This is a genomic window from Streptomyces antibioticus, from assembly GCF_002019855.1.
GTDB classification, from domain to species: domain Bacteria; phylum Actinomycetota; class Actinomycetes; order Streptomycetales; family Streptomycetaceae; genus Streptomyces; species Streptomyces antibioticus_B.
In genome coordinates this window covers 4,403,315-4,460,985 of the sequence record NZ_CM007717.1, presented here as the reverse complement: position 1 = coordinate 4,460,985, position 57,671 = coordinate 4,403,315, and the positions used below count along the sequence as shown (strand labels likewise).

The 57,671-nt window shown below is 70.3% G+C and carries 52 protein-coding genes and 3 tRNA genes (2 of these 55 running past the window's edge); 23 read left to right on the top strand and 32 right to left on the bottom strand.

Going from position 1 to position 57,671, the window contains the following annotated elements:
• On the bottom strand, positions 1-366 hold the beginning of the coding sequence (locus AFM16_RS20125) for an ATP/GTP-binding protein (protein WP_306293477.1). The gene continues 378 nt to the left of window position 1, outside the view; the window shows 366 of its 744 coding nt (coding positions 1-366); its start codon is at positions 364-366; the stop codon falls past the left edge of the window.
• Between the two features lie 93 nt (positions 367-459).
• Here AFM16_RS20125 and AFM16_RS20120 point away from each other — a divergent pair, with 93 nt between their 5' ends.
• Positions 460-1,038, top strand: a complete 579-nt coding sequence (locus AFM16_RS20120; protein WP_078634155.1) for a TetR/AcrR family transcriptional regulator — start codon at positions 460-462, stop codon at positions 1,036-1,038.
• 418 nt (positions 1,039-1,456) lie between these two features.
• On the opposite strand, the gene AFM16_RS20115 is transcribed toward AFM16_RS20120, so the two are convergent.
• A tRNA-Leu gene (locus AFM16_RS20115) sits at positions 1,457-1,540 on the bottom strand.
• A gap of 431 nt (positions 1,541-1,971) precedes the next feature.
• On the opposite strand from AFM16_RS20115, the gene AFM16_RS20110 reads away from it, so the two are divergent.
• The 6 genes from AFM16_RS20110 (at position 1,972) to pknB (ending at position 10,158) form a co-directional block, all read left to right on the top strand.
• Positions 1,972-2,850, top strand: a complete 879-nt coding sequence (locus AFM16_RS20110; protein ID WP_078634154.1) for an FHA domain-containing protein — start codon at positions 1,972-1,974, stop codon at positions 2,848-2,850.
• A 10-nt stretch (positions 2,851-2,860) separates the two neighbouring features.
• Positions 2,861-3,376 (top strand): FHA domain-containing protein FhaB/FipA, encoded by a 516-nt coding sequence (locus tag AFM16_RS20105; RefSeq protein WP_030781427.1) that lies wholly within the window; start codon positions 2,861-2,863, stop codon positions 3,374-3,376.
• Positions 3,377-3,516: 140 nt separating this feature from the next.
• A complete protein-coding gene (locus tag AFM16_RS20100; RefSeq protein WP_245177744.1) occupies positions 3,517-5,073 on the top strand; it encodes a Stp1/IreP family PP2C-type Ser/Thr phosphatase in 1,557 nt (518 codons plus the stop codon).
• A gap of 27 nt (positions 5,074-5,100) precedes the next feature.
• Positions 5,101-6,540, top strand: a complete 1,440-nt coding sequence (locus AFM16_RS20095; protein WP_078634152.1) for an FtsW/RodA/SpoVE family cell cycle protein — start codon at positions 5,101-5,103, stop codon at positions 6,538-6,540.
• Entirely contained in the window at positions 6,537-8,009 is a 1,473-nt protein-coding gene (locus AFM16_RS20090; RefSeq protein ID WP_030781418.1) for a penicillin-binding transpeptidase domain-containing protein, read from the top strand. Before AFM16_RS20095 ends, AFM16_RS20090 begins: the two co-directional genes overlap by 4 nt.
• Before the next feature lie 169 nt (positions 8,010-8,178).
• A complete protein-coding gene (gene pknB, locus AFM16_RS20085; protein WP_078634151.1) occupies positions 8,179-10,158 on the top strand; it encodes a Stk1 family PASTA domain-containing Ser/Thr kinase in 1,980 nt (659 codons plus the stop codon).
• A gap of 76 nt (positions 10,159-10,234) precedes the next feature.
• Here the strand turns inward: pknB and AFM16_RS20080 are convergent, their stop codons facing one another.
• From AFM16_RS20080 to AFM16_RS20055, 6 genes are read right to left on the bottom strand one after another with little or no spacing between them, the layout of a single operon-like run.
• On the bottom strand, positions 10,235-10,990 hold the full coding sequence (locus AFM16_RS20080; RefSeq protein ID WP_078634150.1) for a class E sortase: 756 nt from the start codon (positions 10,988-10,990) through the stop codon (positions 10,235-10,237).
• A 37-nt stretch (positions 10,991-11,027) separates the two neighbouring features.
• Entirely contained in the window at positions 11,028-12,305 is a 1,278-nt protein-coding gene (locus AFM16_RS20075; RefSeq protein WP_266370931.1) for a class E sortase, read from the bottom strand.
• Positions 12,302-12,940 carry an aminodeoxychorismate/anthranilate synthase component II gene (locus tag AFM16_RS20070; RefSeq protein ID WP_078634149.1) on the bottom strand — a complete coding sequence of 213 codons (639 nt, stop codon included), beginning with the start codon at positions 12,938-12,940 and terminating at the stop codon, positions 12,302-12,304. Before AFM16_RS20070 ends, AFM16_RS20075 begins: the two co-directional genes overlap by 4 nt.
• Positions 12,937-13,146 carry a hypothetical protein gene (locus AFM16_RS20065; RefSeq protein WP_078634148.1) on the bottom strand — a complete coding sequence of 70 codons (210 nt, stop codon included), beginning with the start codon at positions 13,144-13,146 and terminating at the stop codon, positions 12,937-12,939. The genes AFM16_RS20070 and AFM16_RS20065 overlap by 4 nt, the downstream gene beginning before the upstream one ends.
• A gap of 4 nt (positions 13,147-13,150) precedes the next feature.
• Positions 13,151-13,831 (bottom strand): class E sortase, encoded by a 681-nt coding sequence (locus AFM16_RS20060; RefSeq protein WP_030781400.1) that lies wholly within the window; start codon positions 13,829-13,831, stop codon positions 13,151-13,153.
• A 59-nt stretch (positions 13,832-13,890) separates the two neighbouring features.
• Positions 13,891-14,658, bottom strand: coding sequence for a DUF881 domain-containing protein (locus AFM16_RS20055; protein WP_078634147.1), 768 nt, complete (start codon positions 14,656-14,658; stop codon positions 13,891-13,893).
• Positions 14,659-14,797: 139 nt separating this feature from the next.
• Here AFM16_RS20055 and crgA point away from each other — a divergent pair, with 139 nt between their 5' ends.
• On the top strand, positions 14,798-15,052 hold the full coding sequence (gene crgA, locus AFM16_RS20050) for a cell division protein CrgA (RefSeq protein WP_030665812.1): 255 nt from the start codon (positions 14,798-14,800) through the stop codon (positions 15,050-15,052).
• Between the two features lie 274 nt (positions 15,053-15,326).
• On the opposite strand, the gene AFM16_RS20045 is transcribed toward crgA, so the two are convergent.
• Together AFM16_RS20045 and AFM16_RS20040 are read right to left on the bottom strand one after the other, a co-directional pair.
• Positions 15,327-16,217, bottom strand: coding sequence for a rhomboid family intramembrane serine protease (locus AFM16_RS20045; RefSeq protein ID WP_078634146.1), 891 nt, complete (start codon positions 16,215-16,217; stop codon positions 15,327-15,329).
• 119 nt (positions 16,218-16,336) lie between these two features.
• On the bottom strand, positions 16,337-16,864 hold the full coding sequence (locus AFM16_RS20040; RefSeq protein WP_030781392.1) for a peptidylprolyl isomerase: 528 nt from the start codon (positions 16,862-16,864) through the stop codon (positions 16,337-16,339).
• 314 nt (positions 16,865-17,178) lie between these two features.
• Here AFM16_RS20040 and AFM16_RS20035 point away from each other — a divergent pair, with 314 nt between their 5' ends.
• Positions 17,179-17,907 (top strand): DUF5324 family protein, encoded by a 729-nt coding sequence (locus tag AFM16_RS20035; protein ID WP_078634145.1) that lies wholly within the window; start codon positions 17,179-17,181, stop codon positions 17,905-17,907.
• A 65-nt stretch (positions 17,908-17,972) separates the two neighbouring features.
• Here the strand turns inward: AFM16_RS20035 and AFM16_RS20030 are convergent.
• Positions 17,973-18,045, bottom strand: a tRNA-Ala gene (locus AFM16_RS20030).
• A gap of 181 nt (positions 18,046-18,226) precedes the next feature.
• Here AFM16_RS20030 and AFM16_RS20025 point away from each other — a divergent pair.
• Both AFM16_RS20025 and AFM16_RS20015 read left to right on the top strand, forming a co-directional pair.
• A complete protein-coding gene (locus AFM16_RS20025) occupies positions 18,227-18,775 on the top strand; it encodes a helix-turn-helix domain-containing protein (RefSeq protein ID WP_030781380.1) in 549 nt (182 codons plus the stop codon).
• A gap of 213 nt (positions 18,776-18,988) precedes the next feature.
• Positions 18,989-20,509, top strand: a complete 1,521-nt coding sequence (locus tag AFM16_RS20015) for a serine/threonine-protein kinase (RefSeq protein WP_078634143.1) — start codon at positions 18,989-18,991, stop codon at positions 20,507-20,509.
• On the opposite strand, the gene AFM16_RS20010 is transcribed toward AFM16_RS20015, so the two are convergent.
• A complete protein-coding gene (locus AFM16_RS20010; RefSeq protein ID WP_078634142.1) occupies positions 20,473-21,930 on the bottom strand; it encodes a hypothetical protein in 1,458 nt (485 codons plus the stop codon). The two genes, AFM16_RS20015 and AFM16_RS20010, sit on opposite strands and share 37 nt — an antisense overlap.
• Positions 21,931-22,204: 274 nt before the next feature.
• The gene (locus tag AFM16_RS39695) at positions 22,205-22,333 is read right to left on the bottom strand and encodes a DLW-39 family protein (RefSeq protein ID WP_003999697.1); all 129 of its coding nucleotides are present in this window, start codon (positions 22,331-22,333) and stop codon (positions 22,205-22,207) included.
• A gap of 327 nt (positions 22,334-22,660) precedes the next feature.
• Between AFM16_RS39695 and AFM16_RS20000 the strand changes: the two genes are divergently transcribed.
• Complete coding sequence (locus AFM16_RS20000) at positions 22,661-23,038, top strand: DUF6344 domain-containing protein (RefSeq protein WP_030795099.1); 378 nt, start codon at positions 22,661-22,663, stop codon at positions 23,036-23,038.
• Between the two features lie 294 nt (positions 23,039-23,332).
• Entirely contained in the window at positions 23,333-24,142 is an 810-nt protein-coding gene (locus AFM16_RS19995) for a glycosyltransferase family 2 protein (RefSeq protein WP_078634140.1), read from the top strand.
• A 34-nt stretch (positions 24,143-24,176) separates the two neighbouring features.
• Here AFM16_RS19995 and AFM16_RS19990 read toward each other — a convergent pair whose 3' ends face one another.
• Positions 24,177-24,362: a ferredoxin gene (locus AFM16_RS19990; RefSeq protein ID WP_030795094.1), complete on the bottom strand. Its 186-nt coding sequence runs from the start codon at positions 24,360-24,362 to the stop codon at positions 24,177-24,179.
• A gap of 91 nt (positions 24,363-24,453) precedes the next feature.
• Complete coding sequence (locus AFM16_RS19985; protein WP_078634139.1) at positions 24,454-24,972, bottom strand: hypothetical protein; 519 nt, start codon at positions 24,970-24,972, stop codon at positions 24,454-24,456.
• Between the two features lie 432 nt (positions 24,973-25,404).
• Here AFM16_RS19985 and AFM16_RS19980 point away from each other — a divergent pair, with 432 nt between their 5' ends.
• Positions 25,405-30,468, top strand: coding sequence for an nSTAND1 domain-containing NTPase (locus AFM16_RS19980; protein ID WP_441348948.1), 5,064 nt, complete (start codon positions 25,405-25,407; stop codon positions 30,466-30,468).
• Between the two features lie 161 nt (positions 30,469-30,629).
• Here AFM16_RS19980 and AFM16_RS19975 read toward each other — a convergent pair whose 3' ends face one another.
• The 12 genes from AFM16_RS19975 to dnaA all read right to left on the bottom strand — a co-directional run bounded on the left by AFM16_RS19975 (position 30,630) and on the right by dnaA (position 45,675).
• On the bottom strand, positions 30,630-32,039 hold the full coding sequence (locus AFM16_RS19975; protein WP_245177742.1) for a fibronectin type III domain-containing protein: 1,410 nt from the start codon (positions 32,037-32,039) through the stop codon (positions 30,630-30,632).
• Positions 32,040-32,111: 72 nt separating this feature from the next.
• Positions 32,112-32,444, bottom strand: coding sequence for a hypothetical protein (locus AFM16_RS19970; RefSeq protein ID WP_143648404.1), 333 nt, complete (start codon positions 32,442-32,444; stop codon positions 32,112-32,114).
• Positions 32,445-32,449: 5 nt separating this feature from the next.
• On the bottom strand, positions 32,450-32,686 hold the full coding sequence (locus tag AFM16_RS19965; protein WP_030795084.1) for a hypothetical protein: 237 nt from the start codon (positions 32,684-32,686) through the stop codon (positions 32,450-32,452).
• Positions 32,687-32,790: 104 nt separating this feature from the next.
• Positions 32,791-32,864, bottom strand: a tRNA-Ile gene (locus AFM16_RS19960).
• A 78-nt stretch (positions 32,865-32,942) separates the two neighbouring features.
• A complete protein-coding gene (locus tag AFM16_RS19955; protein WP_078634136.1) occupies positions 32,943-33,686 on the bottom strand; it encodes a DUF3566 domain-containing protein in 744 nt (247 codons plus the stop codon).
• An 18-nt stretch (positions 33,687-33,704) separates the two neighbouring features.
• Positions 33,705-36,299, bottom strand: a complete 2,595-nt coding sequence (gyrA, locus tag AFM16_RS19950; protein WP_030795078.1) for a DNA gyrase subunit A — start codon at positions 36,297-36,299, stop codon at positions 33,705-33,707.
• Positions 36,300-36,341: 42 nt separating this feature from the next.
• A complete protein-coding gene (gene gyrB, locus AFM16_RS19945; RefSeq protein ID WP_107419296.1) occupies positions 36,342-38,402 on the bottom strand; it encodes a DNA topoisomerase (ATP-hydrolyzing) subunit B in 2,061 nt (686 codons plus the stop codon).
• 420 nt (positions 38,403-38,822) lie between these two features.
• Positions 38,823-39,353 (bottom strand): DciA family protein, encoded by a 531-nt coding sequence (locus AFM16_RS19940; RefSeq protein WP_030795072.1) that lies wholly within the window; start codon positions 39,351-39,353, stop codon positions 38,823-38,825.
• Positions 39,350-40,471 (bottom strand): DNA replication/repair protein RecF, encoded by a 1,122-nt coding sequence (gene recF, locus AFM16_RS19935; RefSeq protein ID WP_030795069.1) that lies wholly within the window; start codon positions 40,469-40,471, stop codon positions 39,350-39,352. Before recF ends, AFM16_RS19940 begins: the two co-directional genes overlap by 4 nt.
• Positions 40,472-40,530: 59 nt before the next feature.
• Positions 40,531-41,406 carry a phosphogluconate dehydrogenase (NAD(+)-dependent, decarboxylating) gene (gene gnd / locus AFM16_RS19930; RefSeq protein ID WP_030795066.1) on the bottom strand — a complete coding sequence of 292 codons (876 nt, stop codon included), beginning with the start codon at positions 41,404-41,406 and terminating at the stop codon, positions 40,531-40,533.
• Between the two features lie 205 nt (positions 41,407-41,611).
• Complete coding sequence (dnaN, locus tag AFM16_RS19925; RefSeq protein ID WP_030795063.1) at positions 41,612-42,742, bottom strand: DNA polymerase III subunit beta; 1,131 nt, start codon at positions 42,740-42,742, stop codon at positions 41,612-41,614.
• 962 nt (positions 42,743-43,704) lie between these two features.
• The gene (dnaA, locus tag AFM16_RS19915) at positions 43,705-45,675 is read right to left on the bottom strand and encodes a chromosomal replication initiator protein DnaA (RefSeq protein WP_078634135.1); all 1,971 of its coding nucleotides are present in this window, start codon (positions 45,673-45,675) and stop codon (positions 43,705-43,707) included.
• Between the two features lie 375 nt (positions 45,676-46,050).
• On the opposite strand from dnaA, the gene rpmH reads away from it, so the two are divergent.
• The 9 genes from rpmH (at position 46,051) to AFM16_RS19865 (ending at position 52,947) form a co-directional block, all read left to right on the top strand.
• Complete coding sequence (rpmH, locus tag AFM16_RS19905; protein ID WP_005482975.1) at positions 46,051-46,188, top strand: 50S ribosomal protein L34; 138 nt, start codon at positions 46,051-46,053, stop codon at positions 46,186-46,188.
• A 21-nt stretch (positions 46,189-46,209) separates the two neighbouring features.
• Positions 46,210-46,581, top strand: coding sequence for a ribonuclease P protein component (rnpA, locus tag AFM16_RS19900; protein ID WP_078634134.1), 372 nt, complete (start codon positions 46,210-46,212; stop codon positions 46,579-46,581).
• A complete protein-coding gene (yidD, locus tag AFM16_RS19895) occupies positions 46,578-46,931 on the top strand; it encodes a membrane protein insertion efficiency factor YidD (protein ID WP_030795054.1) in 354 nt (117 codons plus the stop codon). The genes rnpA and yidD overlap by 4 nt, the downstream gene beginning before the upstream one ends.
• A gap of 3 nt (positions 46,932-46,934) precedes the next feature.
• Positions 46,935-48,221 (top strand): membrane protein insertase YidC, encoded by a 1,287-nt coding sequence (gene yidC / locus AFM16_RS19890; RefSeq protein WP_030795051.1) that lies wholly within the window; start codon positions 46,935-46,937, stop codon positions 48,219-48,221.
• A gap of 15 nt (positions 48,222-48,236) precedes the next feature.
• A complete protein-coding gene (locus AFM16_RS19885; protein ID WP_030795048.1) occupies positions 48,237-48,749 on the top strand; it encodes a Jag family protein in 513 nt (170 codons plus the stop codon).
• Positions 48,750-48,881: 132 nt separating this feature from the next.
• Positions 48,882-49,598 (top strand): 16S rRNA (guanine(527)-N(7))-methyltransferase RsmG, encoded by a 717-nt coding sequence (gene rsmG, locus AFM16_RS19880; protein WP_030795045.1) that lies wholly within the window; start codon positions 48,882-48,884, stop codon positions 49,596-49,598.
• A gap of 254 nt (positions 49,599-49,852) precedes the next feature.
• A complete protein-coding gene (locus AFM16_RS19875) occupies positions 49,853-50,926 on the top strand; it encodes an AAA family ATPase (RefSeq protein WP_078637024.1) in 1,074 nt (357 codons plus the stop codon).
• Positions 50,923-52,023, top strand: a complete 1,101-nt coding sequence (locus AFM16_RS19870; protein WP_037876509.1) for a ParB/RepB/Spo0J family partition protein — start codon at positions 50,923-50,925, stop codon at positions 52,021-52,023. Before AFM16_RS19875 ends, AFM16_RS19870 begins: the two co-directional genes overlap by 4 nt.
• Positions 52,024-52,329: 306 nt before the next feature.
• Positions 52,330-52,947: a GNAT family N-acetyltransferase gene (locus AFM16_RS19865; RefSeq protein ID WP_030795037.1), complete on the top strand. Its 618-nt coding sequence runs from the start codon at positions 52,330-52,332 to the stop codon at positions 52,945-52,947.
• 88 nt (positions 52,948-53,035) lie between these two features.
• Here the strand turns inward: AFM16_RS19865 and trxA are convergent, their stop codons facing one another.
• The 5 genes from trxA to AFM16_RS19840 form a co-directional block, all read right to left on the bottom strand.
• Complete coding sequence (trxA, locus tag AFM16_RS19860) at positions 53,036-53,368, bottom strand: thioredoxin (protein WP_030795035.1); 333 nt, start codon at positions 53,366-53,368, stop codon at positions 53,036-53,038.
• A gap of 42 nt (positions 53,369-53,410) precedes the next feature.
• Entirely contained in the window at positions 53,411-54,379 is a 969-nt protein-coding gene (gene trxB / locus AFM16_RS19855; RefSeq protein ID WP_030795033.1) for a thioredoxin-disulfide reductase, read from the bottom strand.
• A gap of 157 nt (positions 54,380-54,536) precedes the next feature.
• A complete protein-coding gene (locus AFM16_RS19850) occupies positions 54,537-55,475 on the bottom strand; it encodes an anti-sigma factor family protein (protein WP_078634133.1) in 939 nt (312 codons plus the stop codon).
• Positions 55,472-56,194 carry an RNA polymerase sigma factor SigM gene (gene sigM, locus AFM16_RS19845; RefSeq protein ID WP_245177741.1) on the bottom strand — a complete coding sequence of 241 codons (723 nt, stop codon included), beginning with the start codon at positions 56,192-56,194 and terminating at the stop codon, positions 55,472-55,474. Before sigM ends, AFM16_RS19850 begins: the two co-directional genes overlap by 4 nt.
• 30 nt (positions 56,195-56,224) lie before the next feature.
• Positions 56,225-57,671: the 3' portion of a protein kinase family protein gene (locus tag AFM16_RS19840; RefSeq protein WP_078634132.1), read on the bottom strand. 272 nt of this gene lie beyond the right edge of the window; the window shows 1,447 of its 1,719 coding nt (coding positions 273-1,719); its start codon lies beyond the right edge, outside the window; the stop codon is at positions 56,225-56,227.

The following is a 57,671-nucleotide window of genomic DNA, read 5'->3' as shown; positions in this document are numbered from 1 at the left end:
TACGGCGACGAGCCCGCCCGCGTTCTCCGCGGTGGCGTTGGGGTTCATGCCGTGCAGGACCCGGCCGGCGCCGTACAGCCACTCCTGGAGCGAGGAGCCGTCGGAGATGAAGTGGTCGCCGAGCAGCGCTTCCTGGACCGCGCGGCCGGTGTGCCGGCGCAGCATGAGCTGGAGGAACTCGGCCGGGGTGACCTGGGAGAGCGCCTTGCCGGGCACGGCCTCGGGGAGGATCTCGCGGATCGTGCGGGCCAGGGTGCGCGGGACGCCGGTGTAGCGGGACAACGTCATGACCGTGGAGGTCTTGCCGGCCGAGTACGTACCTGAGATAGCGATCTTCACGCCCTGATGGCCTTTCGGTGAGGACACGTCGGCTCCATCCAACCTGTTGGTTGGTGAAACCCTTGCATATGCATCGAACGAGCGTCAACCAACCGGTTGACTGGCAATAAGGTGGGTCCCATGGCAGGAAGCACCGAGGAGACCAAGCGCCGACTGCTGGACGCCGCGCGAGTGGAGTTCAGCGGCTACGGCATCGCCGGAGCCCGGGTGAACCGCATCGCGGAGCGCGCCGGCGTCAACAAGGAACGCATCTACGGCCACTTCCAGAGCAAGGAAGGGCTGTTCAGGGCGGTCATCGCCGAGGCGATGGCCGAACTGGTCCGGGAGGTACGCCCGGGCGAGGGGTCAGTCGGCGACTACGTGGGCCGCGTCTTCGACTACCACCGCAGCGATCCCACCCTGCTGCGGCTGCTCATGTTCGAAGGACTCCAGGAGGGATACGTCGGTACCCACGACGCCTCCGAGCGGACGTCCTGGTACGCGGACGCCGCCAAGTCCCTGGCCTCGGCGACCGACCGCCCCGAGGACGAGGCCGGACGCCTGCTGCTGACACTGATCGGACTGGGCGCCTGGCCCATGGCCATGCCCCACCTCAGCCGGCTCTGCCAGGAGGCCACCGGCGAGAGCGAGGACCTGACTTCGCTCAGGGACTTCATCGTCACCTTCGCGGAACGCGGCGCGGGCACCCCACCCTCCTGACTCCCCCAAGGCCCCTTTCGTCACCCTCCGACACGGAACACGCTCGACGGTAATCAGCCCCCACAAGCCGCGCAAGCATTCCCCGCCCTACCTGACGGACTCGCACCGCGATCCCCACCCCGCCCCCAGAACTGCCACTTCACCGCAACCCAACGCCCCCGAACAACACCCTCCCCACCACCACATCCCAGCCACAACCCCAGCCTGGGCACCCCCACACCCAGGCCCACACGCCCCCCACCAACAACTACTCAAAGTGAACACAGGAGCACAGCCCCGCCCCCCGGTCAGGATCACCACCGCATCCCCCTGGGCCTGAGACCTTCCTCACAACAGCAGCCTCAGCGGACCGCCGTCGGCGTCTCCGGACATACGAGAAGAGGCGGCCCGATCTGAGATCGAGCCGCCTCTTCGACGGTGCGCGAGGGGGGAGTTGAACCCCCACGCCCTTGCGGGCACTGGAACCTGAATCCAGCGCGTCTGCCTATTCCGCCACCCGCGCATTGGGTGTGTCCTCGGGCTGTGGGCTCTGCGTCCCGGTGCCTTCCGACATGCAGAACATTAGCACGCTGGGCAGGGTGCGTTCACATCCCTTGTTCCGGGGCACGTGTGACCGGGGAATCCATTGACGGGGCCCCCGCGGCGGCCCGGTTTCGTCCCGACGACGACCGGTTCACGTATCAACCTCGTACCTATGGCGACCGTCTCCCCCGGAGCAGGACGAGGTCCGCAGTCGGGTGCGGGACACTGGTGGTCGGCCACCTCTACGATCCTGGGCAGAAAGCAGGCACGGACGCCCGTCGACGGGGCCGACAGGGGGAACCAGCCGATTCACCGGCGCGTGGATACGATCAGTAAGCAGTACCAGGTAAGCCAGGCAAGCAGCGCAGGCAGCAGGACACGGGACGCAAGTCACGACGGAGGAGGTGCCCCATGGGAGTCCTGAAGAAATTCGAGCAGCGTCTCGAGGGTCTGGTCAACGGCACCTTCGCCAAGGTCTTCAAGTCCGAGGTCCAGCCCGTCGAGATCGCGGGAGCGCTCCAGCGGGAGTGCGACAACAACGCGACCATCTGGAACCGGGACCGGACCGTCGTACCCAACGACTTCATCGTGGAACTGAGCACACCGGACTACGAGCGGCTCAGCCCCTACTCCGGCCAGCTCGGCGACGAACTGGCCGGCATGGTCCGCGACTACGCCAAGCAGCAGCGCTACACCTTCATGGGCCCGATCAAGGTCCACCTGGAGAAGGCCGACGACCTCGACACCGGCCTGTACCGGGTGCGCAGCCGCACCCTCGCCTCCACCGGACAGCAGGCGTCCCCCGGCAGCCCCTCCGCGGGCCCCGCGGGCGGCGGCCGTCCGGCACCCGGCGGCGGCTACGGCTACCCACCGGCCGGCGCCCCCGGCGGCGCGCCCCCCATGCCCGCCTCCCCGCCCCCCGGCGCGGGCGGCTACGGCTACCCGCCCACCGCCGGCGCCCAGCGCCCCGGTGGCGGCGGACTGGCCGGCGCCCCGGCCCCGGGCTCACGCGCGCGGCACTGGATCGAGATCAACGGCACCCGCCACCAGATCTCCCGCGGATCACTCGTGCTGGGCCGTTCCACCGAGGCCGACGTGCGGATCGACGACCCCGGCGTCTCGCGCCGGCACTGTGAGATCCGGACCGGTTCGCCCTCGACGATCCAGGATCTCGGTTCCACCAACGGCATCGTGGTGGACGGACAGCACACCACCCGCGCTACGCTCCGCGACGGCTCGCGGATCGTCGTGGGCAGCACCACCGTTATCTATAGGCAAGCCGAAGGGTGAAGCGGGGGCAATGTCAGAGCTGACCCTCACGGTCATGCGGCTGGGTTTCCTGGCCGTACTGTGGCTGTTCGTGATCGTGGCCGTGCAGGTCATCCGCAGCGACCTGTTCGGTACGCGTGTCACCCAGCGCGGTGCCCGCCGTGAAGCCGCCAGGCCGCAGCAGGAGCGGCGCCAGCAGGCGCCCCCGCAGCAGCGCCAGCAGCCCGCCGCGGCCGGGCGCAGGGGCCGTAACGCCCCGTCCAAGCTCGTCGTGTCCGAGGGCACCCTCACCGGCACGACGGTCGCGCTCCAGGGGCAGACCATCACCCTGGGCCGCGCGCACGACAGCACCATCGTGCTGGACGACGACTACGCCTCCAGCCGGCATGCCAGGATCTACCCGGACCGCGACGGACAGTGGATCGTCGAGGACCTGGGCTCCACCAACGGCACGTACCTCGACCGAACGCGGCTGACGACTCCCACACCGATCCCGCTGGGCGCGCCGATCCGCATCGGCAAGACCGTCATCGAGCTGCGGAAGTAGTGCTACATCATGAGTGAGCGCGAGCGGAGCGAGCACGCCGTGGCGGCCGGCACCCCGGGCCAGGGCGCGCTCCCGACCGGAGGGTGGGCAGTGTGGCTCGACACGACCGGCTGTACCCGGGGCCGACGGGCGAGGTGGGCATGAGTCTGTCACTGCGCTTCGCCGCCGGATCGCACAAGGGCATGATCCGGGAGGGCAACGAGGACTCCGGTTACGCCGGTCCGCGCCTGCTCGCGATCGCCGACGGCATGGGCGGCGCCGCCGCCGGTGAGGTCGCCTCCTCCGAGGCCATCTCGACCATCGTCGCCCTCGACGACGACGTGCCCGGCTCCGACGTCCTCACCTCCCTCGGCACCGCCGTGCAGCGGGCCAACGACCAGCTCCGTTCGCTGGTCGAGGAGGACCCCCAGCTCGAAGGCATGGGCACCACCCTGACCGCGCTGCTGTGGACCGGCCAGCGCCTCGGCCTGGTGCACGTCGGCGACTCCCGCGCCTATCTCCTGCGGGACGGCGTCCTCACCCAGATCACCCAGGACCACACCTGGGTGCAGCGGCTGGTCGACGAGGGCCGGATCACCGAGGAAGAGGCCACCACGCACCCCCAGCGGTCCCTGCTGATGCGGGCGCTGGGCAGCGGCGAGCACGTCGAGCCCGACCTGTCGATCCGTGAGGTCCGGGCCGGCGACCGCTACCTGATCTGCTCCGACGGCCTGTCCGGCGTGGTGTCCCACCAGACCCTGGAGGACACCCTCGCCAGCTACCAGGGCCCGCAGGAGACCGTCCAGAACCTCATCGAGCTGGCGCTGCGCGGCGGCGGGCCCGACAACATCACGGTGATCGTCGCGGACGTCCTCGACCTGGACACCGGCGACACCCTGGCCGGGCAGCTCTCCGACACCCCGGTCGTGGTCGGCGCCGTCGCCGAGAACCAGCACCAGTTGCACGACAACGGCATCATGCAGACCCCGGCCGGCCGTGCCGCGGGCCTCGGCCGGCGACGGCACGGCGGGGGCGGGGGCGGCGGCGAGTTCGGCCCGCCCGGCTCCGGGGACGTCACCGGTTTCGTCTCCACCGCCGGTCTCGCGGACTACTCCGACGACGACTTCGTCAAGCCCCGCAAGAGCCGCAAGTGGCTGAAGAGAAGCTTCTACGGCGCCCTCACCCTCGCCGTGATCGGCGGCGGCCTCTACGGCGGCTGGCGCTGGACGCAGACGCAGTACTACGTCGGCACCAACGGCGAGCACCTCGCGCTGTACCGGGGCATCAGCCAGGACCTGGCCTGGGTCTCGCTCTCGAAGGTCGAGAAGGACCACCCCGAGATCGAACTCAAGTACCTGCCGCAGTACCAGCAGAAGCAGGTCGAGGCGACGATCCCCGAGGGCAGCCTCAGCAGCGCCCGCAAGAAGATCGAGGAACTGTCCGTGCAGGCCTCCGCGTGCAAGAAGCAGGCGGACGCCGACGAGGCCGAGGCGTCGGCCAGCCCCCCGTCCTCCGGGACGGGCGAGGCCGGCGGCAGCACGGGAACCACCCCCGCCTCCCTCACGTCCAAGGCATCACCGAGCCCGAGCCCGAGTGCGACCCCGAGCAAGCCGTCGGACTCGTCGTCCCCGTCCCCGTCCGCGACCGCCACTCCCAACCCCGGCCCCACTCTCTCGGAGGAAGAGCAGAAGGTCGTCTCGCGGTGCGGTGAGCAGTAGGCAAGCCGTGAGAGGCCCTGTCAGACCATGAGCAGTACTACGAACACGCCGTCGCATCACACGTCCACGATCGGCTCGATCGGCACCCCGAGCCGGCGCAACACCGAGCTGGCGCTCCTGGTGTTCGCCGTCCTGATCCCGGTCTTCGCCTATGCCAACGTGGGCCTCGCGATCAACGAGCAGGTCCCGTCCGGGCTGCTCGCCTACGGCCTCGGGCTGGGGCTGCTGGCGGGCATCGCCCACCTCGTGGTCCGCAAGTTCGCGCCCTACGCCGACCCGCTGCTGCTGCCGCTGGCGACCCTGCTCAACGGGCTGGGGCTGGTGGCGATCTGGCGGCTGGACCAGTCCAAGCTGCTCCAGTCCATCGAGCAGGCGGGCACCGCGGCACCGCGCCAACTGCTGTACACGGCCATGGGCATCGCGCTCTTCATCGTGGTGCTGTTCTTCCTCAAGGACCACCGGGCGCTCCAGCGCTACACCTACATCTCGATGGTCGGCGCGCTCTTCCTGCTGCTGCTCCCGCTGGTACCGGGCCTCGGCAAGAACATCTACGGCGCCAAGATCTGGATCTCGGTCGCCGGTTTCTCCATCCAGCCCGGTGAGTTCGCCAAGATCGTCCTGGCGATCTTCTTCGCCGGCTATCTGATGGTGAAGCGCGACGCGCTCGCGCTGGCCAGCCGCCGCTTCCTCGGCCTCTACCTGCCGCGCGGCCGCGACCTGGGCCCGATCCTGGTCGTCTGGTTCATCTCGATCCTCATCCTGGTCTTCGAGACCGACCTCGGTACCTCGCTGCTGTTCTTCGGCATGTTCGTGATCATGCTGTACGTCGCCACCGAGCGGACGAGCTGGATCGTCTTCGGTCTGCTGATGTCCGGTGCCGGCGCGGTCGGCGTGGCCAGCTTCGAACCGCACGTCCAGCAGCGTGTGCAGGCGTGGCTCGACCCGATGAAGGAGTACACGCTCTCCCGCGCGGGCCAGGTCGGCCACTCCGAGCAGGCCATGCAGGCCCTCTGGGCCTTCGGCTCCGGCGGCACCCTCGGCACCGGCTGGGGCCAGGGGCACTCCGAGCTGATCCGGTTCGCCGCCAACTCCGACTTCATCCTCGCCACCTTCGGCGAGGAGCTGGGCCTGGCCGGGATCATGGCCCTGCTGCTGCTGTACGGCCTGATCGTGGAGCGCGGCGTGCGCACCGCCCTCGCCGCCCGCGACCCGTTCGGCAAGCTGCTCGCCATCGGCCTGTCCGGCGCCTTCGCCCTCCAGGTGTTCGTCGTCGCCGGCGGTGTGATGGGTCTCATCCCGCTCACCGGTATGACGATGCCGTTCCTGGCGTACGGCGGTTCGTCCGTCATCGCCAACTGGGCGCTGATCGGCATTCTGATCAGGATCAGCGACACCGCGCGCCGCCCGGCACCGGCCCCCGCCTCCAACCCCGACGCCGAGATGACCCAGGTGGTCCGCCCGTCATGAACAAGCCCCTGCGCCGGATCGCGATCTTCTGCGGACTCCTGATCCTCACCCTGCTCATCCGCGACAACTGGCTCCAGTACGCCAAGGCCGACGACCTGGCGAGCGACAGCGAGAACCGCCGTGTGAACATCGCCCGGTACGCGACGCCGCGCGGCGACATCATCGTCGAGGGCAAGGCCATCACGGGCTCCGTGGAGTCCGAGGGCGGCGACTTCAAGTACAAGCGCACCTGGACCAACGGCGCCATGTGGGCGCCGGTCACCGGCTATTCGTCGCAGGCGTTCGGCGCCAACCAGCTCGAGAAGCTGGAGGACGGCATCCTCACCGGCAACGACGACCGGCTCTTCTTCCGCAACACGCTCGACATGATCACGGGCAAGAAGAAGGAGGGCGGCAGCGTCGTCACCACCCTGAACGCGGCCGCGCAGAAGGCCGCGTACCAGGGTCTGGGCAACCGGCGGGGCGCGGTCGCCGCGATCGAGCCGTCCACCGGCAAGATCCTGGCGCTGGTCTCCACACCGTCGTACGACCCGTCGAAGTTCGCCGGCACCTCCGGTTCGGACGAGAAGGCGTGGAAGGCGGTGCAGAAGGAGAACAACCCGGACAACCCGATGCTCAACCGCGCGCTGCGCGAGACGTACCCGCCGGGCTCCACGTTCAAGGTCGTCACGGCCGCCGCCGCGCTGGAGAACGGCGAGGTGTCCGGGATCGACGACGCCACCAAGACGCCCGACCCGTACCAGCTCCCGCAGACCACCACCGACCTCACCAACGAGCACGGTGACTGCGAGAACGCGAGTCTGCAGTACGCGCTGATGGTGTCCTGCAACACCGTCTTCGCGAAGATGGCCGACAACGTCGGCAACGAGGGCATGATCGAGCAGGCGGAGAAGTTCGGCTTCAACGACAAGGAGCTGGACACCCCGGTCCGCGCCGCCGAGTCGATCTACCCCGAGGACAACGCGCCGCAGAACGCCATGGACGGCATCGGCCAGGCGTCCAACCGCGCCACCCCGCTCCAGATGGCCATGGTCGCCGCGGCGGTCGCCAACGACGGCAAGCTGATGAAGCCGTACATGGTCGACCAGCTCAAGGCCCCGAACCTGGACACCATCGAGACGACCGAGCCGCAGGAGCTGCACCAGGCGGTGTCCTCGGAAACCGCGCAGAAGCTCCAGAAGATGATGGAGACGGTCGTCAACGACCCGCAGGGCACCGGCGGCAACGCCAGGATCTCCGGCGTCACGGTGGGCGGCAAGACCGGTACCGCCCAGCACGGCCTCAACAACAGCGAGAAGCCGTACGCCTGGTTCATCTCGTACGCCAAGCTGTCCGACGGCAGCGCCCCGGTGGCCGTCGCGGTGGTCGTGGAGGACGGTTCCGCCAACCGCGGCGACATCAGCGGCGGCGGTCTGGCGGCCCCGATCGCGAAGGACGTGATGAAGGCAGTCATCGACAGTAAGAAGTGACCCCCATCACGTCGCCTTCACATCGGTGCACGTTGCGATACCGGTCCTGCATCAGGTGGCGGGCTTGGCCAGGTCACACAGCGCCATACGGGTACGGTATGCCCGGACGGCAGCCTTCGACCGCACAAGTGTGCCGGTCGGGACCGACGGAGAGGGCTGGTAGGTAGCTATGGAAGAGCCGCGTCGCCTCGGCGGCCGGTACGAGCTGGGCCATGTGCTCGGCCGTGGTGGCATGGCCGAGGTCTACCTCGCACATGACATCCGGCTCGGCCGCACCGTGGCGGTGAAGACGCTGCGCGTGGACCTCGCGCGCGACCCTTCCTTCCAGGCCCGGTTCCGCCGGGAGGCCCAGTCGGCCGCCTCGCTCAACCACCCCGCGATCGTCGCGGTCTACGACACGGGCGAGGACTACATGGACGGGGTCTCGATCCCGTACATCGTCATGGAGTACGTCGACGGCTCCACGCTCCGTGAGCTGCTCCACTCCGGCCGCAAGCTGCTGCCGGAGCGGACGCTGGAGATGACCATCGGCATCCTCCAGGCGCTGGAGTACTCGCACCGCGCGGGCATCGTGCACCGGGACATCAAGCCGGCGAACGTCATGCTGACGCGCAACGGCCAGGTCAAGGTCATGGACTTCGGCATCGCCCGCGCGATGGGCGACTCCGGCATGACCATGACGCAGACGTCCGCGGTGATCGGCACCGCCCAGTACCTCTCCCCGGAGCAGGCCAAGGGCGAGCAGGTCGACGCGCGGTCGGACCTCTACTCGACCGGCTGCCTGCTCTACGAGCTGCTGACGGTCCGCCCGCCGTTCGTGGGCGACTCCCCGGTGGCCGTGGCCTACCAGCACGTGCGGGAGGAGCCGCAGCCGCCGAGCGTCTTCGACCCCGAGATCACCCCGGAGATGGACTCGATCGTCCTGCGGGCGCTGGTCAAGGACCCGAACTACCGCTACCAGTCGGCCGACGAGATGCGCGCGGACATCGAGGCGTGCCTCGACGGCCAGCCGGTCGCGGCGACGGCGGCGATGGGCTCGGTCGGCTACGCCGGCTACGGCGACGACCAGGCCACCACGGCCCTGCGCCAGGCGGAGGCCGGCGCCACGTCGATGCTGCCGCCCATGAACCCGGACGACAGCGGCTACGGCTACGACGACCGCCCGGACCGACGCCGCCAGAAGAAGTCGAACACCTCGACGATCCTGCTCGTGGTGGCCGCGGTCCTGGTGCTCGTCGGCGCGATCCTGATCGGCAAGTGGGCCTTCAGCGGCAAGGCGGCGGACAAGCCGTTCGCGGTGCCGAATTTCGTGAACCACACGCAGGCCGAAGCCAAGACGATGGCCGAGAACGTCGACCTGAAGCCGGTCTTCGTCCAGAAACCCTGCGACGACCAGCCGAAGGGCAACATCTGCTCGCAGGACCCCGCGATCGGCCAGAACGTCAACAAGGGCGACACCGTCAACCTCGTCGTCTCGACCGGGGCGCCGAAGGTGGCCGTCCCGAGTGTGCTCGGCAAGTCGCTCGACGAGGCGAAGCGGATCCTGGAGGCCGACAAGTACGGCTTCGACGTGGAGGTCAAGGAAGAGATCTCCACCGAGGAGCCCGGGACGGTCACCGACCAGGACCCCAACCTCGGCGAGGAGGTGGAGAAGGGCACGAAGATCACCCTGACCATCGCCAAGGCCGTCGAGAAGGCCACCGTGCCGGACGTCTCGGGCAAGTCCTGTGACGAGGCCAAGGCGCAGATGCAGCAGAACAACCTGACCGGCAACTGCGTCGAGGTCGACACCCAGGACCAGAACCAGGTCGGCAAGGTCATCTCGACCAGCCCGTCCATCGGCTCCCAGGCCGACAAGGGCTCCACGGTCCAGATCCAGATCGGCAAGAGCACCCAGACCCAGGTGCCGGGCAACCTCCAGGGCATGAGCCTGAAGGACGCCAAGCAGGCCATCCAGAACGCGGGCCTGACCGTCGGCAGCATCACCGGCTCCCAGGACGACGACGCCACGGTCTTCAACTCCGACCCGGCCCCCGGCACCCAGGTCAACCGGGGCCAGACCGTCAACCTGATCGCGGTCAAGGGCGGCGGGAACAACGGCGGCAACGACGGCGGCGGCGGATTCTTCGGCGGGAACAACGGAGGCTAGCCGCACAGGCAGGCAGAGGAAGGGCCCCACCGGATGCGTCCGGTGGGGCCCTTCCCTTGTGCTCCGCCGCTCCGCGTCAGCCGAGTTCCTTCGGTGGGGTGCGGTTCGCGTCGACCTTTTCCACTCGGTCCAGTTCGCCCCAGACCACGTAGCGGTAGCGGCTCGTGTAGACCGGGGTGCAGGTGGTCAGGGTGATGTAGTGGCCGGCCTTCTTCTTGCCGGACTCCTTGGGGATCGCGCCCAGGACCTCGACGTTGTACTTCGACGTCTCGGGCAGGACGGCGAAGACCTTGTAGACGTACCAGTCGTCCTTCGTCTCGAAGACGATCGGGTCGCCCTTCTCCAGCTTGTCGATGTCGTGGAACTTCGCGCCGTGGCCGTCGCGGTGGGCGGCGAGGGTGAAGTTGCCCTTCTTGCCGGTGGTGGGCAGCGTGGCCTTGAGGGGCTCGGTGTAGTAGCCGGCGACGCCGTCGTTGAGGACGGCGGACGTGGTGCCCTTCTCGACCAGCACCTCCTTGCCGCTCATGGCGGGGACGTGCAGGAAGCCGATGCCGTCCTTGGTGTCCAGCGCCCCCGGACCGGTGTCCTCCCTGGCCCAGTTGTCGCGCACCTTGTCGCCCTGCCGGTCGGCGTGGCGGTCGGCTACGACGTTGGTCCACCACAGGGAGTAGACGACGAACAGACCGAGCACCAGCCCGGCGGTGATGAGGAGTTCACCGAAGACGCTGACCGCGAACGCGATCTTCCCGCCCCTGCGGCGCCGCGGCGCCGGTGCGGACGCGGGCGTGTCGGTGTGCGCCGCGTTGTCGGTGTCGTCGGTGGTCGCTGCCACGATCCTCTGCCCCTAATCGAAGCCCTTGCACAGGCTCTTACTGGACCAGCGCATCCGGCTTGCCCTTGCTGCGCGGCCGTTCCTCGACCATCTTGCCCCAGACGATCATCCGGTACTTGCTGGTGAACTCCGGCGTACAGGTGGTGAGCGTGATGTACCGGCCCGGCTTGGTGAATCCGGAACCCGCCGGCACCGCGTCGAGCACGCTGGTGTTGCTGGGCGAGGTCACCGGCAGGATCGAGGCCATCTTGTAGACGAAGTACTCGTCCTGCGTCTCGACGACGATCGCGTCGCCCGCGCTGAGCCGGTTGATGTACCGGAAGGGCTCGCCGTGCGTGTTGCGGTGCCCCGCGAGGCCGAAGTTGCCGGTCTTGTCCTGGGGCATGGCAGTCTTCAGCTCTTCCTCGCCGTAGTGCCCGACCATGCCCTTGTCGAGCACCTTCTTGTTGCTGACGCCCTCCGCGATGGGCACCACCACGTCCAGCTTGGGGATGTGCAGGATGGCGAAGCCCTGACCCGGCGAGAAGGTGCCGGGGTTGCCCTTGCCGCTCGCCCAGTCGTCCTGGAGGCTGTCGGCCTCCGCGCTGGCCTGCGCGTGCGCGCGGACGTTGGTCCACCAGAGCTGGTAGGTGACGAACAGCAGCATCAGCACGCCGGTGGTGATGAACACCTCGCCGACCGCCCGGCTCGCGACCACCGCCGGGCTGGGCTTGCGCGCCCGCTGCCGCCGGCGCGCCTCGACCCTCGACAGGGGGCGCTCGCCCGGCGCGAACGGGTCCAGGGGGTCGTGCGCGGCCGAGGACACGCCCCCATGACGGCCGTGGCGGCCCTTGGCCGCCTTTCTGCGGGCCGCGCGTCCGCCGTCGGCGGTTCCGTCGGCCGCCGAGCCCGTCGGGGCGTCAGAGGCGGATCTGGGCGTGCCGCGGTACGGGGCGGGCGGGGGCTCCGGCAGCCGCAGCGCCACCGTCTCGTCGTCGGCGGGCGGCGGCGCATACGCCTCCCCACGGTAGGTCTCCCCGCGGTACGTGTCCCCGGCGCGCGACTGCTGTCCGACCTGGCCGCCCTGCCCGACCGCACCCGCCTGCCCGCCGTACGAACCGTCGCCGTACGCCGTACCGCCGTACAAGGCACCACCCGGCGCGGCACCGCCGTACGCCGCACCGCCTTGTGCGGCACCGCCGTAGGCGTCACCGCCCTGTGCGTCACCGCCGTAGGGAGCACCCTCGTACGGATCCGCGCCGTACCGCTCGCCGCCGTAGGGCGCGTACGGAGCGGTGCCGTACGCGTCCTCGCGCTCGGGGCGCAGCGCGGTCACGCCGTGGCCCTGCCCACCACCGGGGCGAGCCCCGCCGACCTCGCCACCGCGCCCTGGTCGCCGCACTCCACCAGCCAGTTGGCCAGCATCCGGTGCCCGTGTTCGGTGAGCACCGACTCCGGGTGGAACTGGACGCCCTCGACGGGCAGTTCGCGGTGGCGCAGGCCCATGACGATCCCGTCGTGGGTGCGGGCCGTGACCTCCAGCTCGGCCGGGACCGTCGCCGGCTCCGCGGCCAGCGAGTGGTAGCGGGTCGCGATGAAGGGGGACGGCAGCCCGGCGAAGACGCCCTTGCCCTCGTGCTCCACCGGCGAGGTCTTGCCGTGCAGCAGCTCCGGCGCCCGGTCCACCACCCCGCCGTACGCGACCTGCATGGACTGCATGCCGAGGCAGACGCCGAAGACGGGGACACCGGTGGCCGCGCAGTGCCGGACCATCTCGATGCAGACCCCGGCCTCCTCGGGCGTACCGGGGCCGGGCGAGAGCAGGACGCCGTCGAAACCGTCCTGGGCGTGGCCGGTGGAGACCTCGTCGTTGCGCAGGACCTCGCACTCGGCGCCCAGTTGGTACAGGTACTGGACCAGGTTGAAGACGAAGCTGTCGTAGTTGTCCACGACGAGAATGCGCGCGCTCACTGGTTGTCCACCGTCACATCGTTGAAGGGAAGCAGCGGTTCGGCCCACGGAAAGACGTACTGGAACAGGACATATACGACAGCGAGTATCAGCACGAGAGAGATCAGCGCCCTCACGAAGGCGTTTCCCGGCAGATGCCGCCAGATCCAGCCGTACATGCCGTCCCTTCCGTCGCACCACGGCACCTGACTCACGCCGTACGTCACCAGACTAACGGCGCAGGGCCTTGGGTTGGCCTGCCTCCACAGGCTGGGTCGAGTCCAGGTGCGCCCAGACGATCAGCCGGTGACTGTGGCCCCATTCGGGATCGCACGTGGTCAGCGTCAGATACCGGCCCGGACGCGTATACCCCGACTTACGTGGCACAGCGTCAATCACCTCGATGTCCGAGGGGACGGTTTTGTAGGGCCCTTTGTCGATCCGATACGTGAACCAGGTCGTGCCGTCGGTCAGCACCACCGCGTCACCCCGTCTGAGCCGCGGAAAGTCCTTGAACGGGTCGCCGTAGGTGCGCCGGTGGCCGGCGACGGAGAAGTTGCCGGTCCCTCCGAGCCGGGCGGTGCCCGCGTAGTGCCCGAGGCCCTTCTTCAGGGTGGCGGTCGAGGTGCCTTCGAGGACCGGCTTGTTCCACGTGAAACCGAGCCGCGGGATGTACATGATCGCGAAAGGCCGTCCGTTCCGGTACGGCGTCGGCGGCGGGGTGGTGCTGGGGGCGGCGGCGGGGCGGTCCGGCTCCTGACGGGCCCACTGGTCGCGGAGGTCGTGGATCTGGTCGTCCATGGCGCTGTCGGCGCGGACGCCGGTCCAGAACAGGGCGTAGCCGACGAAGAGCACGATGACGGCGCCCACGGTGACACACAGTTCGCTGAACGTCCTGACGATCACCCGCACCGGCGGCTCCAGAAGGTCCGGAAAGGTGCTTCTACTCCACGGGTCCTACTCCACGGCTTCTACTCCACGGGCTTCGCGTAGTGCAGATCCACTGTGCCCGAGTAGCCCGGCAGAGTCACCGCCCCGTCCTCGGTGACTTTCCAGCCGAGGCCGTAGACATTGACGTAGACCATGTAGTTCTGGATCGCCGGGGACTGTGCCAGCGCCTTCTGGAGCTTCTGCGGGTCCCCGACCGCCTGGATCGTGTACGGCGGTGAGTAGACCCGGCCCTGGAGGATCAGGGTGTTGCCGACGCAGCGCACGGCGCTGGTGGAGATCAGCCGCTGGTCCATGACCTTGATGCCCTCGGCGCCGCCCTGCCAGAGCGCGTTCACCACGGCCTGAAGGTCCTGCTGGTGGATGACCAGGTAGTCGGGCTGCGGCTCGGGGTAGCCGGGGAGCTTGGCGGTGGCGTTCGGCGGGGCGTCGTTCAGCGTGACGGTGATCGCCTCGCCCTTGAGCGGGTCGGTGCCCGCGGCCCGCTCCAGCTCCGCGAGCTTCTCGTCCTCGGCGCTGGTGCTGCCGTCACCGGCCTTGGCCAGCGACTCCACCTGGTCGCGCAGGGCGGCGTTGGACTCGTCCAGGTCGCCGTTCTTCTGGCTGCGCTCGTGGATGAGGTCCGAGAGCTTCAGCAGCGAGGCGTCCGTGCGCAGGTTGGTGCCCTTGGCGGTGTTGAAGCTGGTCATGAAGAGAAGACCGGCCAGCGCGAAGACTCCGGCCGTGAGCAGGCGCACAGGACGGAAACGGGGCGTTGAACCCGTCCCGGGGGAGTCGGCAGAATTGCTCAACGTACCCTTATCTCCTTCGGCGCCGTAGAAGCACTACGCTAACGGACGCCCGGGGGAGCCCTTCAGTCCCCTAGTACGCAGCCCCCGAGCCCGACCAGCACCTGCGCGGCCACGCAGCGCATCGACAGGAGAGACCCTCGTGCCGAAGTCACGTATCCGCAAGAAGGCCGATTACACGCCGCCGCCGGCGAAGCAGGCGACCGCGATCAAGCTGACCAACCGTGCCTGGGTCGCGCCGGTGATGCTGGCGATGTTCCTCATCGGGCTGGCCTGGATCGTCGTCTTCTATGTGACCGACGGCTCGCTGCCCATCGACCAGCTCGGCAACTGGAACATCGTCGTCGGCTTCGGGTTCATCGCGGCCGGGTTCGGCGTCTCCACCCAGTGGAAGTAGCCGTCCCACCTGCTCAGCGGCCGGCTGCGCCAGCTCTGCCCAGGGCTGTTCGCTGAGTTATCCACAGCGGTTTTCCACATGGGGAAAAGAAAGACGATCTGTGGATAACTCATCGAAGGTTGACGCCGGTGTGACGTAACTACCGGCTGTCACCGCCACTCGAAAGCACGTTCGCCCCCTGCCTGACCTGCGGAAACACTGGTCGGTGACAGGGGGCACTGCTGTTCCCGCACGTTGTGCACAAGATTCGCCACGGACTGTGGACAACGGGTGCTCAGGTGAGCTGGAGGGTCCTCAGGAGCGTCGCCCCGACCACCACCGCGAGCACCAGCGCACAGGTCCCGAACTGCACCAGGGACCGGTGCTCGCGCGGGGCGTGGACCATGCCGTAGCTCATCACCACACCCGCGACCAGGCCGCCGACATGGGCCTGCCACGAGATGCCGCTCACCCCGAAGGTGAGGACCAGGTTGATCGCCAGCAGGGCGATGATCGGCCGCATGTCCTGGCGCAGCCGGCGCATCAGGACGGCCATCGCGCCGAACAGGCCGTAGACCGCGCCGGACGCGCCGAGGGTGGCGGTGCTCGGCGAGGCCAGGAGATAGCTCAGGGCGCTGCCGGCCAGGCCGGAGATGAGGAACAGGGTCAGATAGCGGGCCCGGCCGAGGGCCTGCTCCAGGGGGCCGCCGAGCCACCACAGGCTGAGCATGTTGAAAGCGAAGTGCCAGATCGCCTCATGGGCGAAGGCCGAGGTGATCATTCGGTACCACTCGCCCTCCGCCACGCCCTGGGTGGGCGTGAAGGGGAAGGGCGGCCACTGGCCGACCAGGACCAGGGAGTTCAGCAGCGAGGGACTCGCCTTGATCGCGATGAACACCGCGAGGTTGATCCCGATCAGGATCTTGGTGATCAGCCGGGGATCGGCGGCGACCGCGCCCCCGGCGAGGGTGCGCGGCATGGACGCCGACGGGGAGTGGCCGGTCCCCGAGCCGTCCCGGACGCAGGACGGGCACTGGAAACCGACGGACGCGCTGACCATGCACTCCGGGCAGATCGGACGCTCGCAGCGGGTGCAGCGGACGCCGGTCTCCCGGTCCGGGTGGCGGTAGCAGCCGGGCAGGCTGTGGTGCGCGTCGTCCCGCCGGTTGCCTGGCGCCTGGTCCATGGGCTCCCCCCGGGTGATGGGTCGGGGCGGGAAGGGCCCCGCTCTCTGTACGGACGGGCGGGTGTGTTTGGTTCCCGATGGGCGCTTTCGTTCCCGTCAGCGCGCTCGGCTCTCCATGGTCACCGCTTCTCCACGGTCACCGAGTGGATGACCACGTCGTGCAGCGGGCGCTCGGTGCGCGGGTTGGTCTGGGCGTCGGCGATGGCGTCCACGACCTTCTGGCTCGCCGCGTCGGTGACCTCGCCGAAGATGGTGTGCTTCCGGCTCAGCCAGGCCGTCGGGGAGACGGTGATGAAGAACTGCGAGCCGTTGGTGCCCGGCCCCGCGTTGGCCATGGCCAGCAGGTACGGCCGGTCGAAGCGCAGGTCCGGGTGGAACTCGTCCTCGAACTGGTAGCCGGGCCCGCCGGTGCCGTTGCCCAGCGGATCGCCGCCCTGGATCATGAAGCCGCTGATCACCCGGTGGAAGACCGTGCCGTCGTAGAGGTTGCCGTGGGACCGCTCGCCGGTGGCCGGGTGGACCCACTCACGGCCCCCGGTGGCCAGCTCGACGAAGTTGCGGACCGTCTTCGGGGCGTGGTCCGGGAACAGCCGGATCTCGATGTCGCCCTGGCTGGTCCTGAGGGTGGCGTACAACTGCTCGGCCACGGTGTGCCTCCGATGTCTTCCTGTGATCCCCCCGATCCTCGCACGGCCGGATTCGTACGGTGGGGGATCCGGGGTGTCGCCGAAAAGTGCCGTCGGGTCGGCCCGGACAGGAGCGGGCGGCGCCGATCCGTGGCATTGTCGGCTGTGTCGACGACAAGCTCCCTGTTACCCCTCAGTTGCCCCGGATTCACCCGATATCACAGGGATCGGCACCCGGATGCCCGTCCCTGCATGCCGGGACGGGCCACGGCAGGCATGATCCGTAAAAGGGTGGAAAGTCGAATCAACGTACGCCACCGAGGAGGAGGAAACCCGTGACCCGCATCGACAGCGTGCGCGCCGCGACCGGCTCGGCGAAGGACAGCGTGCTGCACGCCGCGGAAGTGGTGGCGCCCTACGCCGACACGGCCAAGGAGAGGGCAGCGCTGTACGCGCAGGAAGCCCGTGTACGACTCGCGCCCAAGGTGTCGCAGGCCGCCGAACAGGCCCGCGTCCAGTACGACGCCCATGTCGCGCCCCGGCTGGAGCAGGCGAGGGCCCATGTCCCGTCCAAGGTCGACCTGGTCGCCCAGGAGGCCGCCGCCCGGACCCGGGTGGCCGCGCGCCAGGCCGCCGAATACTCCCGTCAGGCCGCCGAGTACTCCAAGCCGCGGATCGAGCAGGCCGTGGCCGCGGCCGCGCCCGTGGTGGACGAGGCCACCGCCCGCGGTGTGGCCGCCGTGGCCGCGCTGCGCGGCCAGGTCACCCCGAAGGAGATCGAGAAGCTGGTGCGCAAGCACCGCCGGCGCGCACGGGCGGGCCGGGTCGCCAAGGTCCTGCTCGTGGTCGGCGCGGTCGCCGGCGGCGCCTTCGCCGCCTGGAAGTGGTGGGACAAGCAGGCCAACCCGGACTGGCTGGTCGAACCCCCGGCCGCCACCGAGATGCCCGCCTCCGGCGGTCTCTCCTCGGTCGACGGCAGCCGCGACACCACGGTCCTGGACCCCGAGGTCCAGGCCAAACAGGCCGAGGACGAAGCGGCCCACCGCGACGACGACAAGAGCTGACCCGCCCCGCTCCACGAAGAACGCCCTCCGAAACTGCGTTTCCGCAGTTCGGAGGGCGTTTTTTGTGGAGCCTAGGGGAGTCGAACCCCTGACATCTGCCATGCAAAGACAGCGCTCTACCAACTGAGCTAAGGCCCCGGAAGGACGTCCGGCCGGTGGAAAGGTGTACCGGGCGGGCGCCGGAGACCAGAGTACCGGGTCACCGGGGGTATCTCGCAAAAGGATTGGGCTCCCCGCGGATGACCACTCTCCGTAGGATGCTCGACGTGGTTCGCTACAGCGAACCGTGGATGTTCTGGGGAAGCGATGGGGAGACGCAATGGACGCCGCACAGCAGGAAGCGACCGCGAGAGCGCGGGAGCTTCAGCGGAACTGGTACGGGGAGCCGCTGGGGGCGCTCTTCCGTAAGCTGATCGACGATCTCGGCCTCAACCAGGCCCGCCTCGCGGGGGTTCTGGGGCTGTCGGCGCCGATGCTGTCCCAGTTGATGAGCGGTCAGCGGGCGAAGATCGGCAACCCGGCCGTGGTGCAGCGCGTGCAGTTGCTCCAGGATCTGGCGGGACAGGTCGCGGACGGCAGTGTCAGCGCCGCCGAGGCGACCGAGCGGATGGACGAGATCAAGCAGTCGCAGGGGGGCTCGGTGCTCAGCAACACCACGTCGACGACCAGCAGTTCGGGCGCTCCCACGGTCAAGCGGGTGGTCCGCGAGATCCAGTCGCTGCTGCGCTCGGTGGCCGCCGCCGGCGACATCATCGACGCCGCGGACACCCTGGCCCCCACCCACCCCGAACTGGCGGAGTTCCTCCGGGTGTACGGCGCCGGCCGTACCTCGGACGCGGTCACGCACTACCAGTCCCACCAGGGCTGACCCCTCGCCCCGGCCGCCGAAGGGGGTTCGGCAGCCGGTGAGTCGAGAAACGGGGGACACGGGGGACACGGGGGACACGGGGGACATCGCGCGTACGGGGAACACGGGGGAATCGCATGCCTCGGGGGGCACGGGGGTCGTACCGTCCGTCGAGGGGTAGCGAGGGGAACAACAAGGGGCATCCGAGCCCGAGGGGAGGGGCGACGCACTGCCATGGGTGAGGTCTTCGCCGGCCGGTACGAACTGGCCGACCCGATCGGGCGCGGCGGGGTCGGTGCGGTATGGCGCGCCTGGGACCACCGCCGCCGCCGCTACGTGGCCGCCAAGGTGCTCCAGCAGAGCGACGCCCACACACTGCTGCGGTTCGTGCGCGAGCAGGCGCTGCGCATCGACCATCCCCATGTGCTGGCGCCCGCGAGCTGGGCCGCGGACGACGACAAGGTCCTGTTCACCATGGACCTGGTGGGCGGCGGCTCCCTGGTCCATCTCGTCGGGGACTACGGCCCGTTGCCGACCGGCTTCGTCTGCACTCTGCTCGACCAGCTACTGTCCGGCCTCGCCGCGGTGCACGCGGAGGGCGTGGTGCACCGGGACATCAAGCCGGCCAATCTGCTCCTGGAGGCCACCGGCACCGCCCGCCCCCGGCTGCGGCTGTCCGACTTCGGCATCGCGATGCGGCTCGGCGAACCGCGGCTGACCGAGACCAACCTCGTGGTGGGGACGCCGGGTTACCTCGCCCCCGAGCAGATGATGGGCTCCGAACCCGACTTCCCGGCCGACCTGTTCGCCGTCGGCCTGGTGGCCCTCTATCTCCTGGAGGGCGCGAAGCCCGACGCCAAGGCGCTCGTCCAGTACTTCACGGAACACGGCACCCCGGGCGCGCCCAAGGGCATCCCCGAGCCGCTGTGGCAGGTCGTGGCGGCCCTGCTCCAGCCCGACCCGGAGGACCGTTTCCGCACGGCGACGGGGGCGCGCAAGGCGCTCGCGGTGGCCGTCGAACTGCTCCCGGAACCCGGGCCCGACGACGAGCTGATCGAGATCTTCGACCAGATCGGGCCCCTGCCGAAGGGGTTCGGTCCCGACGGCCCGCTGAAACCGGCGGTTCTCCGTCCACCGAACGGTATGAACACCGGCGCGGGCAGCGGTGGTACGGGGTCGATGGGGTCCACGGGGTCCGTCCCGCTGCCCGCCGCACCGACCACGCCACCGCCGACGCCCACGTCGACCCCCTTCGCGACGCCCGTGCCCGCCCGCCCCGTACCACCGCCCCCGCCCGCCCCTCCGGGCACGGGATCCGTCCCGGAGCGCCCGGAAGCGCCTCCCCGCACCGACCGTCAGGGCACACCCTCACCGCCCTCGAACCCCACCTCGCCCACCCCGCCACCCCCCGCACCGTCCATGTCGGACACCGGCAGCTTCCTGCTGCCGCCCCCGCAGGCGACCCCGGCGCCCGCGCTCACGGTCGCGCCCCACGAGGCCACCTTCGTGCTGCCCGGCCGGGCGCCCGTGCAGCGGACCGATCCGTCCACGGCGTCGTACACCGCCCAGGACGCGCCCGCCGCGACGCCCGCCGCAATGCCCGCCGCCGCGCCGGTGGCCGTCGGGCCGCGGCGGCGCGGGCGCCGCGCGAAACGGCGCTCGCGTCCCGGCCCGCCGCTCAAGGTCGCCGTGCCGTTGCTGCTGCTGGCGCTTGCCTGCTACGGCGTGGGGTTCTGGGCGCTGACCCGGATCTGACCGGCGGCGGAGGCCGAGGCCGCGGCCCGGCGCCTCCCGATGAGCGTCCATCCGCCGAGTACGAGCAGCAGCGCGGTCCCGGTGCCGAAGCCGGCCGCGGCGACCGCCCGCATGGTGGCGTCCCCGTCCGCCGACGACGCGGCCCGCGTCCGGTCCTTCAGGTCCCCCAGTCCCGCCCCGGTCGGCGCGGCGAGGCCCGAGTCCTTGCCGAAGACGCCCCTCGGCACGGCCCGCCCCTGGTACCCGGGCCCCGGCTGCGCGCTCCCGCCGAGCCGCACGCGCAGGGTCAGCCCGTAGGGGCCGTCCCCGAACGCGTCGGCCACCTCGGCGGCGAGATGGACGACGAGGTAGTGGTCGCCGGCGAAGCGCAGGCTCTTGGTGGGGTTGGCCGGGGCGTACCGGTTGGCGTAGCGCACCGGCGGGGCGGGGGCCAGGGCGGCCGACTTCTGGGTGCCGCCGTAGCCGACGCCGACCTCCTCCACCTTGGCGCGGACCGGATTGTGCAGGGTGAGGTCCAGGGCGTCGACCACGAACCCCGAGCTCTTGCGGCCGCTGCCCACCTCGACGGAGGCGTAGAGCTGGCGGCCCCAGTCGACCGGGACCCGGTAGAAGAGGGTCTGGCCGGGGACGATCTCGTCGTCCCAGACGCCCTGCGCCACGGCCGCCGCCTCGGTGAAGCCCGCGCCGCCGTGCACGGATTCCGCTTCTCCGGTCGGGGGCGCGGGGGTGGCGGAGTTCCAGGTTCCGGGCACGTTCGTCGAGGTGCCCTTCGCGACGGGCGGCTCGGAGACGGGCGCGATCTCCAGATCCCAGATGTCGTCACCCGCGCCGCCCGAGCCACCGCCCGGCCCGCCCGTGCCGGTGCCCACGGGTTCGACGACGACGTAGTACGTGCCCGCCTCCTGGCACAGCCCCCGCCCGGGCTGGATCTCGCGCGCCGCCCAGGCGGTGATCGGCCGTGGGCTCTGCGAGGTGCCGACGGTCACGGAGTCGTAGGAGCAGGAGGTCCCGTCGGCGTTCTGCACGGCGACCCCGATGCCGTCCCCCACGGCGAGTGCGGCGCCGGGGCGGGGGATCGCGGTGACGGAGACGTACGCGGTGGAGGCCGCGTCGAGTTCGAGGCGGTAGTAGACCTTGCCGTCCGCCCCGGTCCCGTCGCTGCTGCCGTCGCCGGTGCCGATGCCGTGCGGGAGCGAGCTGCGGTAGGTCGCTCCCGGCTCCAGACGTACCGCGTCGCCGGTGTCGGTGGCCGGCTCGGCGCGGCGGACGTCGTCGGCGAAGGCGTACGCCGGGACGTCCGGCGCGGCCACGGCCACGGAACCGGGCAGCGCCACCACCGACGCGCCGCACACCGCTGCCACGACAGCACCCCGTACGACCGCCGCCCGCGCGATCCGTGCAGCCGCTCCTCGCCGGGTCATGCGAACCCGCCCCCTCGCCCTCGACCGAACGTGGGCCATCCTGCCCCGCCGCCCCGGCCCGCACCCGCGCATTCCGTACGAGCGTCCGAAACGTCCCCCTCTAACCGGGGCCCGCGGGGCGCGCAACCCGGGAAGCGCCCGGCCCGGAGCCGACCACCCGGGTGGCGCACGCCCCCGGACAGCACTTGGACCCGCACCCGGACAACACTCGGACAACACAAAACCCCGACCGCGAGGGCGGCCGGGGTCCGGTATCAGTTCTCGGTGTCGTAAGTCACGAACCCGTGGGCACGGAGTCGGTCGCCTCCGTCCACAGATCCTGCTCGGCGCGATCCGCCTGGATCTGGCGGTACACGAGGAGCCCGCCGATGGCGGCCAGTGCGACCAGGAGAAGCTTCTTCACCGCGCGACCTCGTCTTTCCTTGACGTAGGGGACCTCTGGCGCCCGACTATACACACCGACCGATATCGATCGGTGACCTGCGTCGCCCTCCCAACTGCCGCCTTCGAGGCCGCAGTACAAGCGGATGACACCGCTCCGATCGGAGGGTGATCACACCCCCACGGACGGTCACTTGGGCCTGATTTACTGCTTTTCTCCGCTCTTGCGCCCATACGGGTGGTGTTCATCGGAACAACGCCACGCCACGAGCGTCGGTCCACCACTTCGCGCTCCGCATACACATCATGAGGAAAGTACGCAAATCGCCCAACCTGAAAGTGAGGGGCCATGACCGCGAACCGGGTCATGAAGCTGTGGACCACCATCGTCACCGCCTTCCTCGCGCTGTTCGCGGCGCTCGGAATCGTCACGACGACCGCGCCGGCCGCCGCCGCGCAGACCGGCCCGACGCGGACCGACGGAGAGAGCGCCACCGGCGCCGCCGTCGCACCCACCGCGAACTGGCCGGCCCTGGTCCCCTGGGAACGGCTGAACACCCGATCCCTGCCCCCCACCATGAAGCAGCGCATCCGCGCCGAGGCCCACGGCAAGTCCCCGAGCTGCCGGAACCGCCCCCTCGTCGACACCGAGTCGGAGTCCTGCTCCCCCGACGCCTCCGAGGACCCCGCCGAGCCCTCGGACCCCGCCACACCCCTGAAGCGCTGACCGCGCGGGCACGACGCCCCCTGTCTCTCCTTGTCTTTCCTTGTCTCTCCCTGTCTCTCCCTGTCTCTACGGTCCAGCCCCACCGCAAGACCTGACAGACCCTTCTCCACCCACCTGACGAACACGACGGAAACGGCGAACTTGCGTACAGCCGCACGATGCAGGCCCGGCAGCTCCCCGCGGAGCAACCGGGCCTTCGCCACGCCCAACTCCCCTTCCGCACACACGGCCTGAACCTTTTCCTCGGACGGTCCCGCCGGCCGGCGCCCCCGCGCGGAGCCGTAGGCTGACACCGTGTCCGAGGCCCACGACGATTCCGCGACCCGTCGGCGCATCGTCGTCGTCACCGCCGTCCACGCCCCCGCCGCCCGCCATCTGCCCGACTCCTATGCGTCGTTGTGCGCGCAGGAACTGCCCGAGGGCTGGGAGTGGCACTGGGTGATACAGGAGGACGGCACCACGGACGACGTCCGCCCGTACGTCCCCGACGACCCCCGCGTGACCTTCCGCCAGGGCCGTCCCGGTGGACCCGGCGTCGCCCGCACTCTCGCGCTCGCGCATGCCGAGGGCGCCTATGTGAAGGTCCTGGACGCCGACGACCGGCTCACCCCCGGCGCCCTGGCCCGCGACCTGGCCGCGCTGGAGCGGCATCCGGACATCGGCTGGGCGGTCTCCCGGGTCCTGGACCTGCTGCCGGACGGCTCCACCGTCGGCTTCCCCGGCGATCCGGCCCACGGGCCGCTGGAGCGCGGAAACGTTCTGTCGTACTGGCGTGCCCACGACTTCCGCGCCCCCGTGCACCCCGCGTCGCTCTGTGTCCGGCGGGAGCTGCTGACCGCGCTCGGCGGCTGGATGGCGCTGCCCGCCTCCGAGGACACCGGGCTGCTGATCGCGCTCGACGCGGTGAGCCGTGGCTGGTTCTCCGCGGATGTCGGACTGCTCTACCGCAAGTGGGAGGGGCAGGTGACCGGGCAGGCCGCGCACACCGACCCGGTGGAACGGCGGGCGCGCATGGCGGTGGTGGAGGCCAGGGCCCGCGCGCTCGCGTCCTTCGGCTGGCACCACGCCGGTCCGGCGGCGGCCGTGCAGGGGACCCCCGCCTGACGCTCGCGCCCCTCACGCCTTTCGCGCCGGTGGGTCACGTCACGCGGATGGCCTGGGCCGGGCAGTGTTCGGCGGCCTCGCGCACGTCCGGGTCGTCGCCCTCCTGCTCACGGCCCGGCAGCACGGCCCCGAACCCGTCCTCGTCGGTGAAGACGGACGGCACCCGATAGGCGCACTCGCCCGAGCCGTAACACAGCTCGGGGTCCACGGAGATCCTCATGTGCCCTCCCGGCGGCGACTGCGGAGACCATCAGGACGTGCCTGCCCGTACGGCCGGTCCGGCAACCGGGCCGGGTGCCCACCGGTGCCGGTCAGCGTCCGGAACCGGCCAAGTCCATCCAGTGCGCGATCCTGCGCAGGGTCGTCTCGTCCACGCCGTCGACCAGACTCCGTACGGCCGTCACGTCGTCCGGGGCGAGATCGTGGAGGCCGGCCCTGCCGAGGCCCGCCATGAGGACCTGGTGACGGCGGTCCTCCATACGCTCGGCGAGCTTGCCGGGGGAGGCCGGGGCCGCCTGGGGCACGGAGCCGGCAGCGGACGTAGGTGTGGGGGTGGGCGTGGGGATGGGCGTGGGGGTGGGGCTGGGCGCTTCGAAGCGGTGCCACGCGCCCTCCCGCGGCCCCCACAGCTCCACCGTCACCTCGTCCCCCCGGGTCCGTCCGGCCTGGGTCATCTCGCCGACGGCGTACAGCACGGGTCCGCGGTCCGGCGACTCGGCGCCCAGCAGCCAGGACGAGGAGGCCGGGTCGTAGAACATCGCGGCCCAGCGGGGCGGGCCCGGCGGCTGTGGGCTCTCGGGCCGGATCCGACGCGTCTGACGGGACTCCATGGCGCTCACCCCTTCCGAACGGGCACGGCACAGGGACCATATCTGACGATCCGTCAGCTATCCAGGGCGTGTGCGGGACCGGGTGCCGGAAAGGGTGCCGAAAGGGTGGCGAGAAGTGCACGCGTGAGGCGCGTGGGGTGTGGGTAGCGCTCTGGTTCCAGCGGTGCCGGGCCGTCGGTCCGGTCGGACCGGCGGCCCGGGCCACCGTGCGGAACCCACGCACGCCACACCGTTCGGAACCGGTCCCTCCCCTCGTGCGGACCGCTGCCGAACGGTGCGGGTGGCGTTGGGATACCTGTCGCGATCCTGCCAGTCCGGGCGCGTCGCGACGAGGGTTCCGGTGTCCGGTCCGGGCCTAAGCCGCAGGTCAGCCGTATAAGGTGGGTTTTCCGGTCCGGATCCAAGGCGCGGGGGAAGTAAGGGGTGGAGACCTTGAGTTTCGACTCAGGGGCACGCACGGCCTTCGCGGAACGTCTCGCGCTGCTGTACAAGGAAGCCGGCAACCCGCCGCTCAAACGGGTCTCCGAGGCCGTCGTCCGGCTCCAGCGGGTGGACGAGCGCGGGCGCCAGGTGCGGGTCTCCGCCCAGCGGATCAGCGACTGGCGACGGGCCCGGAACGTCCCGGCCCAGTTCGCCGCGCTCGCCGCCGTCCTGTACGTGCTGATCCCCGAGGCGCGCCGCGCCCGGCCCATCCCCGTCTCCGCCGGGCTGTACGACATGGCGCAGTGGCAGCGGCTGTGGGAACGCGCCCTGGCCGGTCCGGTCGGCGAGCAGTCCGCCGCGGCGGACCCGGAGAAGGAGCAGCCCGCGGAGGGGGACGCGGCGGTGCCCGGCGGGGTCTGCCCCTACCGGGGCCTGGCCTCCTACCGACAGGAGGACGCCCGCTGGTTCTTCGGCCGCGAGGGCAGCACCGAGGCGCTGGTCGCGCAGTTGCGGGCGGCGGAGGGCACCGGCGGCCTGGTCATGCTGGTGGGCGCGTCGGGGGCCGGTAAGTCGTCGCTGCTCAGCGCCGGTCTGGTGCCCGCGCTCCAGAAGGGCGGGCTCGGTGACGAGGACTGCCCGGGACGGCATGTCCTCCAGCTCGTCCCGGGCGCCGATCCGCTGACGGAACTGGCGGCGCGGATCCCGGAGCTGGGCCCACTGCTCGGGACGGGAGACCCGCTGCTGGACGCGGGGGGCTCACGCCCCGGCGACAGCCCGGAAGCCGTGCCCTCGTCCTCACCGACCCCCGGCACTTCGGGCTCACGCCCCGGCCTGCGCCCGAAGGGCGTGCCCACGCAGGGCCCGCGACCCGAGGCCGCGCCCTCGCCCTCACCGACCCCCGACACGTCGGGCCCGCGACCCGGCCTGCGACCAGAGGGCGTACCCGCGGAGGGCCCGCGACCCGAGGCCGCGCCCTCGCCCTCACCGACCCCCGACACGTCGGGCCCGCGACCCGGCCTGCGACCAGAGGGCGTACCCGCGGAGGGCCCGCGACCCGGCCCGAGCCCTGAGCCCGTGCCCACCTCCTCGCCGACCCCCTGCACCTCGGGCCCGCGACCCGGCCTGCGCACGGTGAGCTTGCCCGCAGATGGCCCGCGACCCGGCTCGCGCACGGAGGGCGTACCCGTGGAGGGCCGACGCCTCGACCTGAGCCCGGAGGGCGTGCCCGCGGAGGCCCCACGCCCCGGCCCGGACCCGGAGGCCGCACCCTCGGGGAGCCCGCAGCCCGGCTTGCGCCCAGAGGGCGTGCCCGCGCAGGACACACGCCCCGGCCCGAGCCCGGAAGCCCTGCCCTCGCCGCCCCCCGGCACTTCGGGCTCGCGCCCGGAGGGCGTGCCCGCGGAAGGCCCGCGCCCCGGCCCGGACCCGGAGGACGGGGCCCTGCCCATACCCACGCCGACCCCCGGCACCCCGGCCCCACGCCCCGGCCGACGCCCGGAGGCCGTGCCCGCCCCTTCGCCGACCCCCGGCACCCCGGGCTCGCGCCCCGACCTGCGCCCGGAAGCCGCGCCCGCGGAGGGCCCGCGCCGCCCCGGCCCGAACCCCGAGGCCGTGCCCACCCCCTCACCGACCCCCGGCACCCCGGGCCCACGCCCCGACCTGCGCCCGGAAGGCGTACCCGCGCAGGGTCCCCGCACCGGCCCCGGACCCGGCCCGGAAGCCGTGTCCGCCCCTGGCGCGTCGAGCCCGCGCCACAGCCCGAGCCCCGACGCCGTGCGCACCCCCTCGCCGACCCCCGGCACCCCCGCCTTCGCGCGCGCTGTCCGGGCGGCCGTCGTCGCCTGGGCCCGGCGGGTGGAGGCGGACTCCGGCGCGCGTCCGGTCGTCATCGTGGACCAGTTCGAGGAGACGTTCACCCTCTGCCCCGACGAGCAGGACCGCCGCACCCTCATCCGGGCGCTGCACGCCGCCTGCACCCCGTCAGGACCGGGCGAGGACGCCCCCGTGCTGGTCGTCCTCGGGATCCGCGCCGACTTCTACGAACAGTGCCTCGGCCACCCCGAACTCGCCGACGCCCTCCAGCACCGCCACATGGTCCTCGGCCCGCTGACCGCCACCGAGCTGCGCGAGGCGGTGACCGGCCCCGCCAAGGCCGTCGGTCTCGAACTGGAGCCGGGCCTCGCCGAGCTGATCGTCCGCGAGGTCAGCGCCGACGGCCCGCGCGGGGCGCACGACGCCGGAGTGCTCCCCCTCCTCTCGCACGCCCTGCTCGCCACCTGGCAGCGCCGCAAGGCCGGCCGGCTGACCCTCGCCGGGTACCGGGCGGCCGGCGGCATCCAGGGCGCGGTGGCCGCGACCGCCGAGCGCGCCTGGTCGGGGCTGGACCCGGCGGCCCGCACCGCCGCCCGGCTGCTGCTGCTCCGCCTGGTCCGGCTCGGCGAGGACACCCAGGCCACCCGCCGGCGCGGCACCCGCCGTCAACTGGCGGCGGAGTCCACGGACCCCGGCAAGACCGAGGAGTCGCTGGAGGCGCTGGTCAGGGCCCGGCTGGTCACCCTGGACGCGGAGTCCGTGGAGATCACCCACGAGGCGCTGCTGACCGCCTGGCCCCGGCTGCGGGAGTGGATCGACGAGGACCGCAGCGACCATCTGCTGCGCCAGCGCCTGGAGGAGGACGGCCGCTCCTGGGAGGGGTCGAACCGCGACTCCTCCCTGCTCTACCGCGGCTCGCGGCTGGAGCAGGCCCACACCTGGGCGAAGTCGGCGGGCGACACCTTCCTGACCCGCAGCGCGGTGGACTTCCTGGCCGCCTCGGTACGGCTGCGCCGACGCACCGTGTGGATCGGCCGGGCCGCGGTGTCGGCGCTGGTCGTGCTGGCGGTGCTGGCGGTCGGCGCGGCGGTGGTCGCCTGGCAGCAGCGCAACGACGCCGTGTTCGAGCAGGTGGTCGCCGAGGCCGACCGCGTCCAGTACACCGACCCGTCGCTCTCCGCCCAGCTCGACCTGGTCGCCCACCGGCTGCGGCCGGGCGACGAGGGCGCCAGGAACCGGCTCATATCCATCGTCAACGCGCCCCTGGCCACCCCGCTGCTCGGCCACACCGGCGCGGTGTACCTCACCTCGTTCAGCCCGGACGGCAGACTCCTGGCCACCGCCAGCTACGACCGCACGGTCCGGCTGTGGGACGTCACCGACCCGGCCCGGCCCAGGGCGCTCGGCGGGCCGCTCCTCGGGCACACGAGCTGGGTGAGCAGCGCGGTGTTCAGCCCCGACGGCCGTACCCTCGCCAGCGCCGGCGACGACGGCACCGTACGCCTGTGGGACCTGGCCGATCCGTCCCGGCCCAAGCCGCTCGGCACGCCGCTGACCGGCCACGACGGCACGATCTACCTGCTCGCCTTCGCCCCCGGCGGGCACACGCTGGCCACCGCGGGGGAGAACGGCACGGTCCGGCTCTGGGACGTCACCGACCGGGACCGCCCGGCCGGGATCGGCACCCTGACCGGGCACACCGCCGCCGTGCGCTCCCTGGCGTTCAGCCCCGACGGGCGGACCCTGGCGGCGGGCGGCGACGACAGCACCGTACGGCTGTGGAACACGGCCGACCCACGGCGGCCCGCACCGCTCGGCGAGCCGCTGACCGGCCACGACGGGACCGTGCACTCGGTCGCCTTCAGCCCGGACGGGCGCACGCTGGCCAGCGGCAGCGCCGACGACACCGTCCGGCTGTGGAAGGTCACCGACCCGGCGCACGCCACCCGGCTGGGCACCACTCTCACCGGTCACACCGGGCCCGTGTGGTCGGTGGCGTTCAGCCCCGACGGCTCGATGCTCGCCGCCGCCAGCGCGGACAGCACCGCGAGCCTGTGGAACGTCAGCGACCCGAAGTACCCCTCGCAGGTCGGCGAGCCGCTCGCGGGCAGCAGCGGCGAGATGTACGCCCTGGGCTTCAGCCCCGACGGCCGCACCCTCGCCACCGGCAGCGGGGACAACAAGGTCCGCCTGTGGTCGATCCCGACGTCGGACATGATCGGCCGCGGCGGCGCCTTCCGCCCGGACGGCACGGTCCTGGCCACGGCCGCGCGCGACGGCCGGATCCGGCTGTGGAACGTCGACGAACCGGACCGGCCCCGCCCGCTCGGCACACCGTTCATGCCCGCCGACGGCGGCGACCGCTCCCTCGCCTTCTCCCCCGACGGCCGCACCCTGGCGGTCCTGACGGCGAGCCGGGCGGTGTACCTGTGGGACGTCACCGACCCCGCCCGCCCGGTCTCGGCCGGCCCGCCCATCCGTCTCAAGACCCGGTTCATGGGCCCCGAGGCGCTGGCCTACAGCCCGGACGGCCGCACCCTCGCCACGGCGTACGAGGACCGCACCATCCAGCTCTGGGACGTCACCGCCCCGGGCCGCGTGACCCCGCTCGGCAAGCCCCTCACCGGGCCCCGGGGATTCGTCGACTCGCTCCTCTTCACCCCCGACGGCCGGACCCTGATCGGCGGCAGCGCGGACGGCGCGATCCGGCTGTGGAAGGTGACCGACCCGGCGCACGCGACCCCGCTGGGCGCCCCCCTCACCGGCCATCTCGGGCCGGTCAACTCCCTCGCGTACAGCCCCGACGGACACACCCTGGCCAGCGGCAGCGACGACGACACCGTCCGCCTCTGGGACATCGCCGACCCGGCGCACGCGACCCGGCTGGGCGAGCCGCTCACCGGTCACACCGAGGCGGTCGTCTCCCTGACGTTCAGCCAGGACGGCGACACGCTGGCCAGCGGCGGCAACGACAACACCGTCCGGCTGTGGAACGTCTCCACGCCCTCCGACGCCGCGCCCATCGGCCAGTCGATGAGCCCCAACGCCAAGACCGGCAACTTCCTGTCCTTCAGCCCCCACACCCGCATGCTCGGCGTCTCCAGCGGCGCGGACACGGTCCGGCTGTGGAACCTCGACGTCGACGAGGCCATCACCCGCATCTGCGCCACCACCCGGAACGTCCTGACGCCCGAGAAGTGGCATGAATACCTGCCCCGGCTCTCGTACGATCCTCCGTGCGACGAGAGCCAGGAGAAGTGATCCCGATCACAACTGACCCATCGGCCCGAGCAGTCGCCTCCCGATGATCAAGCACCCTTGTTAGCCTTGGCCATAGCCCGGTCGCTGGTGCATCCCCCGTCGCCAGCGACCGGGCCTTTTGCATGCCCGGCGCCCCGTCAGCCCACCGGTCAGCCCACCGGTCAGCCCACCGGCCGGGTCACGGTCCGCAGCTCGGTGGCCGGCGAGTAGTTCCCGGCCGCGTCGTAACTGCGGGCCCGGTACTCGTAGGTACGCCCGTCGGCGGGCAGCACGTCGCACACGGAGGCCGTCGCGGTGAAGGCGCGCGGGTCATACCCCTGATGCAGAACGACCGTCCACGCCTCGGTCCCCGCCTCACGCCGCTCGATCTCGAACCCGGTGAAGTCACGGATCGGCGCGGGCGTGGAGTCGGAGACGGTCGCCCGCACCCCGTCCGCACAGGTACCGAGGCTCAGGTCGGGGGCGTAGTACGGGGCGATGCCGTCGGGGATCTCCAGCCACAGCTCGTTGGTGGCGGTGGCGTCGAGCCAGGCCGGGTTGTAGGTGGTCGTACCGCCGTCGTTGGTGACGAGGACGCGGTAGTGCCCCCACTCACCGTCGGCGACGACCGGCCCGGTGGTCCAGGTGTTGCCCTTGGTGGTCCCGAGCGGGACCCACTGGTAGCTGCCGTCGACCTTGTCGTTGCTGAGCACGGTGTAGTGGTCGAAGTGCGGCTCGGTGTTCTGCGGCCACTTCAGGGTGACCTTGCCGGTCGCCTTGTCGTAACTGCCGCTCAGCGAGGTGACGACGGGCAGCGGACGGACGATGACATCGGCGCTCCCGCCCGAGGTGTTTCCGGCCTTGTCCCGGGCCCGCACCTCGTAGTAGTAGGCCGTCCGATCGTCGGGATTCACCAGCGGATCGGTGTGGGTGCGGGCGCTGGTCGCGGCGACCTTGGTCCAGGTCCCGGACCCGACGGGCCGCCGGTAGAGGGTGTACCCGGCGAGGTCCATCTCCTTGTTGGCGCCCCAGGACACGGTCGTCCTGCGGGACTTGGTGTCGTAGGCGGTCTTCACCCCGCTCGGCGCGAGCGGCTTGACCTTGTCGTACGTCGCCGAAGTCCGGGGCGTGTACGAGAACTTGACTTTGGCGGCGCCGGACCAGTTCACGTGGTCGACGCGCAGGGTGTGCTTGCCGGCGGGGACGGTGAGGTTCACGCTCTTGGAGCGGGCGGTGTCACCGGTGTTCTTCCACAGGTCGATCTTCCGCTTGCCGTCCAGGTAGACCCGGATGCCGTCGGTGGCGGACGCGGCGAACGTGAACGGCCCACCGGACCCGAAGTCCCGCGTCACCGACCAGCGCACACCGAACTTGTTCGACGGCACCCCGGACCCCGGACTGCCCGACCAGCTCTCACTGATCGCACTGTCACAGCCGGTCCGCACCGGGGAACCGGAGAACGAGGTGTTCTTGTAGAACGTCCGCTTGTACACATTCGCCGAACAACTGACATCGGCGGCAACCGCCACCCGCGGCACGACGGCCACCATCCCACCGACGACCACGGCGACCACCAAACTCTTCTGACGCACGGCACCCTTCCACGCTGTACAGAGATCAACTACAGCGTGGAGACCATCGGGCCGGGGGGATGGTTGCCCTGCTCAGGGGCCGTGTGTGCCTCCTCCGACGATCAACAACTGCTCGGGGAGCACGTCGAACTCATCCGTCCCGTCCTCGGCGGCCACATGGTGCGGATCGGTGGAGACTTTGACGACGCCTCCGGGGCGGCCCTCAGCGATGAAGTCGAGCGTCCGGCACTCCAGGGTGACCTCCACCGGAAAGACCGTCTCAGGACCGAGGTCGGCATCCCCGAAGATCGGGCACTTGTCCACCATCGTCCACATGCGGCCGTACGCATCGCGGAACACCACCTCGACCCACCCGGGAAAGCCCTCGTCGACCAGGCGAGTGGCCCGGCAGCGCAGCAGCATCACGCCTGTCACGGGCTCCATGCCGCCGCCAGGTCCTCGAACAGCGTGTCAGGTGAGGCAAGGAGGACCGTACGGAGTCTCGTCTCGAACCATGCGGGGTCCACCGGGACGCCCATGGTGCGTTCCATATGCATGACCTGGTAGCGGGCGTTGACGTCCCGGTAGACGCTGAAGAACTCCCCGCCGTCGGCCGAGGCCCGCCTGGCGATCTCCGGAATGCTTCCGTGGTATCCCCATCGGCCCACGCGTACCGGGCGACCCGCTCCTCCCACACCACGGCATCCCCTCCTGCGGCACAAGCGGTGACGTCAAAAACCCCCGGCCCAAACGGACCGGGGGTTTTCGCATGTGGGGCTAACAGGATTTGAACCTGTGGCCTCATCCTTATCAGGGATGCGCTCTAACCAACTGAGCTATAGCCCCGCCGCGCTCTGCGGTGTGTGTCCCGCGCGCTGACTCCTGAAGATTAGCGCACGACCGCGGCAGTCCCAAAATCGATAGTCACTCGTCCTCGGCGAGGGTCAGCTCGACTCCTCCGACGAAACCGGCGGAGAGGTTGTAGATGAACGCGCCGAGGGTCGCGAGGGCCGTCGCGAGGACGACGTCGATGACCGCGATGATCGACGTGAACATCAGGACGTGGGGGAGGGACAGGAAGGACTGCAGGTCGAAGCCGTTGGACTCGTTCGAGCCCGTCGCCTCCGAGATCGTTCCGCCGACCGTGGAGAAGACGCCCATGGCGTCCATGACCATCCACAGCACCGCCGCCGCGACGATCGTGCAGATGCCCAGCGCGATCGACAGCAGGAAGCTGACCTTCATCACCGACCAGGGGTCGGCCTTGGCCACGCGCAGACGCGCCTTGCGTACGCGCGGGGTCGTGCGGACCCCCGTACGCGGGCGGCGGACCGTGCCCGGCGGGGTCGCCTGGGTCGGGTAGGCCTGCGGCGGGTGGTACGGGCCGGTGGGCGCCTGCGGCTGCCGCTCACCGGGAAGCGGCGAGGGCGGCTGCTGCGCCTGGCCACGGCCGTCCGTCACGGTTGCCCCCTGGGATCCCCTGGACCCGGATCCCTGTGTGTCGGACGGGCCCGGCTTGATCGCCTTCAGTTGTGTGGTGTGGGTGTCGGCCGGCCGCGCGTTCCCCGCCGGCGCGGCGGAGCCACGACCGCCGCCGTCCTTGTCCGAGCCGGCAGACGTGCCGGCCGAAGACCCGGCGGACGTACCGGCGCCCGTGGCTCCGCTCACGATGACTCACTCCTCGTGCTACTCGGCAGAGGGCGTGTCACCCTCGTCCGTGCCGGTGGTCGCGGCACCCTCGGCGGTCTGGTCCACGGCGTCGTCACCGTCGACCTCCTCCGCCTCGGGCCCCGCTTCGGCGTTACGTGCGATGCCCACGACGGCATCGCGCTTGCCCAGGTTGATCAGTTGGACGCCCATGGTGTCACGGCCCGTCTCCCTGACCTCGTTGACTCGCGTACGAATCACACCGCCCGACAGCGTGATGGCGAGGATCTCGTCGGTCTCCTCGACCACCAGCGCGCCGACGAGCGAACCGCGGTCCTCCACGATCTTGGCGGCCTTGATACCGAGGCCGCCGCGACCCTGGACGCGGTACTCGTCGACGGCGGTCCGCTTCGCGTACCCGCCGTCCGTAGCAGTGAACACGAACGTACCGGGCCGGACAACATTCATCGAGAGGAGCTGGTCCCCCTCGCGGAAGCTCATGCCCTTGACACCCGAGGTCGCACGGCCCATGGGCCGCAGGGTTTCGTCCGTGGCGGTGAATCGGATCGACTGGGCCTTCTTGCTGATCAGCAGCAGATCGTCATCGGCCGAGACTAGTTCGGCTCCGATCAGTTCGTCGTCGGATCCGTCCTCCGTCTCCCGCAGATTGATCGCGATGACACCGCCGGAGCGGGGCGAATCGTAGTCCTTCAGCGGGGTCTTCTTCACCAGGCCGCCCTTCGTGGCGAGCACCAGGTACGGCGCCGCCTCGTAGTCGCGGACCGCGAGGATCTCGGCGATCGCCTCGTCCGGCTGGAAGGCCAGCAGGTTGGCGACGTGCTGTCCACGCGCGTCACGCCCGGCGTCCGGCAGCTCGTACGCCTTGGCCCGGTAGACCCGGCCCTTGTTCGTGAAGAACAGCAGCCAGTGGTGGGTGGTGGAGACGAAGAAGTGGTCGACGATGTCGTCTTCCTTCAGCTTCGCGCCCCGCACGCCCTTGCCGCCGCGCTTCTGCGCCCGGTAGTCGTCCGCCTTGGTCCGCTTGACGTACCCGCCGCGCGTGACCGTGACGACGATGTCCTCCTCGGCGATCAGGTCCTCGATGGACATGTCACCGTCGTAGGGCACCAGCTTGGTCTTGCGGTCGTCGCCGTACTTCTCGACGATCGCGGCCAGCTCCTCGCTGACGATGCCGCGCTGGCGGACCGGCGAGGCGAGGATCGCGTTGTACTCGGTGATCTTCGCCTGGAGCTCGTCGTGCTCCTGGATGATCTTCTGGCGCTCCAGGGCGGCCAGTCGCCGGAGCTGCATCTCCAGGATGGCGTTGGCCTGGATCTCGTCGATCTCCAGGAGCCCCATCAGGCCCGTGCGCGCCACGTCGACCGTCTCGCTGCGCCGGATGAGCGCGATGACCTCGTCGATCGCGTCCAGCGCCTTGAGCAGGCCGCGCAGGATGTGCGCGCGCTCCTCGGCCTTGCGCAGCCGGAAGCGCGTACGGCGGACGATGACCTCGATCTGGTGCGTCACCCAGTGGCGGATGAACGCGTCCAGCGAGAGGGTGCGCGGCACGCCGTCGACCAGCGCCAGCATGTTGGCGCCGAAGTTGGTCTGGAGGTCGGTGTGCTTGTACAGGTTGTTCAGGACGACCTTGGCGACCGCGTCCCGCTTGAGGACGATGACAAGGCGCTGGCCGGTGCGCGACGACGTCTCGTCGCGGACGTCCGCGATGCCGCCGATCTTGCCGTCCTTCACCAGGTCGGCGATCTTCTGCGCGAGGTTGTCGGGGTTGACCTGATAGGGCAGCTCCGTGACCACCAGGCACTGGCGGTTCTGGATCTCCTCGACCTCGACGACCGCCCGCATGGTGATCGAGCCGCGGCCCGTGCGGTACGCCTCCTCGATGCCCTTGCGGCCCACCACCAGCGCGCCGGTCGGGAAGTCGGGGCCCTTGATCCGCTCGATGAGCGCGTCGAGCAGCTCCTCGTGGGACGCCTCGGGATTCTCCAGGTACCACTGGGCGCCGGACGCGACCTCGCGCAGGTTGTGCGAGGGGATGTTGGTCGCCATCCCGACCGCGATGCCCGCCGAGCCGTTGATCAGCAGGTTCGGGAAACGGGCCGGCAGGACGGTCGGCTCCTGGGAGCGGCCGTCGTAGTTGTCCGTGAAGTCGACGGTCTCCTCGTCGATGTCACGGACCATCTCCATCGACAGCGGCGCCATCTTGCACTCGGTGTACCGCATGGCGGCCGCCGGGTCGTTGCCCGGGGAGCCGAAGTTGCCGTTGGAGTCGACCAGCGGCATGCGCATCGACCAGGGCTGGGCGAGACGGACCAGCGCGTCGTAGATCGAACTGTCGCCGTGCGGGTGGTAGTTGCCCATGACGTCGCCGACCACGCGGGCGCACTTGTAGAAGCCGCGCTCGGGGCGGTAGCCGCCGTCGTACATCGCGTACAGCACGCGCCGGTGGACGGGCTTGAGGCCGTCCCGGACGTCGGGCAGCGCGCGGGAGACGATGACGGACATCGCGTAGTCGAGGTACGAGCGCTGCATCTCCGTCTCGAGCCCGACGGGCTCGATGCGCATGGCGATGTCGCCGCCCTCTTCCGGGGTGACGGGAGTGTTCTCGTCGGTCATTGCTGGTGGGGGTCCTTCCTGGTGCGGTCAGCCAAGACCGACTCAGATGTCGAGGAAGCGGACGTCCTTGGCGTTGCGCTGGATGAACTGCCGGCGGGCCTCGACGTCCTCGCCCATCAGGACCGAGAACAGGTCGTCGGCCTGGGCCGCGTCGTCGAGGGTGACCTGACCGAGGACGCGGTGCTCCTGGTCCATGGTGGTCACGCGCAGCTCCTCGGCGTTCATCTCGCCGAGACCCTTGAAGCGCTGGATCGAGTCCTCGCGCACCCGCTTGCCGCGCTGGCGGCCCATCTCGATCAGCGCGTCGCGCTCGCGGTCGGAGTACGCGTACTCGATGTCGTCCCGGCCCCACTTGATCTTGTAGAGCGGGGGCCGCGAGAGGTACACGTGCCCGGCCTCGACCAGCGGCCGCATGAAGCGGAACAGGAAGGTCAGCAGCAGGGTGGAGATGTGCTGGCCGTCGACGTCGGCGTCCGCCATCAGGATGATCTTGTGATAGCGGAGCTTCTCGATGTCGAAGTCCTCGTGGACCCCGGTGCCGAAGGCCGAGATCAGCGCCTGGATCTCCTGGTTCTGGAGGATCTTGTCGATCCGCGCCTTCTCCACGTTCAGGATCTTGCCGCGGATCGGGAGGATCGCCTGGTACTGCGGGTTGCGGCCGGACTTGGCCGAACCGCCGGCGGAGTCACCCTCGACGATGAAGATCTCGCACTTGGTGGGGTCGTTCGACTGGCAGTCCGAGAGCTTGCCCGGCAGGGACGCCGACTCCAGCAGCCCCTTGCGGCGGGTCAGGTCACGCGCCTTGCGGGCCGCCACGCGCGCGGTGGCCGCCTGGATGCCCTTGCGGACGATGTCCGCCGCCTCGACCGGGTTGCGGTCCAGCCAGTCGTTGAGGTGCTCGTAGACCGCCTTCTGGACGAAGGTCTTCGCCTCGGTGTTGCCCAGCTTGGTCTTGGTCTGGCCCTCGAACTGCGGCTCGCTCAGCTTGACCGAGATGATCGCGGTCAGACCCTCGCGGATGTCGTCACCCGTGAGGTTGTCGTCCTTCTCGCGCAGCAGCTTCTTGTCGCGCGCGTACTTGTTGATCAGGCTCGTGAGGGCCGCGCGGAAGCCCTCCTCGTGCGTACCGCCCTCGTGGGTGTGGATGATGTTGGCGAAGGAGTACACACCCTCGCTGTAACCGCTGTTCCACTGGAGCGCGACCTCCAGCGAGAGGTTCTTGTCCTTGTCCTCCGCCTCCAGGTCGATGACCGAGGGGTGGACCAGCTCACCCTTGCGGGAGTTCAGGTACGTCACGAAGTCGACGATGCCGCCCTCGTAGTGGTACGTGACGGACTTGACCTCGTCCTTGTCGTCCGCGCCCGCCTCGTCCGCGCCGGTGACGGCCTTCGCCGACTCCCGCTCGTCCGTGAGCCTGATCGTCAGGCCCTTGTTGAGGAACGCCATCTCCTGGAAGCGCCGCGACAGCGTCTCGAAGGAGTACTCGGTGGTCTCGAAGATGTCCGGGTCCGCCCAGAAGGTGACCGAGGTGCCGGTCTCCTCGATGGCCTCGTGCTGCGCCAGCGGCGCGGTCGGGACGCCCATCTTGTAGTCCTGCGTCCAGCGGTGGCCGTCGGTCCTGACCTCGACCGACACCTTCGTGGACAGGGCGTTCACGACGGAGACACCCACGCCGTGCAGACCGCCGGAGACCGCGTAGCCGCCGCCGCCGAACTTGCCGCCCGCGTGCAGCACGGTCAGCACGACCTCGACGGCCGGCTTGCCCTCGGAGGGGACGATGCCCACCGGGATGCCACGGCCGTTGTCCACGACCCGCACACCGCCGTCGGCGAGGATCGTCACGTCGATGGTGTCCGCGTGCCCGGCCAGGGCCTCGTCGACGGAGTTGTCGACGACCTCCTGCACCAGGTGGTGCAGACCGCGCTCGCCCGTGGAGCCGATGTACATGCCAGGGCGCTTGCGGACGGCGTCGAGGCCCTCGAGGACGGTGATGGCGCTCGCGTCGTACGAAGCCGAGACCTCGCCGTTGGAGGTGGGGGCAGCGGCGGTCACGCCTTCGTCGGTGGACGGGATGTTCTCGTTGGGGTTGCCGGAATCGGCCACGAAGCGCCCTTTCTGGCACAGCACGAGCCAGGCTCCTCGGCAGGTTGCCGGAGCGGCTGCGGCATGTTGCGTTGGTAAGCCTTGATCAGCGTTGCTCAGCTTTTCCCGGGCGGTCCCCACGTTCGGGGCGGGATTGGCTTCCAGTCTACCGGTAGCACTGACAGTGATGGGGGTTTGCCGGTACCTGAGTCCCAATGTGCCGCCCTGAACCGGTCTCCGACGGGTCCCGATATGTGGAAGGGGGCTCCAAGAGGCTCACAGAGGCACTCAGCGCTTCCAGGTGTCAACCCTTGGCTACCGACGAGTCAGGTAGGAATCCGGCCCCGCCCAAGGGGCGTTCACGAGCGGTTCCCGGACCGACGAAAAGACGGCCGGGGCGGTACGCGCGTACCGCCCCGGCCGTCGAACACGTGATGCAAATCACCCGTAGGTGTCACCCGGACCCGTACTGCCGGGCGCCCTCAGCGGGCCGTACCGGCGCGGCGGACCGCCCGGACCCTGGACCTTGAGATGCCGGACCCGGCCCTGCCCCAGATCCTCGTTCAGCCGCGCCACCAGCGTCGGCGCCAGCAGCCGCAGATTCGTCGCCCAGGCCGTGGAGTCGCAGCGCACCACCAGGACCCGCTCGTCCTCGTCGTACCGCTCCGGCTCGCAGTGCTTCGCCACGTCCTCGCCCACGATCTGCGGCCAGCGGCCCATCACCCCGCCCACCGCCGCGGGCGCCTCCCAGCCCCGCTCGGCCAGCAGCCGGTTGATCGCCGGACCCAGCGCCATCGGATCGCGCCCGTCCGCCCCCGCGCCGGAGCGCAGACCGCCCCCGCGGCGCGCCTGCTTCTTCTGCTGCGCCGCGTCCCCCCGCGCGCGTGCCTGCTCCCGTGCCGCACGCAACGCCACACGCGCGAGGTCGACACCGGAGGGTTCCTTCCCGGGCACCGGTCCGTCGGTCGTCATGCCCGCTCCACCGTCCCGTCCGCCACCGTGTACCGCGCCCCCGCGAGGAGATCCGGTACGTCGTCGTCGACCGCCGCCGTCACCAGCACCTGCTCGCCCGGCGCGACCAGCTCCGCCAGCCGCTCCCGGCGGCGGGCGTCCAGCTCGGCGAACACGTCGTCCAGCACCAGCACCGGCTCGTTCCCCTCGGCCCGCAGCAGGTCGTAGGAGGCCAGCCGCAGCGCCAGCGCGTACGACCAGGACTCGCCGTGCGAGGCGTACCCCTTGGCCGGGAGCTGCCCCAGCTTGAGCACCAGATCGTCCCGGTGCGGGCCGACCAGCGTCACGCCCCGCTCGATCTCCTGCTTGCGCACCTCCGCGAGCGCCGCCATGAGCTGCGCGTAGAGATCCTCCCGCGTGTGCGCCTCACCGGGCGCGGACGGCTTGTACTCCAGCGCCAGCGGACCACCGCCGGGCGCGAGCTGCTCGTACGCCTTGTCCGCCAGCGGCTGGACCGCCGCGACCAGGTCGAGCCGCTGCGCGAGCAGCTCCGCGCCCACCCGCGCGAGGTGCTGGTCCCACACGTCGAGCGTCGACAGGTCCATGGTCCGCCCGCCGTGCCGGCGCGCCAGCGCGGCCGACTTCAGCAGGGTGTTGCGCTGCTTCAGCACCCGCTCGTAGTCCGACCGCACCCCCGCCATCCGCGGCGACCGCGCGGTGATCAGCTCGTCCAGGAACCGCCGCCGCTCCCCGGGATCCCCCTTCACCAGCGCGAGATCCTCTGGCGCGAACAGCACGGTCCGTACGATGCCCAGCACGTCACGGGGTCTGACCTGCGAGGACCGGTTGATGCGGGCGCGGTTGGCACGGCCCGGGTTCAGCTCCAGCTCGACAAGCTGCTGCCGCTCGCCCTGCCGGACCTGGGCGCGGACGATCGCGCGCTCGGCACCCATCCGGACCAGCGGGGCGTCCGAGGCGACCCGGTGGCTGCCGAGGGTGGCGAGATAGCCGACGGCCTCGACAAGGTTCGTCTTCCCCTGCCCGTTCGGGCCGACGAAAGCGGTGACGCCCGGGTCGAGCGGGACCTCGACCCGGGCGTACGAGCGGAAGTCGGCCAGCGACAGATGCGTGACGTGCATGGTCGTTCGCCGACCTCCCCAAGGTGCTCAGATACCGGCGGTGGTCCTGCCGGCTGTGGTCACTTCTTCTCGACCGCGTGGCCGCCGAACTGGTTGCGCAGCGCGGCGATCATCTTCATCTGCGGCGAGTCCTCCTGGCGGGAGGAGAACCGCGCGAACAGCGAGGCGGTGATCGCGGGCAGCGGCACGGCGTTGTCGATCGCCGCCTCCACGGTCCAGCGGCCCTCGCCGGAGTCCTGCGCGAACCCCTTCAGCCTGTCGAGGTGCTCGTCCTCGTCGAGGGCGTTGACCGCGAGGTCGAGCAGCCAGGAACGGATGACGGTGCCCTCCTGCCAGGACCGGAAGACCTCGCGCACGTCCGTGACGGAGTCGACCTTCTCCAGCAGCTCCCAGCCCTCGGCGTAGGCCTGCATCATGGCGTACTCGATGCCGTTGTGGACCATCTTGGCGAAGTGGCCGGCGCCGACCTTGCCCGCGTGCACCGCGCCGAAGTCGCCCTCGGGCTTCAGCGCGTCGAACACGGGCTGCACCCGGGCGACATGCTCGGCGTCGCCGCCGTACATCAGCGCGTAGCCGTTCTCCAGGCCCCAGACGCCGCCGGAGACTCCGCAGTCCACGAAGCCGATGCCCTTGGCGGCCAGCTCCTCGGCGTGCTTCTCGTCGTCCGTCCAGCGGGAGTTGCCGCCGTCCACGACGACATCGCCCGGCTCCAGCAGCTCGGCCAGCTCGTCGATCGTCGACTGCGTGGCGGCACCGGCCGGGACCATCACCCAGACCACGCGCGGACCCTCGAGCTTGCCCACAAGCTCCTCGAGGCTGTGGACATCGGCGAGGTCCGGGTTGCGGTCGAATCCGACGACGGTGTGGCCGGCGCGGCGGATCCGCTCGCGCATGTTGCCGCCCATCTTGCCGAGGCCGACGAGACCGAGCTCCATCAGTTGTTCCTTAGGTCGCTGTGTGGCGTGAAGGGCACCTACGCACCCGCGAGGGCACGTGCGTACCCCCGTCCGAGCCTAAACCCGGACGGTCACGCACACCTGTGGGCCCAGGCGCTCAGACGTACGGCCCCACCTGCGGGTTTTCCCCACAGGCCGGGGGAGTTTCCCACGGCCTGTGGACAAGTCCGCCGCCCTGCCGGGGTCAGCCGCTGAGCCGCACCGGCATGATCAGGTACTTGTAGGCGTCGTCCGCCTCCGCGTCCAGCGCGGGCTTGCCGCTGAGCAGCGCGGGCTTGGTGGACGTGGTGAACGAGAGCTGGGCGACCGGGGAGTCGATCGCGCTCAGGCCGTCCAGCAGGAAGGTCGGGTTGAAGGCGATCGAGATGTCATCGCCCTCGAGCTGCGCGTCGACCCGCTCCACAGCCTGTGCGTCGTCGCTGGAGCCGGCCTCCAGGATCAGCACGCCCTGCTCGAAGCTCAGCCGCACCGGGGTGTTGCGCTCGGCGACCAGGGCCACACGCTTGACGGCCTCCACGAAGGGGGCGGTCTCGATCACCGCGACGGAGTTGAACTCGGTCGGGAACAGGGTGCGGTACTTCGGCAGGTCGCCTTCGAGGAGACGGGTGGTGGTCCGCCGCCCGGCGCCCTCGAAACCGATCAGGCCCTCGCCCGCGCCCGAGCCGGAGAGCGCCAGGATGACGCTGTCACCGCTGGTCAGCGCCTTGGCGGTGTCCAGGAGCGTCTTGGCGGGGACCAGGGCGACGGCGGACGCCTCGGGGTTCTCCGGCTTCCACAGGAACTCGCGGACCGCGAAGCGGTAGCGGTCGGTGGAGGCCAGGGTGACGGTGTCGCCCTCGATCTCGATGCGCACACCGGTCAGCACCGGCAGCGTGTCGTCCCGGCCGGCGGCGATGGCGACCTGGGCGGCCGCGGAGGCGAAGACCTCGCCGGGGACCGTGCCCGTCGCGTTCGGCATCTGCGGCAGCGAGGGGTACTCCTCCACCGGCAGGGTGTGGAGAGTGAAGCGGGAGGAGCCGCAGACCACCGTCGCCCGTACACCGTCTGTGGAAATCTCCACCGGGCGGTTGGGCAGGGCGCGGCAGATGTCCGCGAGCAGCCGGCCGGAGACGAGGACCGTGCCCTCCTCCTCGACCTCGGCCTCCACCGACACCCGCGCGGAGACCTCGTAGTCGAAGCTGGACAGGCTCAGCGCGCCGTCCTCGGCCTTCAGCAGGAGGCCGGCGAGGACAGGCGCCGGCGGACGGGCCGGAAGGCTGCGCGCCGCCCAGGCCACTGCCTCCGCGAGTACGTCGCGTTCCACCCGGATCTTCACTCTTGCCGCCTCCTGCTGTTGCCGGCGCTTCTCGGCCTGCCTGGCTTCGTCGTCTGTCTCGGTGGTCCCGGTGCTCCCGACGGTCTCGATGCGATCGGTGTGATCGGCCTCTGCGACGGGAAGGACCACCGGGGACCAGTCTGACGCACCGCACTGACAGTAGGTGCCTCTCGGGGTCAAGTCGTGACGAGGGGCAGCCGGGCGCCGAAGGGCGAGTTGTGCACAGGACCCACTTCGAAACGGATTCCCAGCTATCTCTAGTTGGAAGTAGTAGTAGGGGCTGTGGATACCGTGGATAACCCCGTTTTCCCAGCTCAGAGCCCAAATTTTATCCACCGGGCCTGTGCATGGAGGCGGTGGACAACCGGGGCGTTCTGTGGAGAACAGAAAGTTCTGCACACTCCGTACACAGGGAGGGCCGACTTCTCCCCAGGTCCGTCCCCAGGTTTGCGCGTCTTTCCCACAGGGCCTCACGGCAGCTTCGTGTGACGCCTTTCACTCGACCCGGTGAGCAGCCGCATCGCGTTGCCGAACAGTGGACAGGGATGTGGAGAAGCGGATGATCGCTGGGGACAACCGGCTCCAGGCTGTGGGCGGGCGGTGGACAACTCTCTCCACAGCTTGTGGATCATTTCTCTGTCCACAGCCTGTGGAGATCCTTCGTCCACGAATCCACAACCCGGTGACCTGGTCTGATGGTCCTTCAACAGGGGGCCCTGTGGATACAGTCTGGACAACTTCCCGGTCCCCAGGGTGTGGACGGGAAAAAGTCACCGAATCTGTGGAGGAAGGCCGTAACCTCGCGGCGAATCGAACAGCGGGGGTGGACGGCGGACGACGGGCGAGGGCCGCCCCGGTGGCGTCGGGTGGCTTCACGGACGGACGAAGCGGCTTCAGGGACGTACGAAGGCGCCCCGGGGACCGTTCCCCGGGGCGCCCTCGGTGTCGGTGCGCGGTGGTGCTCAGCCGGCCTTGATGCGGTTGGTCAGCTCGGTGACCTGGTTGTAGATCGAGCGGCGCTCGGCCATCAGATTGCGGATCTTGCGGTCCGCGTGCATCACCGTCGTGTGGTCGCGGCCGCCGAACAGCGCGCCGATCTTCGGCAGCGACAGGTCCGTCAGCTCCCGGCACAGATACATGGCGATCTGCCGGGCCGTCACCAGCGCCCGCCCGCGCGAGGTGCCGCACAGGTCCTCGACGGTGAGGCCGAAGTAGTCGGCGGTGGCGCTCATGATGGCCGTGGAGGTGATCTCGGGCGCCGAGTCCTCGCCCCCGGGGATCAGGTCCTTCAGGACGATCTCCGTCAGGCCCAGGTCCACCGGCTGCCGGTTGAGCGAGGCGAACGCCGTCACCCGGATCAGCGCGCCCTCCAGCTCGCGGATGTTCCGCGAGATCCGGGAGGCGATGAACTCCAGCACCTCCGGCGGGGCGTTGAGCTGCTCCTGCACCGCCTTCTTGCGCAGGATCGCGATGCGCGTCTCCAGCTCGGGCGGCTGGACGTCGGTGATCAGGCCCCACTCGAAACGGTTCCGCAGCCGGTCCTCCAGCGTCACGAGCTGCTTGGGCGGCCGGTCGCTGGACAGCACGATCTGCTTGTTGGCGTTGTGGAGCGTGTTGAAGGTGTGGAAGAACTCCTCCTGCGTCGACTCCTTGTCCGCCAGGAACTGGATGTCGTCCACCAGCAGGATGTCCATCTCCCGGTACCGCTTGCGGAAGCTGTCGCCCTTGCCGTCGCGGATGGAGTTGATGAACTCGTTGGTGAACTCCTCCGAGCTGACGTACCGCACGCGTGTGCCCGGGTAGAGGCTCCGCGCGTAGTGTCCGATCGCGTGCAGCAGGTGCGTCTTGCCGAGTCCCGACTCCCCGTAGATGAACAGCGGGTTGTACGCCTTCGCGGGCGCCTCGGCGACGGCCACCGCGGCCGCGTGCGCGAACCGGTTGGACGCGCCGATGACGAACGTGTCGAAGAGGTACTTCGGGTTCAGCCGCGCCGTCGGCTCACCGGGCCCGCTCGGCGCGGGCGACTGCGCGGACGATCCGCCGGGCCCGCCGGGACGGTGCGGATGACCGCCGCCCGCCGACGGCTCGGGCAGCTCCCGCCGGCCCTGCTCGCGCGGGTCGTAGTCGGGGCGCTGCTGCTCGTACTGCGAGGGGGCGTACGGCGGGCGGTCCATCGCCTGCGGGCGGTAGTCCTGCGGCGGCTGGCCGTAGGAGTCCTTCGGCGGCGGCGAGCCGTACGGGTCCTGGCCGCCGTAGGAGTCCTGCCCGGCGGAATCGCCGTAGGAGTCCTGGGACGGGGAGGCGTAGGGGTCGCGCTCCGGGAAGCCCAGGCGCTGCTGCTGCCAGCCGTACTCGTCCTGCTGCGGCGGGCGCGGCCAGGCGCCCGGCTCGGGGCGCTGGTACTCCGAGGGGTAGGCGGGGCGCGCGGTGGGCAGTTGCTGGTCCTGCCGGTTGCCCGGGTGCTGGTCCTGGCGGCTGCCGGGGTGCTGGTCCTGGCGCGCGCCGGGGTGCTGCTCGCGGTCGCCGGGCGGCGGGGGCGGCTGGTCGGCGCGGTGCCGGCCGTACCCCTCGTACGGGTTGTCGTAGCCCTTGTCGTACGAGGGCAGTTCGGGTTCCTCGTAGCGCTGCGGCGCGGGCGCGGGCGGGGCCGGGGGTTCGCCGACGGAGTCGTCGACGGTGATCGCGATCCGGATCGGGCGGCCGCACTCGCGGCTCAGCGTCTCGCTGACGATCGGCGCGAGCCGGCCCTCCAGCACGTTCTTCGCGAATTCGTTCGGTACGGCGAGCAGGGCGGTGTCCGCGACCAGCGCGAGCGGCTGGCAGCGCCGGATCCAGTGCTCGTCCTTCGTCTCGACACCCTGGCCACGGCCCTCGAGGAGCTGCTCCAGTACTCGTGGCCACACTGCGGCAAGATCGGCAGGTACGTCAGCCACAGGGCACGCTCTCTCGTGGGTCCCACCTCGGTGTAAGGGTGGGACGGTCAGGGATTCACATCGGGTGGAGGCAGGGACAAAGGAACGAATCGGAGTCCAGCCACGGTAGTCAGGGCGGCGGGTACGGTTCAAGTTGTTGTCCCCAGCCTGTGGACAGTGTCTCTCGTAGACCCCTGGTTTGACCGGATGGCGTAGCCGCGCGTACCGTAACCAGGTCGAGTTGTCGATGGCTGCTGCCGCCTGCCTCCGATGGGCACAGATCGCGTCAGGTGATCGGGAAGCGGTGCACTCGGGCGTAAGCGAGAGCTACTCGTGGGCGCACGGTGACAGCCAGGACGGCACCCGCCACACCGATTTGATTTCTGGAGCCCCCGAGTGAGCAAGCGCACCTTCCAGCCGAACAACCGCCGTCGCGCCAAGACCCACGGCTTCCGCCTGCGGATGCGCACCCGTGCCGGCCGCGCGATTCTCGCGAACCGCCGCAGCAAGGGTCGCGCCAGCCTGTCCGCCTGAGCCTGATCAGGTCATGACGTCGTGCTGCCTACCGAGCATCGGCTGAGGCGGCGCGAGGACTTCGCGACCGCGGTACGACGAGGTCGTCGGGCAGGCCGCCCGACCCTCGTGGTCCATCTTCGAAGCGGTGACACGGACCCGCACGCGCCTGGGGAGAGCGCTCCCCCGGCACGTGCGGGTTTCGTCGTGAGCAAGGCTGTGGGTGGAGCGGTGGTGCGCAACAAGGTGAAGCGCAGACTGCGTCACCTGATGCGCGAGCGAATCGTTCTGTTGCCCCCCGGTAGCCTGGTAGTCGTACGGGCGCTGCCCGGCGCGGGTGACGCCGACCACGCACAACTGGCCCACGACCTCGATGCCGCCTTGCAGCGGCTGTCGGGAGGGGGCGCGCGATGAAGTACCCGCTGCTGGCTCTGATCAAGCTCTACCAGTGGACGATCAGTCCGCTGCTCGGGCCGGTCTGCAAGTACTACCCGTCGTGCTCCCACTACGGCTACACGGCCATCGACCGGCACGGCGCGATCAAGGGGACGGCACTCACCGCCTGGCGCATTCTGCGGTGCAACCCGTGGTCGCTGGGGGGTGTGGATCATGTCCCGCCGCGGAAGCGCCCGCGGTGGCACGAAATGCTGCGGGACGCCTGGCGTGCACGCAGGGGCGGGACCTCCGCCGCCGAAACGGCCACCGAGGAGCACCCTTCTTCGAGCCCGGCCGCAGAGACACCGTCCCATGCCCAAGGAGCATGATTAGTGGACACGATTGCCAGCCTCTTCAGCTTCATCACGACACCCGTTTCCTGGGTCATCGTCCAGTTCCACTCGGTGTACGGAGCCATCTTCGGCCCTGACACGGGGTGGGCCTGGGGCCTGTCCATCGTGTCTCTGGTGATTCTGATCCGTATCTGCCTGATCCCGCTCTTCGTGAAGCAGATCAAGGCCACGCGGGCCATGCAGACGCTCCAGCCGGAGATGAAGAAGATCCAGGAGCGCTACAAGAACGACCGGCAGCGCCAGTCCGAAGAGATGATGAAGCTGTACAAGGAGACGGGTACCAACCCGCTCTCCTCGTGCCTTCCCATCCTGGCGCAGTCTCCGTTCTTCTTCGCGCTGTACCACGTGCTCAACAGCATCGCGAACAACGACACCATCGGTGTCATCAACCAGAGCCTGCTGGAGAGCGCGCAGAAGGCGCACATCTTCGGTGCCCCGCTGGCCGCGAAGTTCACCGACAGCGCCTCCGAGGTCGCGGCGCTCGACGCCTCGCTGACCACGGTCCGCATCGTCACCGCGGTCATGATCGTCCTGATGTCGGCGTCGCAGTTCTACACGCAGCGCCAGCTCATGACGAAGAACGTCGACACCACGGTGAAGACGCCGTTCATGCAGCAGCAGAAGATGCTGATGTACGTCTTCCCGATCATGTTCGCCGTCTTCGGCATCAACTTCCCGGTCGGTGTCCTCGTCTACTGGCTGACCACCAACGTGTGGACCATGGGCCAGCAGATGTATGTGATCCACAACAACCCGACCCCGGGTTCCAAGGCCCAGGCCGCCTACCTGGAGCGCCTGTACAAGCGGGTCTCCCACCACGGCAAGACCCGTGGCCGCGGTGAGAAGGCCATCGTCAAGGCGATCGTGGCCAAGGGCCGGGACCGCAACGACGCCGAGCGCAAGTTCATCAACGGTCTGACCAAGGTGGGCCTCGCAGCCCAGGCCGACGGCAATGTGATCAAGGGCGAGTCCCAGGCCGTCGGCGAGACCGAGGACGGCACGCCTTCGACCGCGGCCGCCCGGCGTCAGCAGCCCAAGCGGCAGAGCAAGTCCCAGCGCCAGGGCGGCCCCAAGGCGGCCGGTGAGACGACCTCGCTGACCAAGTCCGACCAGCCCGAGGACGCCACGCCCTCCGGTGCCCCCAAGCAGGCCGGCGCCGCCAAGCAGACCGGGTCCAAGCCCGGAAGCGGAGGCGGCCGCAGCAAGGCCCAGTCCGGGCAGCGCAAGGGCGGCCCGCAGCGCCCCAAGTCCCCGTCCAAGAAGTAAGAAGGAGCCCATCCCGTGACGGAAGGCACCACCTCCGCCGCCGCCGAGGGTGCAGACACCCTTTCCCGCCTGGAGCAGGAGGGCGAGATCGCCGCGGACTACCTCGAGGGTCTGCTGGACATCGCCGATCTCGACGGCGACATCGACATGGACGTCGAAGCCGACCGCGCCTCGGTGTCGATCATCAGTGACGCGGGCGGCCGCGACCTCCAGAAGCTGGTCGGCCGGGACGGCGAGGTGCTGGAGGCGCTTCAGGAGCTGACGCGCCTGGCCGTGCACCGGGAGACCGGTGACCGCAGCCGGCTGATGCTGGACATCGCCGGATACCGGGCCCAGAAGCGTGCCGAGCTGTCGGAGCTGGGCGCCAAGGCCGCCTCCGACGCGAAGAACAGCGGCGAGCCCGTCAAGCTGAAGCCGATGACCCCCTTCGAGCGCAAGGTGGTCCACGACGCGGTCAAGGCCGCGGGGCTCCGCAGCGAGTCGGAGGGCGAGGAGCCGCAGCGCTTCGTCGTCGTTCTGCCCAACTGATTCGGCCTGTCTGATTCGGTACGTACGTTGTCCCCGGCCCCGTCTGTTGCGCAGACGGGGCCGGTCTTTGTCAGCCTGTAGTTCTGGTGGTCGGCGCTGGACGCGCTGATGCGGTACGGAAGGACGGTCCCCGTGACGGAGGCAGCGGAGCTCCCCCCTGCGCCTGAAGTGGCACGCGAGGTATTCGGCGATCGCTACGCGGACGCGGTCCGGTACGCCGAGCTCCTTGCCGAGGCAGGAGTGCAGCGCGGGCTCATCGGCCCGCGTGAGGTGCCCCGGCTGTGGGAGAGGCACATCCTGAACTGCGCGGTCCTCTCCGAGGTCGTGCCCGAGAGCGTGACCGTGTGCGACGTCGGATCGGGCGCCGGACTGCCCGGCATCCCGCTGGCGCTGGTGCGCGAAGACCTCAAGATCACCCTGCTGGAGCCGCTGCTGCGGCGCACCAACTTCCTCACCGAGGTCGTCGAGCTGCTGGGCCTGGACCATGTGACCGTGGTCCGCGGCCGCGCCGAGGAGGTCATGGGCAAGCTTCCGCCGGTCCATGTCGTCACCGCCCGCGCCGTGGCCCCGCTGGACCGTCTGGCCACCTGGGGTATCCCGCTGCTGCGGCCCTACGGCGAGATGCTCGCCCTCAAGGGCGACACCGCCGAGGAGGAGCTGAAGAGCGCGGCCACCGCCCTGAGCAAGCTCGGCGCGGTCGGCACCTCGATCCTCCATGTCGGTGAGGACGTGGTCGATCCGCTCTCCACGGTGGTGCGGGTCGAGGTCGGGGAGAGCCCCGGCGGTGTCCGCTTCGCCGCCAAGCGGGCCAAGGCGGCCCGCACCGGGCGGACCCGCCGCCGTCGCTGAGGACGGCGATACTCCACCCAAGCTGCCCGGTCCACGTATGACGGAGTGTCGCGGCCGTTCGGCAGCGAGCGCTGGGCATCGTGTTTCACGTGAAACGTCGCTCATTGCTCCACGGCATCATCAGCCGCGGTCGCGCCGCTGCTGAACCCCGCGACCGCAAGCCCCTAGGTTCACTCGATAAGGGACGGGAGTTGTCCACAGAGGTGGATTTCTCCACAGAACCCCTGGCCTCACTGGTTCGCGACCCCGAAGGCATGGCAGGCTCTGTTCATTGCGAGCTTGAAGTCGAGGAGAGTGAATCCTTGCGGTCCGACGCCAACATCGCGGGACCGATGGCCGACCCGGTCCCCGGTCCCCGTACCGAGTCCTTGGGGGAGGATGTTTCACGTGAAACACCGCCCCCGATGGACGACACCCCGATCGGTCGTGCTGCCCAACTGGCGGTGGAGGCACTGGGCCGCGCCGGCGAGGGTCTGCCACGTCCAGAGCAGACCCGGATCATCGTCGTCGCCAACCAGAAGGGCGGGGTGGGCAAGACGACGACGACCGTCAACCTTGCCGCTTCCCTGGCCCTCCATGGCGGCCGCGTCCTGGTGATCGATCTCGACCCGCAGGGCAATGCGTCCACTGCGCTCGGGATCGACCACCATGCCGAGGTCCCGTCGATCTATGACGTCCTGGTCGACAGCCGCCCGCTGGCGGAGGTCGTCCAGCCGGTCCCCGATGTCGAGGGTCTCTTCTGCGCCCCCGCCACGATCGATCTCGCCGGTGCGGAGATCGAGCTGGTGTCCCTGGTGGCCCGGGAGAGCCGGCTCCAGCGGGCCATCCAGGCGTATGAGCAGCCGCTGGACTATGTCCTCATCGACTGCCCGCCGTCCCTCGGCCTGCTGACGGTCAACGCACTGGTGGCCGGCGCGGAGGTCCTCATCCCGATCCAGTGCGAGTACTACGCGCTGGAGGGCCTGGGTCAGCTCCTGCGCAACGTCGACCTGGTACGGGGGCACCTCAACCCCTCCCTGCATGTGTCGACCATCCTGCTCACCATGTACGACGGCCGGACGCGCCTCGCGTCCCAGGTCGCGGAAGAGGTGCGCACCCACTTCGGCGAGGAGGTGCTGCGGACGAGCATTCCCCGCTCGGTCCGTATCTCCGAGGCGCCGAGCTATGGGCAGACGGTGCTGACCTACGATCCAGGGTCGAGCGGTGCCCTCTCCTACCTTGAGGCGGCCCGAGAGATCGCGCTGAGAGGCGTCGGCATCAGCTACGACAGCACACACGCCCATATCGGCGCCCAGAACAATCCGAGCATGGTGGAGGGGATCCAGTGAGTGAGCGACGGAGGGGGTTGGGCCGTGGCCTTGGCGCACTGATCCCTGCTGCCCCGACGGAGAAGAACCCGGCGCAGTCCGCCGTGGGAGGCAGCGGTGCTGTGTCCCCGGCGACCGGCCCGGTCCTGACGAGTGAACGCGGGGTGGCCGCGGCGAAGGTGGCCACGCTGCCGCCTGTTTCACGTGAAACAGAGGAATCGCTGTCGATCAGCGTCGTGGAGACGCCCGCGCCTCCCATCGGCGCGCACTTCGCGGAGATCCCTCTCGACGACATCACGCCGAACCCGCGCCAGCCGCGTGAGGTCTTCGACGAGGATGCGCTGCACGAACTGATCACCTCCATCCAGGAGGTCGGTCTGCTCCAGCCGGTCGTCGTACGGCAGCTCGGCCCCGGCCGCTATGAGCTGATCATGGGTGAGCGGCGCTGGCGGGCCTGCCGTGAGGCGGGCCTGGAGGCGATCCCGGCGATCGTGCGGGCCACCGACGACGAGAAGCTTCTCCTGGACGCCCTGTTGGAGAACCTCCACCGGGCCCAGCTGAACCCGTTGGAAGAGGCGGCCGCCTACGACCAACTGCTCAAGGACTTCAACTGCACGCACGACCAGCTCGCGGACCGTATCGGCCGGTCCCGCCCGCAGGTCTCCAACACCCTGCGTCTGCTGAAGCTCTCCCCGGCGGTACAGCGCCGGGTCGCGGCCGGAGTGCTCTCCGCCGGTCACGCCCGCGCTCTGCTCTCCGTGGACGACTCGGAGGAGCAGGACCGGCTGGCCCACCGGATCGTGGCCGAAGGGCTCTCGGTGCGGGCCGTCGAGGAGATCGTGACCCTGATGGGGTCCCGCCCCCAGAGCGCCCAGCGCGCCAAGGGCCCGCGGGCCGGCGGCCGGGTCTCCCCGGCGCTGACCGATCTGGCGACCCGGCTCTCCGACCGCTTCGAGACGCGGGTGAAGGTCGACCTGGGCCAGAAGAAGGGCAAGATCACCGTGGAGTTCGCCTCCATGGAGGACCTGGAGCGGATCCTCGGCACCCTCGCCCCCGGCGAGGGCCCGGTCCTTCCCCGGGGCCTGGAAGGGGACTCGGAGGACGACACGGAGGAGTGAGCCGAGGTCCGCAGACGCTCTGAGCGAGTCGTGTCCGGTGTGTCCGGAACACGGCTCGCTCTTTGCTTTCAGGCGGTATCGATGGAATCGCTGGGTGGATACGATGCCGTGGGGTTATGGCGCACCACCGAGGCAGTAGTCGGACCGGGAGGCGGGGGCCATGCGAACGATGAGCCGGACCGGACTGGTGAGCGCGGGGTTGGGGCTGGGCGCCGTCGGCGGCTTCGTCGGCAGTCTGCTCAGAGAACACAGTGCTCTGACCGCCGCTCGTGAGGCAGCGGGCGAAGGAAGCGAGGATCAGCCTTCATGGGGCGTCGGCTCGTACCGCTCACGCTGGACAACCTTCAGGACCTCCCCCAGCGCTGCCGCGGATGCGTCTTCTGGGAGCTGGACCCCGTCAGCGGCGAAGCCGCGATAAAGGCCGGTACCGCCGCCCTGGAGAAGGAGTCCTGGATCTCCGCCGTCCTGCTGGACTGGGGCTCCTGCGGCCGGGTCGTCTATGTCGACGACGTGCCCGTGGGCTTTGTGCTCTACGCCCCGCCCGCCTATGTGCCGCGGTCGACGGCGTTCCCCACGAGCCCGGTGTCACCCGACGCCGTCCAATTGATGACCGCGTTCATCATGCCGGGCTACCAGGGGCAGGGGCTGGGACGCGTGATGGTCCAGACGGTCGCCAAGGATCTGCTGCGACGGAACTTCCGAGCGATCGAGGCGTTCGGCGACGCCCGCTGGAAGGACCCGGGCTGTCTGCTGCCGGCCGAGCATCTGCTGGCCGTCGGCTTCAAGACCGTGCGGCCGCACCCCTCCCATCCCCGGCTGCGGCTGGAGCTGCGGACCACCCTCTCCTGGAAGGAAGACATGGAGATGGCGCTGGACCGGCTGCTGGGAGGCGCCCGGAAGGAACCGGCGCTGCGCCCGCTGTGAAACCGGCGCATGCGAAGGGGCCAGCCCATTCGGGTTGGCCCCTTCGTGTTTCACGTGAAACATCGACCGTCGGCTCGACGGTCCGGCGTCACTCGGAGATGAAGGTCTCCAGGTCGCGGACGAGCGCGGCCTTTGGCTTGGCACCGACGATCGTCTTGGCGACTTCGCCATCCTGGTAGACGTTCAGGGTCGGGATGGACATGACGCCGTACTTGGCAGCCGTGGCCGGGTTCTGGTCGATGTTGAGCTTGACGATCTCGATCTTGTCGCCGTGCTCGGCGGCGATGGCCTCCAGCGAGGGGGCGATCTGGCGGCACGGGCCGCACCACTCGGCCCAGAAGTCCACCAGGACGGGCTTGTCGCTCTTGAGGACGACCTCGTCGAAGTCGGCGTCGGTCACATTCTTCAGGGTGCCGGCCACAGGGGGCTCCTTAATTCCTTGTGCGGTGGGGCGGGAGGGGGGTCAGACGGAGGTCTTCTCGGGCTCGGCCTGCTCCTCGTCCGCGAGGGCGGCGAGGTAGCGCTCGGCGTCGAGAGCGGAGGAACAGCCGGTGCCGGCGGCCGTGATCGCCTGGCGGTAGGTGTGGTCCACCACGTCGCCGGCGGCGAAGACACCGGTCACATTGGTCCGGGTGGAGGGGGCGGCGACCTTGAGGTAGCCCTCCTCGTCCAGGTCGAGCTGGCCCTTGAACAGCTCGGTGCGCGGGTCGTGGCCGATCGCGATGAACAGGCCGGTCACCGGAAGGTCGGTCAGCTCACCGGTCTTGAGGTTGCGCAGCTTCAGCCCGGCCAGCTTCTGCTCGCCCTGGACCTCGGCGACCTCGCTGTCCCAGACGAACTTGATCTTCGGGTCGGCGAAGGCACGCTCCTGCATCGCCTTGGAGGCGCGCAGGGTGTCCCGGCGGTGCACGATGGTCACGGACTTGGCGAAGCGCGAGAGGAAGGTGGCCTCCTCCATCGCGGTGTCACCGCCACCGATCACGGCGATGTCCTGGTCCTTGAAGAAGAACCCGTCACACGTGGCGCACCAGGAGACTCCGCGGCCGGAGAGCGCGTCCTCGTTCGGCAGACCGAGCTTGCGGTGCTGGGAGCCGGTGGCGACGATGACGGCCTTGGCCCGGTGGACGGTGCCGGCGGTGTCCGTGACGGTCTTGATCTCACCGGTGAGGTCGACGGAGACGATGTCGTCCGGGATCAGCTCGGCGCCGAAGCGCTCGGACTGGGTGCGCATGTTGTCCATGAGCTCGGGGCCCATGATGCCGTCCTGGAAGCCGGGGAAGTTCTCCACCTCGGTGGTGTTCATCAGGGCACCGCCCGCGGTGACGGCTCCCTCGAACACCAGCGGCTTCAGCGAGGCGCGCGCGGTGTAAAGGGCCGCGGTGTAGCCGGCGGGCCCGGAGCCGATGATGATCACGTTACGGACGTCGCTCACGGCTTGTTCCTCGTCTCTGGTCTGCGCAGTACGACCGGTGGGAGCTGCTCTGAACTCTCACCCCACCCAACGGATCCTAAGGGGCGTACATTCCCGCTGTGCCCGGGCACACCAAGGGGTGACCCGGCACCGGGGGGCCAGTGAGGCGCGTGAGTCGTCAGCGACGGGTGTAGGAGTTCTTGAGCAGTACGTCGGCGTCACCGACGGACGGGTCCTTCACACAGGTCGCGTCCATGACGTACGCGGTGACTCGGGTGGTGTCGGAGGCGTCGGGGAGCACGACGAGGAGGGCGTCCTTGCCCTGATAGGTGCCTTCGTCGGTGACGACGGCGGAGTCGCCCCGCTCGGCGCCCTTGCGCTCGATGCCCTTCTGCACGCAGGGCGGCACGACGGGCTCGCTCTTGATCCTGGGGGACGCGTTGCCCGGCTCGCCCTGGATGCCCATGGAGGTGCGGGGACCCTGGGCCTTCGTGAGGAGATCGGTGACCTGCTGCTCCAGCGTGCCCTCGGAGAAGGTGTCCGCGGCGCTGGTCCGGCCGCCGTGCGCCGAGGGCGTCGGGCCGCCGCTGTCGGTCAGGGAGGCGACCAGGACCGAGCCGAGCCCCAGCGTGGCGACGGTGAGGACGGCGCCCAGGACGGCGACCTTGCGGCGCCCGCCCCGACGGCGTGCCGGGTGGTCCTTGCGTCCGGGGCCGGTGGTGGAGGGGCGGGCCTGTCCCGCCGGACGGTCCGCCGTCGGCTGGGTCTCGCGTGCGGACGCCGTCGATGTTTCACGTGAAACAGGGGCCGCCCCGGCGGGGGCCTCCGACTGGACCGGAGTTTCCGCTCGGGCCGGAGTTTCCGCTCGATTCAGGGCTTCCGTGGCGAGGGCGGCGTCGATGCGGCGGGCGATGTCGTCGGGCATCGGCTCCGGCTCGGGGAGCGTGCCGAGGAGGTCGCGGATCTCCTCCAGCGACGCGTGGAGATCCGTGCACTGCTCGCAGCCGTCCAGGTGCTGCCGTACATCGGCGCTCCGGGCCGGGGTGAGCAGGCCCTCGGTGAGGTCGGAGAGCTCGTCGACGTCCGGGTGCCCGGTCGTGTCCGTCGTCGATGTCACGCTCGCCCACCTCCGCCCTTCACAGCAGTTGAATCGCCCGTCCCGGCGTGATCCGGACCCTCGTCGCGAGGTCCCGCTGCCGGTGGGACGGATGTCCCCTGCGCCCGGTTCCGTCCTGGGCCGCTTTCCTCCGGGTCGCCGGTGTGCCCAGGGCGCAGATGGGTGAGCAGCGGGAGCAGTCTGGCTCTGCCCCGGGCGCAGCGGCTCTTCACGGTCCCGGTCGGCACGTCGAGCACCCGGGCCGCCTCGGCGACGGGGTAGCCCTGCATGTCCACCAGGACCAGGGCGGCCCGCTGGTCGGGCGGGAGCGTGCCGAGGGCCTCGATGAGCTGACGGTGGACGTCGTTGCGCTCGGCGGGGGCGGAGGCCGACTCGTGCGGCTCCAGGAGCTGGTCCAGGCGCTCGGTGTCGTCGACCGGTGAGGTCTTGCGGGAGGCGGCCTTGCGGGCGCGGTCCAGGCAGGCGTTCACCGTGATCCGGTGCAGCCAGGTCGTGACGGCCGACTGGCCCCGGAAGGTGTGGGCGGCCCGGTAGGCCGACACCAGGGCGTCCTGGACGGCGTCAGCGGCCTCCTCGCGGTCTCCCAGCGTCCGCAGGGCCACCGCCCACAGCCGGTCGCGGTGACGCCGCACAAGCTCACCGAAGGCGTCGGGATCGCCTTCCACATGGCGGGCGAGGAGGTCCTGGTCGCTCACTTCGCCGATGTCGACGCCCTCCACGATCGGACCTCCTCCCCCCTCGCCAAGTCGTCAGCCCGTGAACTTCACGTCGGTGACGGCCTGCTTGTAGCCGGGGTCGCTGTACTGGTCGCCCGGCGCGTGGGGCAGCGCCGTGAGCCAGACGAGCACGTACCGCGACTTCACGGGCTTGGTGACCTTGACCGTGGCGGAGGTGCCGTTCGTCGTGACCTCGCCGAGCTTCCGCATCGACTCGAGAGCGCTCGGGGCCGGGTTCAGCGAGTCAGCGGCGTACAGGTCCACGGTCGTGTGATCGCCGCCGTAGTACAGCCCTATGGTCGCCGCCGAGACCTCCTGCTCGGAGCCGAGGTCGTAGACGATGCCCACGCCCGGCTTGTACGGCGCGAGGACCGGGCCGCCGAGGAAGCTGGAGGTCCGCCAGTACGTCGAGCCGTCCCCGTCGTACGTCTGGTCGACGTCGTTGGGGTGCTGGGCGCCGCCGCTCACGACGTACTCGGCCGCGTCCTGGATCTTGATCGGCTGGACCGGCTTCGGGGCGGCGCTGTTCTTGTCGCCGTCGTCCGTCGTCTGGGTCTGGTTCGTGTCGTCGGACTTGCCCTGGTCCATCAGGGCGTCCGCGAGCTGCCAGCTTCCCAGGCCGAGCGCGGCGATGAGCAGGGCGGAGACCGCCCACTTCAGGGCCTTGCCGGTACGGCTCTGGAGCGGGGGCGGCGGGGCCGTCACGGGCTGCGTCGCGCCGGGGTGCGGCGCGGGGCGGCCGTAGGTGCCCTGCTGGTAGGTGGTGCGCTGGTACTCCGGCGGCGCGGTGAACGCCGGCTCCGGCGGGCGGATGCGGGGCATCTCGCCGACCGCCTTCACCAGCTCCTCCGGCGTGGTGCACGCCGACTCGTGCCGGGAGGCGGTCGCGCCGTTGTTGGCGAGGGCGCGCATCGCCAGCTCCGACAGGCCCCGGTGGACACCGGCGCGCACCTGGTCGGGGGCGATGAGCCCGATGTCCTTGGGCAGCCCGGACAGCCCGTAGGCGTCGTTCTCGTACGGCCAGCGCTGGGTGAGCGCCGCGTAGAGCAGGGCGCCGATCGCCTCGGTGTCGGTGCGCTGCGGGGTGTCGGAGGTGACCCCGCGCAGCGCGGCGTTGACGGCGAGGCCGCGGATGCGCCACTGGCCGGAGGAGGTGCGCAGCACGGCGTTGGGGTTCAGACGCAGATGCGACAGACCCTCACGGTGCGCCGCGGACATGGCCGAGGCGATCTGACTGACCATCTGGTACGCGTCGTGCGGTTCCAGTGGGCCGGACATGAGGAGCGTGGTCAGCTCGGTGGCGTCCGGCAGCCACTCGTGGACGACGTAGACGAGGTCGTTCTCCTCGACGGCGTCCAGGACCTGGACGAAGCGGGGATCGCCGAGCAGCGCCGACGAGCGGGCCGCGGCCAGCACCGAGCGGGCCCGTGCGTGGTCCGCGGGCAGGATGTGGACGCCGACCGCGCGACGGAGTTTCTCG

What these genes read in the sequence shown, in the direction of transcription:
- AFM16_RS20120 (WP_078634155.1), top strand. Translation starts at nt 460, where the DNA reads ATGGCAGGAAGCACCGAGGAGACCAAGCGCCGACTGCTGGACGCCGCG.
- AFM16_RS20110 (WP_078634154.1), top strand. Translation starts at nt 1,972, where the DNA reads ATGGGAGTCCTGAAGAAATTCGAGCAGCGTCTCGAGGGTCTGGTCAAC.
- AFM16_RS20105 (WP_030781427.1), top strand. Translation starts at nt 2,861, where the DNA reads ATGTCAGAGCTGACCCTCACGGTCATGCGGCTGGGTTTCCTGGCCGTA.
- AFM16_RS20100 (WP_245177744.1), top strand. Translation starts at nt 3,517, where the DNA reads ATGAGTCTGTCACTGCGCTTCGCCGCCGGATCGCACAAGGGCATGATC.
- AFM16_RS20095 (WP_078634152.1), top strand. Translation starts at nt 5,101, where the DNA reads ATGAGCAGTACTACGAACACGCCGTCGCATCACACGTCCACGATCGGC.
- AFM16_RS20090 (WP_030781418.1), top strand. Translation starts at nt 6,537, where the DNA reads ATGAACAAGCCCCTGCGCCGGATCGCGATCTTCTGCGGACTCCTGATC.
- pknB (WP_078634151.1), top strand. Translation starts at nt 8,179, where the DNA reads ATGGAAGAGCCGCGTCGCCTCGGCGGCCGGTACGAGCTGGGCCATGTG.
- AFM16_RS20045 (WP_078634146.1), bottom strand. Translation starts at nt 16,217, where the DNA reads ATGGACCAGGCGCCAGGCAACCGGCGGGACGACGCGCACCACAGCCTG.
- AFM16_RS20025 (WP_030781380.1), top strand. Translation starts at nt 18,227, where the DNA reads ATGGACGCCGCACAGCAGGAAGCGACCGCGAGAGCGCGGGAGCTTCAG.
- AFM16_RS20015 (WP_078634143.1), top strand. Translation starts at nt 18,989, where the DNA reads ATGGGTGAGGTCTTCGCCGGCCGGTACGAACTGGCCGACCCGATCGGG.
- AFM16_RS20010 (WP_078634142.1), bottom strand. Translation starts at nt 21,930, where the DNA reads ATGACCCGGCGAGGAGCGGCTGCACGGATCGCGCGGGCGGCGGTCGTA.
- AFM16_RS20000 (WP_030795099.1), top strand. Translation starts at nt 22,661, where the DNA reads ATGACCGCGAACCGGGTCATGAAGCTGTGGACCACCATCGTCACCGCC.
- AFM16_RS19990 (WP_030795094.1), bottom strand. Translation starts at nt 24,362, where the DNA reads ATGAGGATCTCCGTGGACCCCGAGCTGTGTTACGGCTCGGGCGAGTGC.
- AFM16_RS19985 (WP_078634139.1), bottom strand. Translation starts at nt 24,972, where the DNA reads ATGGAGTCCCGTCAGACGCGTCGGATCCGGCCCGAGAGCCCACAGCCG.
- gyrA (WP_030795078.1), bottom strand. Translation starts at nt 36,299, where the DNA reads ATGACCGACGAGAACACTCCCGTCACCCCGGAAGAGGGCGGCGACATC.
- AFM16_RS19940 (WP_030795072.1), bottom strand. Translation starts at nt 39,353, where the DNA reads ATGACGACCGACGGACCGGTGCCCGGGAAGGAACCCTCCGGTGTCGAC.
- recF (WP_030795069.1), bottom strand. Translation starts at nt 40,471, where the DNA reads ATGCACGTCACGCATCTGTCGCTGGCCGACTTCCGCTCGTACGCCCGG.
- gnd (WP_030795066.1), bottom strand. Translation starts at nt 41,406, where the DNA reads ATGGAGCTCGGTCTCGTCGGCCTCGGCAAGATGGGCGGCAACATGCGC.
- yidD (WP_030795054.1), top strand. Translation starts at nt 46,578, where the DNA reads ATGAAGTACCCGCTGCTGGCTCTGATCAAGCTCTACCAGTGGACGATC.
- AFM16_RS19875 (WP_078637024.1), top strand. Translation starts at nt 49,853, where the DNA reads ATGGCAGGCTCTGTTCATTGCGAGCTTGAAGTCGAGGAGAGTGAATCC.
- AFM16_RS19865 (WP_030795037.1), top strand. Translation starts at nt 52,330, where the DNA reads ATGGGGCGTCGGCTCGTACCGCTCACGCTGGACAACCTTCAGGACCTC.